The 57,671-nt window shown below is 40.5% G+C and carries 53 protein-coding genes (2 of these 53 cut by a window edge); 42 read left to right on the forward strand and 11 right to left on the reverse strand.

From position 1 onward, the window contains the following. The 7 genes from MHH89_RS05515 to MHH89_RS05545 form a co-directional block, all read left to right on the forward strand. On the forward strand, nucleotides 1–1,109 hold the 3' portion of the coding sequence (locus MHH89_RS05515) for an ABC-F family ATP-binding cassette domain-containing protein (RefSeq protein WP_341086516.1). The gene continues 457 nt to the left of window position 1, outside the view; 1,109 of the gene's 1,566 nt are visible here — the last part of the coding sequence; its start codon lies beyond the left edge, outside the window; the stop codon is at nucleotides 1,107–1,109. A gap of 95 nt (nucleotides 1,110–1,204) precedes the next feature. Then, nucleotides 1,205–2,494 carry an amidase family protein gene (locus MHH89_RS05520; protein WP_076309381.1) on the forward strand — a complete coding sequence of 430 codons (1,290 nt, stop codon included), beginning with the start codon at nucleotides 1,205–1,207 and terminating at the stop codon, nucleotides 2,492–2,494. Nucleotides 2,495–2,663: 169 nt separating this feature from the next. Next, nucleotides 2,664–3,254, forward strand: a complete 591-nt coding sequence (locus MHH89_RS05525) for an RNA polymerase sigma factor (RefSeq protein WP_076125840.1) — start codon at nucleotides 2,664–2,666, stop codon at nucleotides 3,252–3,254. Next, entirely contained in the window at nucleotides 3,232–4,857 is a 1,626-nt protein-coding gene (locus MHH89_RS05530; RefSeq protein WP_076306776.1) for a DUF4179 domain-containing protein, read from the forward strand. Before MHH89_RS05525 ends, MHH89_RS05530 begins: the two co-directional genes overlap by 23 nt. A gap of 89 nt (nucleotides 4,858–4,946) precedes the next feature. Then, nucleotides 4,947–5,174, forward strand: coding sequence for a hypothetical protein (locus MHH89_RS05535; RefSeq protein ID WP_076190427.1), 228 nt, complete (start codon nucleotides 4,947–4,949; stop codon nucleotides 5,172–5,174). Nucleotides 5,175–5,303: 129 nt separating this feature from the next. Continuing rightward, a complete protein-coding gene (locus MHH89_RS05540) occupies nucleotides 5,304–6,464 on the forward strand; it encodes an alanyl-tRNA editing protein (RefSeq protein WP_341086519.1) in 1,161 nt (386 codons plus the stop codon). A gap of 68 nt (nucleotides 6,465–6,532) precedes the next feature. After that, on the forward strand, nucleotides 6,533–7,675 hold the full coding sequence (locus tag MHH89_RS05545; protein WP_341086522.1) for a copper amine oxidase N-terminal domain-containing protein: 1,143 nt from the start codon (nucleotides 6,533–6,535) through the stop codon (nucleotides 7,673–7,675). A gap of 74 nt (nucleotides 7,676–7,749) precedes the next feature. On the opposite strand, the gene MHH89_RS05550 is transcribed toward MHH89_RS05545, so the two are convergent. Further along, nucleotides 7,750–8,550 carry a polysaccharide deacetylase family protein gene (locus tag MHH89_RS05550; protein ID WP_341086524.1) on the reverse strand — a complete coding sequence of 267 codons (801 nt, stop codon included), beginning with the start codon at nucleotides 8,548–8,550 and terminating at the stop codon, nucleotides 7,750–7,752. 330 nt (nucleotides 8,551–8,880) lie between these two features. Here MHH89_RS05550 and MHH89_RS05555 point away from each other — a divergent pair, with 330 nt between their 5' ends. Together MHH89_RS05555 and MHH89_RS05560 are read left to right on the forward strand one after the other, a co-directional pair. Then, a complete protein-coding gene (locus MHH89_RS05555) occupies nucleotides 8,881–10,422 on the forward strand; it encodes an ABC transporter ATP-binding protein (RefSeq protein ID WP_339190963.1) in 1,542 nt (513 codons plus the stop codon). Next, nucleotides 10,415–12,178 carry an ATP-binding cassette domain-containing protein gene (locus tag MHH89_RS05560; RefSeq protein ID WP_076280689.1) on the forward strand — a complete coding sequence of 588 codons (1,764 nt, stop codon included), beginning with the start codon at nucleotides 10,415–10,417 and terminating at the stop codon, nucleotides 12,176–12,178. Before MHH89_RS05555 ends, MHH89_RS05560 begins: the two co-directional genes overlap by 8 nt. Nucleotides 12,179–12,204: 26 nt before the next feature. On the opposite strand, the gene MHH89_RS05565 is transcribed toward MHH89_RS05560, so the two are convergent. Then, nucleotides 12,205–13,101 (reverse strand): LysR family transcriptional regulator, encoded by an 897-nt coding sequence (locus MHH89_RS05565; protein ID WP_076125828.1) that lies wholly within the window; start codon nucleotides 13,099–13,101, stop codon nucleotides 12,205–12,207. A 133-nt stretch (nucleotides 13,102–13,234) separates the two neighbouring features. Between MHH89_RS05565 and MHH89_RS05570 the strand changes: the two genes are divergently transcribed. From MHH89_RS05570 to MHH89_RS05590, 5 genes are all read left to right on the forward strand, one after another. Then, a complete protein-coding gene (locus MHH89_RS05570; RefSeq protein ID WP_076125825.1) occupies nucleotides 13,235–14,464 on the forward strand; it encodes an MFS transporter in 1,230 nt (409 codons plus the stop codon). Nucleotides 14,465–14,520: 56 nt separating this feature from the next. Then, on the forward strand, nucleotides 14,521–14,922 hold the full coding sequence (locus tag MHH89_RS05575) for an NUDIX hydrolase (RefSeq protein ID WP_076125824.1): 402 nt from the start codon (nucleotides 14,521–14,523) through the stop codon (nucleotides 14,920–14,922). 190 nt (nucleotides 14,923–15,112) lie between these two features. Next, nucleotides 15,113–15,538 carry a DMT family transporter gene (locus tag MHH89_RS05580; protein WP_076190424.1) on the forward strand — a complete coding sequence of 142 codons (426 nt, stop codon included), beginning with the start codon at nucleotides 15,113–15,115 and terminating at the stop codon, nucleotides 15,536–15,538. A 31-nt stretch (nucleotides 15,539–15,569) separates the two neighbouring features. Beyond that, entirely contained in the window at nucleotides 15,570–16,028 is a 459-nt protein-coding gene (locus tag MHH89_RS05585) for a DMT family transporter (RefSeq protein WP_076125820.1), read from the forward strand. A gap of 121 nt (nucleotides 16,029–16,149) precedes the next feature. Further along, nucleotides 16,150–16,467 carry an iron-sulfur cluster biosynthesis family protein gene (locus MHH89_RS05590; protein WP_076125818.1) on the forward strand — a complete coding sequence of 106 codons (318 nt, stop codon included), beginning with the start codon at nucleotides 16,150–16,152 and terminating at the stop codon, nucleotides 16,465–16,467. Between the two features lie 101 nt (nucleotides 16,468–16,568). Here MHH89_RS05590 and MHH89_RS05595 read toward each other — a convergent pair whose 3' ends face one another. Then, the gene (locus tag MHH89_RS05595; protein ID WP_076190423.1) at nucleotides 16,569–17,177 is read right to left on the reverse strand and encodes a TetR/AcrR family transcriptional regulator; all 609 of its coding nucleotides are present in this window, start codon (nucleotides 17,175–17,177) and stop codon (nucleotides 16,569–16,571) included. Nucleotides 17,178–17,434: 257 nt separating this feature from the next. Between MHH89_RS05595 and MHH89_RS05600 the strand changes: the two genes are divergently transcribed. The 8 genes from MHH89_RS05600 (at nucleotide 17,435) to MHH89_RS05635 (ending at nucleotide 26,306) form a co-directional block, all read left to right on the forward strand. Further along, nucleotides 17,435–18,202, forward strand: coding sequence for an SDR family NAD(P)-dependent oxidoreductase (locus MHH89_RS05600; protein ID WP_341086532.1), 768 nt, complete (start codon nucleotides 17,435–17,437; stop codon nucleotides 18,200–18,202). A 211-nt stretch (nucleotides 18,203–18,413) separates the two neighbouring features. Then, nucleotides 18,414–19,214, forward strand: coding sequence for a GNAT family N-acetyltransferase (locus MHH89_RS05605; protein ID WP_076190421.1), 801 nt, complete (start codon nucleotides 18,414–18,416; stop codon nucleotides 19,212–19,214). A gap of 35 nt (nucleotides 19,215–19,249) precedes the next feature. Continuing rightward, the gene (locus tag MHH89_RS05610; RefSeq protein WP_076125811.1) at nucleotides 19,250–19,933 is read left to right on the forward strand and encodes a response regulator transcription factor; all 684 of its coding nucleotides are present in this window, start codon (nucleotides 19,250–19,252) and stop codon (nucleotides 19,931–19,933) included. Continuing rightward, entirely contained in the window at nucleotides 19,934–20,935 is a 1,002-nt protein-coding gene (locus MHH89_RS05615) for a sensor histidine kinase (protein WP_076280684.1), read from the forward strand. A gap of 95 nt (nucleotides 20,936–21,030) precedes the next feature. Further along, entirely contained in the window at nucleotides 21,031–21,714 is a 684-nt protein-coding gene (locus MHH89_RS05620; RefSeq protein ID WP_076125806.1) for an ABC transporter ATP-binding protein, read from the forward strand. Further along, nucleotides 21,711–24,314 (forward strand): ABC transporter permease, encoded by a 2,604-nt coding sequence (locus tag MHH89_RS05625; RefSeq protein ID WP_341086533.1) that lies wholly within the window; start codon nucleotides 21,711–21,713, stop codon nucleotides 24,312–24,314. The genes MHH89_RS05620 and MHH89_RS05625 overlap by 4 nt, the downstream gene beginning before the upstream one ends. Nucleotides 24,315–24,457: 143 nt before the next feature. After that, entirely contained in the window at nucleotides 24,458–25,852 is a 1,395-nt protein-coding gene (locus MHH89_RS05630) for a protoporphyrinogen oxidase (RefSeq protein ID WP_076280682.1), read from the forward strand. Nucleotides 25,853–26,039: 187 nt separating this feature from the next. Continuing rightward, nucleotides 26,040–26,306: a CD3324 family protein gene (locus MHH89_RS05635; RefSeq protein WP_038570858.1), complete on the forward strand. Its 267-nt coding sequence runs from the start codon at nucleotides 26,040–26,042 to the stop codon at nucleotides 26,304–26,306. A gap of 191 nt (nucleotides 26,307–26,497) precedes the next feature. Here the strand turns inward: MHH89_RS05635 and MHH89_RS05640 are convergent, their stop codons facing one another. Further along, the gene (locus MHH89_RS05640) at nucleotides 26,498–27,301 is read right to left on the reverse strand and encodes a DUF2935 domain-containing protein (RefSeq protein ID WP_076217525.1); all 804 of its coding nucleotides are present in this window, start codon (nucleotides 27,299–27,301) and stop codon (nucleotides 26,498–26,500) included. Nucleotides 27,302–27,626: 325 nt separating this feature from the next. Here MHH89_RS05640 and MHH89_RS05645 point away from each other — a divergent pair, with 325 nt between their 5' ends. Further along, nucleotides 27,627–28,178 (forward strand): GNAT family N-acetyltransferase, encoded by a 552-nt coding sequence (locus MHH89_RS05645; RefSeq protein ID WP_076125801.1) that lies wholly within the window; start codon nucleotides 27,627–27,629, stop codon nucleotides 28,176–28,178. Nucleotides 28,179–28,368: 190 nt separating this feature from the next. Here the strand turns inward: MHH89_RS05645 and sleB are convergent, their stop codons facing one another. Further along, on the reverse strand, nucleotides 28,369–29,010 hold the full coding sequence (gene sleB / locus MHH89_RS05650; protein WP_076125799.1) for a spore cortex-lytic enzyme: 642 nt from the start codon (nucleotides 29,008–29,010) through the stop codon (nucleotides 28,369–28,371). A 175-nt stretch (nucleotides 29,011–29,185) separates the two neighbouring features. On the opposite strand from sleB, the gene MHH89_RS05655 reads away from it, so the two are divergent. After that, nucleotides 29,186–29,737, forward strand: coding sequence for a YdhK family protein (locus MHH89_RS05655; protein WP_076308528.1), 552 nt, complete (start codon nucleotides 29,186–29,188; stop codon nucleotides 29,735–29,737). 91 nt (nucleotides 29,738–29,828) lie between these two features. Here the strand turns inward: MHH89_RS05655 and MHH89_RS05660 are convergent, their stop codons facing one another. Beyond that, a complete protein-coding gene (locus MHH89_RS05660; RefSeq protein ID WP_076276465.1) occupies nucleotides 29,829–31,463 on the reverse strand; it encodes an MDR family MFS transporter in 1,635 nt (544 codons plus the stop codon). A gap of 29 nt (nucleotides 31,464–31,492) precedes the next feature. Continuing rightward, entirely contained in the window at nucleotides 31,493–31,921 is a 429-nt protein-coding gene (locus tag MHH89_RS05665; RefSeq protein WP_340012582.1) for a MarR family winged helix-turn-helix transcriptional regulator, read from the reverse strand. A gap of 205 nt (nucleotides 31,922–32,126) precedes the next feature. Between MHH89_RS05665 and MHH89_RS05670 the strand changes: the two genes are divergently transcribed. The 8 genes from MHH89_RS05670 to MHH89_RS05705 all read left to right on the forward strand — a co-directional run bounded on the left by MHH89_RS05670 (nucleotide 32,127) and on the right by MHH89_RS05705 (nucleotide 40,794). After that, nucleotides 32,127–32,615, forward strand: coding sequence for a hypothetical protein (locus MHH89_RS05670; protein ID WP_076184536.1), 489 nt, complete (start codon nucleotides 32,127–32,129; stop codon nucleotides 32,613–32,615). A 129-nt stretch (nucleotides 32,616–32,744) separates the two neighbouring features. Next, nucleotides 32,745–33,806: an AAA family ATPase gene (locus MHH89_RS05675; RefSeq protein WP_076190418.1), complete on the forward strand. Its 1,062-nt coding sequence runs from the start codon at nucleotides 32,745–32,747 to the stop codon at nucleotides 33,804–33,806. A 2-nt stretch (nucleotides 33,807–33,808) separates the two neighbouring features. Beyond that, on the forward strand, nucleotides 33,809–35,608 hold the full coding sequence (locus tag MHH89_RS05680; RefSeq protein ID WP_076280376.1) for a vWA domain-containing protein: 1,800 nt from the start codon (nucleotides 33,809–33,811) through the stop codon (nucleotides 35,606–35,608). Between the two features lie 36 nt (nucleotides 35,609–35,644). Beyond that, entirely contained in the window at nucleotides 35,645–36,106 is a 462-nt protein-coding gene (locus tag MHH89_RS05685) for an NUDIX hydrolase (RefSeq protein WP_076125878.1), read from the forward strand. A 72-nt stretch (nucleotides 36,107–36,178) separates the two neighbouring features. Next, on the forward strand, nucleotides 36,179–37,249 hold the full coding sequence (locus MHH89_RS05690; protein WP_076280679.1) for a stalk domain-containing protein: 1,071 nt from the start codon (nucleotides 36,179–36,181) through the stop codon (nucleotides 37,247–37,249). Nucleotides 37,250–37,421: 172 nt separating this feature from the next. Continuing rightward, on the forward strand, nucleotides 37,422–39,308 hold the full coding sequence (locus MHH89_RS05695) for an acyltransferase family protein (RefSeq protein ID WP_076280678.1): 1,887 nt from the start codon (nucleotides 37,422–37,424) through the stop codon (nucleotides 39,306–39,308). Nucleotides 39,309–39,398: 90 nt separating this feature from the next. Continuing rightward, nucleotides 39,399–39,905, forward strand: a complete 507-nt coding sequence (locus tag MHH89_RS05700; RefSeq protein WP_076125785.1) for an RNA polymerase sigma factor — start codon at nucleotides 39,399–39,401, stop codon at nucleotides 39,903–39,905. A 1-nt stretch (nucleotide 39,906) separates the two neighbouring features. Continuing rightward, on the forward strand, nucleotides 39,907–40,794 hold the full coding sequence (locus MHH89_RS05705; protein WP_076134938.1) for a DUF3298 and DUF4163 domain-containing protein: 888 nt from the start codon (nucleotides 39,907–39,909) through the stop codon (nucleotides 40,792–40,794). An 898-nt stretch (nucleotides 40,795–41,692) separates the two neighbouring features. On the opposite strand, the gene MHH89_RS05710 is transcribed toward MHH89_RS05705, so the two are convergent. Next, nucleotides 41,693–42,277 (reverse strand): AAA family ATPase, encoded by a 585-nt coding sequence (locus MHH89_RS05710; protein ID WP_076217534.1) that lies wholly within the window; start codon nucleotides 42,275–42,277, stop codon nucleotides 41,693–41,695. 231 nt (nucleotides 42,278–42,508) lie between these two features. On the opposite strand from MHH89_RS05710, the gene MHH89_RS05715 reads away from it, so the two are divergent. Together MHH89_RS05715 and MHH89_RS05720 are read left to right on the forward strand one after the other, a co-directional pair. Further along, nucleotides 42,509–44,065 carry an ABC-F family ATP-binding cassette domain-containing protein gene (locus MHH89_RS05715; RefSeq protein WP_036677991.1) on the forward strand — a complete coding sequence of 519 codons (1,557 nt, stop codon included), beginning with the start codon at nucleotides 42,509–42,511 and terminating at the stop codon, nucleotides 44,063–44,065. A 110-nt stretch (nucleotides 44,066–44,175) separates the two neighbouring features. Next, complete coding sequence (locus MHH89_RS05720; protein ID WP_076280676.1) at nucleotides 44,176–45,291, forward strand: phosphotransferase; 1,116 nt, start codon at nucleotides 44,176–44,178, stop codon at nucleotides 45,289–45,291. A gap of 72 nt (nucleotides 45,292–45,363) precedes the next feature. Here the strand turns inward: MHH89_RS05720 and MHH89_RS05725 are convergent, their stop codons facing one another. Further along, nucleotides 45,364–47,031 (reverse strand): ribonuclease J, encoded by a 1,668-nt coding sequence (locus tag MHH89_RS05725; RefSeq protein ID WP_254847604.1) that lies wholly within the window; start codon nucleotides 47,029–47,031, stop codon nucleotides 45,364–45,366. 123 nt (nucleotides 47,032–47,154) lie between these two features. Here MHH89_RS05725 and MHH89_RS05730 point away from each other — a divergent pair, with 123 nt between their 5' ends. The 6 genes from MHH89_RS05730 (at nucleotide 47,155) to MHH89_RS05755 (ending at nucleotide 53,454) form a co-directional block, all read left to right on the forward strand. Next, a complete protein-coding gene (locus MHH89_RS05730; RefSeq protein ID WP_076184542.1) occupies nucleotides 47,155–47,631 on the forward strand; it encodes a GNAT family N-acetyltransferase in 477 nt (158 codons plus the stop codon). 117 nt (nucleotides 47,632–47,748) lie between these two features. Beyond that, nucleotides 47,749–48,282 (forward strand): TetR/AcrR family transcriptional regulator, encoded by a 534-nt coding sequence (locus tag MHH89_RS05735; RefSeq protein ID WP_076125775.1) that lies wholly within the window; start codon nucleotides 47,749–47,751, stop codon nucleotides 48,280–48,282. A 13-nt stretch (nucleotides 48,283–48,295) separates the two neighbouring features. Next, the gene (locus MHH89_RS05740) at nucleotides 48,296–48,622 is read left to right on the forward strand and encodes a DMT family transporter (RefSeq protein ID WP_076125773.1); all 327 of its coding nucleotides are present in this window, start codon (nucleotides 48,296–48,298) and stop codon (nucleotides 48,620–48,622) included. A gap of 17 nt (nucleotides 48,623–48,639) precedes the next feature. Continuing rightward, nucleotides 48,640–48,999, forward strand: coding sequence for a DMT family transporter (locus MHH89_RS05745; protein WP_076217536.1), 360 nt, complete (start codon nucleotides 48,640–48,642; stop codon nucleotides 48,997–48,999). Nucleotides 49,000–49,289: 290 nt separating this feature from the next. Then, entirely contained in the window at nucleotides 49,290–52,820 is a 3,531-nt protein-coding gene (locus tag MHH89_RS05750) for a discoidin domain-containing protein (protein WP_076280675.1), read from the forward strand. 292 nt (nucleotides 52,821–53,112) lie between these two features. Beyond that, nucleotides 53,113–53,454 (forward strand): DUF1801 domain-containing protein, encoded by a 342-nt coding sequence (locus tag MHH89_RS05755; protein WP_036677965.1) that lies wholly within the window; start codon nucleotides 53,113–53,115, stop codon nucleotides 53,452–53,454. Nucleotides 53,455–53,534: 80 nt separating this feature from the next. Here MHH89_RS05755 and MHH89_RS05760 read toward each other — a convergent pair whose 3' ends face one another. Next, nucleotides 53,535–53,957, reverse strand: a complete 423-nt coding sequence (locus tag MHH89_RS05760; protein WP_438269365.1) for a MarR family winged helix-turn-helix transcriptional regulator — start codon at nucleotides 53,955–53,957, stop codon at nucleotides 53,535–53,537. A 276-nt stretch (nucleotides 53,958–54,233) separates the two neighbouring features. On the opposite strand from MHH89_RS05760, the gene MHH89_RS05765 reads away from it, so the two are divergent. Continuing rightward, the gene (locus MHH89_RS05765; protein ID WP_076217540.1) at nucleotides 54,234–55,757 is read left to right on the forward strand and encodes an MDR family MFS transporter; all 1,524 of its coding nucleotides are present in this window, start codon (nucleotides 54,234–54,236) and stop codon (nucleotides 55,755–55,757) included. 78 nt (nucleotides 55,758–55,835) lie between these two features. Here MHH89_RS05765 and MHH89_RS05770 read toward each other — a convergent pair whose 3' ends face one another. Continuing rightward, the gene (locus MHH89_RS05770; RefSeq protein ID WP_076190407.1) at nucleotides 55,836–56,921 is read right to left on the reverse strand and encodes a helix-turn-helix transcriptional regulator; all 1,086 of its coding nucleotides are present in this window, start codon (nucleotides 56,919–56,921) and stop codon (nucleotides 55,836–55,838) included. Nucleotides 56,922–57,049: 128 nt separating this feature from the next. On the opposite strand from MHH89_RS05770, the gene MHH89_RS05775 reads away from it, so the two are divergent. After that, nucleotides 57,050–57,671: the 5' portion of a saccharopine dehydrogenase family protein gene (locus tag MHH89_RS05775; protein ID WP_076125756.1), read on the forward strand. The gene runs 458 nt beyond the window's last position; only the first 622 of its 1,080 coding nucleotides appear in the window; the start codon lies at nucleotides 57,050–57,052; its stop codon lies off the right edge, out of view.

Raw genomic sequence — 57,671 nt, forward strand, 5'->3', positions numbered from 1 at the left:
TGGACCGTCCTATTGATCAGCTTAGTGGGGGGCAGCGAACCAAAGTTATATTGGCAAAGCTGTTGCTTGAACAACCTGATGTGTTATTGCTCGACGAGCCCACCAATTATCTCGACACCACGCATATTAACTGGCTTGCTGAATATCTGATAGCGTTCGATCAAGCCTTCATTGTGGTCTCTCATAACTACACTTTTCTCGATAAAATATCAACAAGCATTTGCGATATTGAAGGGGAAACGATTAAAAAATATCATGGCAAATATGCTGATTTTTTGAGACAGAAGGAGCATTTTCGAGAAAGCCATATCCGGCAGTACCATGCACAGCAGAAAAAAATTGAAGCCACTGAGCAATATATCCGGAAAAATGGTGCTGGTGTTAATTCTAGAATTGCCCGTGGCCGTCAGAAGCAGCTGGATCGTATGGAGAGAATCGCTGCACCGACGTTTGTCACTAAAGCATCTATCCGTTTTCAAGAGCTTCCTGTTACTGCACAAGTTGCGCTTAGAGTAGACCATCTTGTGGTTGGTTACGATAGGCCGCTGCTGCCAAAATTAACATTTTCCATTCGAGGAGGACAAAAGATAGTCATAGCAGGCTTTAACGGCATCGGAAAATCAACATTGCTGAAAACATTAGTTGGTCAAATCCCCAGTGTTGACGGGGCATTCCGCTTTGCGGAACAAGTCTCTATTGGTTACTACGAGCAAGATTTAATTTGGGAAAACGATAACATGACACCTATTGAAATCGTCTCATCGTTTTATCCAAAATTGACTATTAAGGAAATACGTCGTCATCTAGCATTATGTGTTGTAAAAGATAGTCACGTTACACAGCCTATCCGTACACTCAGCGGTGGCGAACAATCCAAAGTTAAGCTATGTCTTTTATTGCTTACAGCATGCAATTTCTTAATCTTAGATGAGCCCACTAATCACTTAGACGCCGAAACAAAAGATGCTTTACAGAATGCTTTAATCCAATTTAAAGGTACAGTGATTCTGGTTTCTCATGAGGAGCAATTTTATCAAGGGTGGGTGGATCGTGTAATCAATATTGTGGATGAAAATAGAAATAGAGAACTAAAGTATAGCCATAGATAAGGTTAACTAGTAACATGAAGCTGTTCCAAATTAATACAATCGTCTTTAAATGGCTTCCTGGTTTAAGTGAATATTAAGGAGGGCTCCAATCAGACATGTACATTAATAAATCTTCGTTAGCTCAGTTTGCTCAGGGCAATAAGACCTCAGATGTGACCATGGATAGATATCTAACGCAGTATTTAGATCTTTACAATAAAGTAGAACCACACGTGCGTGCTTTTGTGCCAGAGGAGAACCGAGCAGATAGAATAAAAAATGAAGTGGCTAGGGTAAGAGAGAAGTATTCGGAATTTCCTAACCCATCGCTATATGGAATACCTGTTGGAATCAAAGACTTAATTCACTTAGACGGGTTGCCTACCCGTGCAGGGTCGAACCTTCCCCCACAAGCATTGACGAAGTCTGAGGGCAGTTTTATTCAAAAGCTTCGGCAAAAAGGGGTTTGGTTCACCGGCAAAACAGTGACGGAGGAATTTGCTTATGCCGGACCTATCACAACCCGCAATCCTCATCAGCTAAATCATACGCCTGGCGGCTCTAGTGCAGGCTCTGCTGCTGCGGTTGCCGCGGGTATCTGTCCATTTGCGATAGGTACACAAACCTTGCGTTCTGTTATGGCACCTGCTTCATTTTGCGGAGTGGTCGGCTTTAAACCTAGTTATGCGCGTATCCCTATAGATGGTGTCCAATTGATGTCGCCATCTTTTGATACGTTTGGATTTTTCACTCAGGATATGGAGGGTATGGACTTTCTCGCCGCGGAGCTAGTAACAGAATGGAAACCATTTAATGAAGCTCGTAAACCTGTGCTAGGGATACCCGAAGGTGTATACATGACATTATTGGAGGATGACACCAAGATAACCTTTCAGAAGCAGCTTAAGAAGCTTGAGGAAGCAGGGTTCAGCATAAAAACAGTTGCGATGCCGTGGGAAGATAGCTTTATCTACGGAGATGCCATGGTGCGGTTTGTTCACGGAGAAATGGCGCAAGTCCATCATTCACTATTTGATATTTATAAAGATCTTTATGAGGATACCGTACGGCAGGCTATTTTATCTGGACGAACCATCACTGAGGAAGAACTGGAAGGATATCGTAGCGGACAAATCAAGCTCAGAAATGATCTATTAGATGTGCAGAAGTCACAGGGGATTGATTTGTGGGTTTCGCCAGCTCAGGCAGGAACAGCTCCGCTGTGGGGTTCACGAACCGGATGGACCGGAATGACGGCCATTTGGTCATATGCTGGAGCGCCTGCGGTGAGTATTCCAGCTGCCTCTATAAATAACATGCCATTAGGATTTCAATGTATCGGGGCATATGGTAGGGATGAAGAGTTAATTTATTGGAGTAAAGTGGTTTCTTTAGCGCTTCAGTGATTCTATGGCTTTAGAAATGGATCAATTGTTGTATTTTGTTCTAAAACGTAATCGGTAGATTACACAGTAGGTCTTCGTTTTATTTGAAGATCTACTTTTTTTTGTATAAAGTGAGAGTTTTTTTAATAGGGATCGTCTATATAGTATCGTGCTTCAAGGAGGCTTCAAGGTGAAGGGACATGTACCGAAAGTTGAAAAAGAGGATGAGAGGCTATGGATCCAAAATGTTCTCGATGGACATAAAGAAGACTATTCGTATCTTGTAAATCGATATAAGAATAAAATTTATGGGCTTTTGCGAGGAATGGGAGCCAATCATCAAGATGCACAAGACATAACGCAGGAGACGTTTATTAAAGCTTACCGTAAGCTGGCCTCACATGATTTGGATAAGAATTTTGCGGCGTGGCTATATGCTATCGCGACTAATTTACTGAAGGATTTGTGGAAAAAAGACCGACCGACAGCGAGTTTGCCGGACGACAATGCCGAACATTCTCTTTCGGATAATCCAGAAGAAGAATTAATGCGATCGGAGCATCGCACAGAGCTGCTTCACCTGATGCAGAAGCTCCCGTCTAATTATCGTACGGCTTTACTGCTTCGTTATACCAATGATTTAAGCTATGAAGAAATGTGTATGGTTCTAGATGTTCCATTAAGCAAGATTCAAAATGATTTATACCGGGCTAAACAGCGTTTGAAGCAGCTAATTACACTCCAGGAGGTGAAGACCGATGAGGTGCTTAAATTCCTATGAGATCGAAGAATATATTTTAAGCAAATCTATCTTACGAGATCAAGCCGTAGCTGAACATATGGCAACTTGTACGCATTGTAATATGATCTACGAAGCAGAGCTTGAGGAACAAGCTGAATGGTCGCAGGCTATGTATGAAGAGCGCTTACCAGATTCATTTACTGCTCAAGTAATGGCTTCTTTGGAACAAGTAGAGCTTGAGGAATTTACTCCAACACAAAGGAATCGCAAGCATCCGAAGCGCAATAAGTTGCTGAGATTATTTATGGGTGCGGCGTTGTTACTGGTTGTGCTAAGTGCCGTGATCTTATATTCCGTTCCTACACTGGCAGAGACTTTACGTTCTCTTTTTGTAAAAAACAACATGGACATTGGCCTTCTACGAGCACAAGAATTTGGGTTGGTAGAGCATCCTAATATTAAGGTGAAGGATAAGGGCTACACAATCAAAATAGATGAAGCAGTGGCAGATCCTACACGGGTAATTGTTGCGTTACAGTTGTTTGGACCAGATGGAAAGCATGATAAAAAGCGGTTGGCCCTTAATGATGGGAACAGTATTGCGATTAAGGATGATCAAGGGAAGGTTGTTGGGGAGTTATACGATATAGGATTTACCAGTGACTTTTACTATTTGATCGCTAATTTCACTGAACCTCTGCAAACTGATCGAATTACGGTCGAAGGTCATATTACTGAATTGGGAAGTGAACGCAAGAACATCCCTACTCTTAAAGGCGATTGGAATTTCAATTTTTCTATGGATATGACAGAAGCGAATAAACAAACAACCTCCATGCCACTAACGGGTAGCTACACCTCCCCGGACGGTTTAACTGTGACCTTGAAAAAATTAACTCATATGGTGCAAGGTGTTCGTTTTGAGTTTGATACGCAATTGAGTGAAGAGGCATTGACCCGTTCTCCTGGCGAACTATGGAAGCAACAGGGCTTGAAATTCCATTTTGAGGATACAGCAGGCGAAGAGATTCACAGTGTTAATGCTAGAAAGTTTCCTAATAAGAATAGCGTGATGTCCTACTCTAACCTTCCCGGGGCAACAAAGGGACTTATGCACTGGAGCTATACGTTTAAATATTTACCTCAGGATACGCCTTATACTTTCGTATTGGATGGATATTTCATCCCAGAGAAGGATGGTTCTAGTGTGCAATTTGAGCCTGCCAAGTTGAAAGAACAGCCGATTCCCTTTGCATTTGACGGGGATGAACTGATGTTAAATGATTTTACAGTGGAGTCATCTCCCGATAACAATGTATCAGCGAAGGAAGGTGTATTACATTTTAGAGGAAGATTGAGAAATGAGTTTTTAAATAGTGAATGGATATTTAAGACACTAGATGGCAAGGAGTACAAACTCACTGAACAAGGAGCTTTTACTACTAAAGGGGTAGGATGGAAAGATGGTTATATTGAATTTATCGAGTCTCAGTCAAATAATCAAAAGAAATATTTCCAATTCCGTGCCGATGGCCTTACACAAATTCCCGAGCAGCTTCAATTAGTGCGCACGATAAACAATCGAATGTATTCTAATGTAGACTGGTCCGTTCCTATCATGGAAGCTAGCAAAAAAGAGTAAATATAGTTATTTGGTTTCCGGATTGTACAAGCAAATAAGGGGGAATAAGCATCTCATATACTATCACAATCGAAAAGAGGTGGTAGTTTATGACTGCTGCAGAGAAGAGAAAAATTCAAAGAGCTTTGAACGCATTGCGTAAGCAAAGAGTGGTTCTGAAAGAAAGTCTTAAAAGAATTGAAGCCATTCTTTGCAGGTTGCCTATTGGCAGTCGTGAAAGATTTGAATTGTTAGCAGTAAGAGACTCAATAGTAGAAGCGCTTCGACTAAATGCAATTGCCATTAGAAATTTAAAAGATGCTACTTGTTCTTGTTAATTACCCTAATACCAGTTCTACGCAGTTTTTGCGTGGAGCTGGTTTTTTTGAAATAATAAGATTCACACTATCCGTTATGATACTATAAACTTAATATGTCGATAACGTAAAAAAGAGAGGAAACCATTTATGACCAACAAACTATACTACAATTCTACATACCTGACTGATTGGCCAACCCGTGTGACTGAAACCATAGAACGAGAAGATGGGCTTTATGTTCTTTTAGAGGAGACGGCTTTTTATCCGCATGGTGGTGGACAACCCTGTGATCTTGGAGCTATTCAGGGAATCCCTGTGCTTGATGTAATCAGTGAGGAAGAGCTTGTACTGCATAAGCTGGAACGTTTACCTAATGAGGAATCGGTAACTTGTCAGATCGATTGGAATAGAAGATTTGACCATATGCAGCAGCATAGTGGCCAGCATTTGCTCTCAGCGGTTTGTCTAGAAAAACATAACTTTATGACCTTAAGCTTTCATTTAGGTGAGGACTATTGCACTATTGATATAGAAGTGCCAGAACTGTCTGCTGATCAACTGTACTCCATAGAGAGAGAAGTTAATCGGCAGATTTACTTAAATCACAATATTCTCAGCTATTTCGTAACAGGGGAAGAGGCTGCACAGCTTAAATTGGTTAAACAGCCAAAAGTGACAGAGAACATCCGGATTGTTGAGATCAAAGATGTTGAATACAACGCTTGTGGGGGGACACATGTGTCCTCAACGGGTGAAATTGGGATAATTAAGCTTTTGAAAGCTGAGAAAATAAAAGCGAACACGCGGATTTATTTTAAATGTGGATATCGTGCTTTAGAGGAATTAAATACTAGTCAGCAAATCCTTGGAACACTGTCTTCCAAATTCAACACAGGCAAAGATGAGATTATTGATCGAATTGAAAAATGGGAAAATGAACAAAAGCTGCTGCAAGCTGAAATTTACCTGCTTAAAGAAAAAAATGACGACTATGTTGTGCAAGAGCTTTTAAATGAGCAAGCGGGAAAGATGATCGCACAAGTATTTGAGGGTAAATCTCTAAAAGATCTAAAGAGCTTAGCAAATAAGCTGACTTCGAAATGTGATCTTCCTGTATTATTAGCTACTTCTGCGGAGAATAAGGTTGTTTTTGCGCAGAATGGGAGCACGGAGATTTCCTGTGGAGCTTTTTTCAAAGCTCATCTAGGCAGCTATAAAGGTAAAGGCGGGGGCAGCGATAAACTGGCGCAAGCAGGATTCCCAACTTGGGAGGATGCTTTGGCATTTTATGAGTTTGCTAGAGGGTGAGAAGAAACTTTTTCCATTATCTTCCGTCTAATTACATATGATTATAATGTCGAAGGAGACGGATAGATATGAATAAATGGAAGGTAACGCTAGGGATCTTTGCTGTTTTGATTTTAAGTACTGGATATGGATCGGTATCTGCGCAAGCAGACAAGCAAATTCAATTTAACTATAAAGAAATTGGAATCAGCAGTAAACAAGTGATCGCGGAGAGTACAACTTTTGTACCCTTGAAATCACTCGCAGATGCTATGGGTTATACGTTATTGTGGGATCAAAAATCCAAAATGGCCAAGCTGGTACGTCCAGAGCGTGAAATCATCTTCACCGCGGGTGCTGCAACGTCAAAAGTGAACGGGGCAGCGATGGCATTAACAAAATCTCCTCGTATCATAAAAGGTTCGTTGTACTTGCCATTGGTCTCTGCAGTCAGTGTACTCGGGGGTAAAACCGCGCTTAATAAAACGGATGGGGTTATCCAAATCGTAGATGAACCTAGATTTGTTGCTGCTTCTGTAGAAGGTAGATCCTATTGGATATCTCAAAAAAACGCTAATTTATATTACCGGGCTACGGCAGCTGGGAAACCAGTAATTATTGGCCAACTACCCCTTAAGGAGTCAGCTTACAATCATGGATTTGAGATTAAAAAACTTGGAAATGGCACGGACTTACTCCAGTTAACGGACAATCACTATGCAATGTTTAATGATTTCAGCAACAGCTATCAGGTATTAGTTCAAGCAGGTACAATAATTAAGCAAATGGATTATCATTATATGATTTCTGCTTATCCACATGCGCCTCAAGTACCTTCCACTCAGGTGTATATGACCGATGGGAAGAATGTTCAGTATATTACTAAGGATGGCGGTTTGGGCAAGTTGTTTGAGATGGAGAAATTAACCGGGGCAACCGGTGATTTCATAGTGGAGTACGCCGCGGAGGATGTGGCACTTGTTCGCTTATTAGATACAACACAATTATATATTGTCTACAGCAGTACAGGAGAAATCGTCAATCTCAGTGAAGAACTGATTACTAGTGAGGATCGTAAAGAATGGGATAAAGTAAATGATGGCAGAGATCAATACATTCTGAGCAGAATGTTAGGGATGAAAAGCCGTAAGGGGAATGTGCTGACATTCACCTATACGCCAATCCTTGAGGAAAAAGCAAAAACAGTGACATATACACTTCTAGCGAAATAATTCGGAATCACATCAATATAATTAGTACAAAAAAGGAGCGATGTTGAACATCGCTCTTTTTTATGTATTTATGATTATTTCGTTGTCATCATACTTCCACCCTTAATCTGAACGGGTTGATCATTAATAGATACCCAAACATCTATGGCAGAATTGTTGCGGATAATCGTTTTGTCGGCACTTAATTTCAGTGAATACAGGGCAGTGACATAATCATAAATCTCAATATTAGTAGCGTACCAAATATCTGAATGTCCACCTGCTTGTTGGCAAAAAGTTTCGATTAACTCCCAATTGTTCTGCTGTGCGAACTCATAGCTATGGCCCCAAACATAACAGAGTCTTAGTTTCTGGGAGGGTCCTTCCATGGTGAATCGCTCCCAAACCTGATGCAGATCTTCAATATGGTGGCAGGTTGGATGCCATTCCATGAAATTAAGAGGCATATCAAACTGTTTGGTAGAGTGAACAGTGCGGCTGTATTCAATGCCAACGGACTGAAGTGGTGCAATTATCTCCTGAGAGTATGTACCGTAGGGGTAGGACATGCCTCGCACTGGATAATCCACCAGCTTTTCCAATCGTTTACGGTCTTCGAACAACTCTTCAATTACCATCGGTAAAGGAAGACGCTCTAGATGTGGGTGAGTAACGGAATGGGCGGACACTTCATGATTCCTGAGCGAATGCTTAACATCAGCGGGCGATAAGAACCCAGGTGCATTGATCATTGCACTATTTAAATGGAAGGTCCCTTTAATTCCATATTGATCAAAAATACCAGCCAAGCGGATATCGTGTTTCTGGCCGTCATCATAGCTCATAGTGAGCGCCTTTGATAATCCGTCTGGGAATAAGTTGAATTGAAGTTTCATGAATTCACACTCCTATAATTTGGTGAGCTTGAAAGTACTTCTTCCAATTATAAACAATTAACGTTATAATCAGATTCCACGTTTGAAAAGGAAAGAGTTTTCAGTGAAAAATATACACTTAAGGAGAGATGCTATCTGCCTGACTTTCTCTACGTTGTAAAGCTACTCTATGTAAAAGACAAAAGAAACTCACTTTTATATTTTATCACTAACCTGCTGAGCCCACCAATTCTATTTGCAGAGCTGTTCATAACGAAATATGTGGTTGACCTTATTCAGAACTTCACGACTAACGCCTACCTACATATCTTACTATTGGTAAGTTCACTGATGTTAATTTTATATCTGGCTGGCATCAATGGTTCTCTTCGAGCCATTTCTGTAACCAATTTAACGGCAACCAGTATTTATGAACTGGAACATAGTATTTTGGCTAAGACCTCTAAATTATCGACGGCTTTATTGGAAGATCCCGCAACAAAAACGATTAGAGAAAAAGCAAAACGGCTTTCCCTGATCGATTTGTTAGATCAATGGACCGGGGTGACAATCCACTTTATAACATTGATCGCACTAATCGTAGTCCTATCCTGTTATGGCTTTTATATCCTGGCAATGTTCATTTTAGTAGTACAAATTCTGCAGCTTTACCTCATCAGATGGATGTCTCGGAAAGTAGAGGCCATTTCAGCGAATCAAACCTCCTCTGTACGAATGATTAATTATATCGTTGATTTGCTGGTTAGTAGAAATACCCTCCCGGAAGTAAGAATGTACGGAATGTCCTCCTACTTGGTTACCACAATGAAAGAGCTCTTTAATGGAAATTTCAAACAAATGCACCGAAAAGTTATTTTATCTGAGACCTTAAGCTTCTCCCAAAGTATAATTATGACTTTATTAAACGGGCTTACGATTGCTATTTTAGCAATTACGCTTGGAGGTAGCGGGCAGAGCGCCGGACTTTTCGTATTATTACTTCAGATATCTAGTCAATTATTTATTGTCATTCCTGCACTAACAAGGATGTATTCTGATCTGACCAAAAGTCGCGTGCGCTTCAATGAGTATAGTGCGTATTTGGAACTTGAAGAGCAAGTTCAAAGAGATCCGGAAGATTCCATAAGGAATACCGATGCGATGCAGATCACAATTCAGCAGTTGAATTATCGTTATGCAACCAATGCACAGGACACGCTTAAAAATATAAACATGACCCTCAAACCTGGTGAACGAGTTGCTTTTGTAGGTGAGAATGGTTCAGGAAAATCCACGCTCATCAAGCTGATAGCAGGGTTATACCATCCAACAGCGGGAAACATCCAATGGTTTAATGGAGAGCAGGAAGTTCTGGCTCATAACGTCACAAAGGGTGTGAGAGTTGTATTTCAGGATTTCACTAAATTACATAGACCAATTCGAGAAAACATAGCCATGGGGAATATTGCTGCCATGTATGACGATTCAAGATTATTAGCTGCGATGAGAAAAGCAGAAGCCGATTCTTATGGTGTTGCGTTGGACACTTTAGTAGGTCCACAGTTTGGGGGGATCGATCTGTCTGGTGGACAATGGCAAAGACTTGCGATTGCACGTGCTTACCTCAACAACGGCTCGCTTACGATTTTTGATGAACCTACTGCAGCCCTTGATCCTTACGCGGAACAGCAGGCGTTTGAAACCTTTATGAAATTAGGAGAGCAGCAGACCTCCATTATTGTGACACATCGGCTATATATGTCCAAATTTGTTGATAGAATTTTTCTGTTTGAGCATGGAGAAATCGTTGAAAGTGGAACACATGAAGAATTAATGATATTGGATGGTAAGTACAGGGGAATGTTTAACCGCCAGTCCTCTTTATATGGCTGAGAAAGGAGAGATTCTGCTGAGAAGAGACCTTAAGAATATTTTAACGATACTGGCACGGATGATTGGAAAAAGTCCAGTAATCTCAACAATAACGATCATAGTTCCTATAATCAGTGGATTATTAACTTTTTACTCGTATTCTGTTCAAGTTCATATCATTAATGCAGTAGCTGCTGGTGCGATAACCTTTATTCCGATTCTATGGTTTGTTTTAATTCATGGAGTACAAGCCTGTTCATTGAGTATAACCAACATAATGAAAAGTCGAATGAATGCGGAACTAACTCTCGCTTTCCAATCCGAGCTGATAGATATTGCAAACCAAGTTGACTTTGAGGATTTTGATGATGAAGAGTTTGGGAACAAGCTGCAAAGAGCTAAAACAATAGTTGGAGAAGATTTAGAGGGAATTACTGGTTTTTTGCTGTCCAGTGTAGGGAATGTCTCAGGACTTATAAGTATCATCTGGTTATCGGCTACAAGTGGATATTTTTTTGTCACACTGGTGGTGGGTTTAATGATCGTATCTACTTTATCTTTTCGAATGTTTACAGAGATTAAAGTTAGAAGAACAGGGCGAGAGCTTACTTTTGACGGAAGAATGGGAGATTATCTAGCTGTAACTTTGGAAGATCCTAATGCGATTAGGGAAATGCGAATCTATAACTCTATCTCCTATTTTACGGATCTCTGGGCAAAGCTTATGAAAAAGCAGCATGATAAAAGGTATAGTGCCAGGAAATTCGAGATCAAAACAGGGATGATTGTGGCTATGGTTCAGACGAGTGCTATTTTTATCGTATTGGTCTATCTGTTAAGTAAAATGGGGGAGTCAAATACAGTTACTGTGGGGACAATCTCAGTGTTATTTCTGGCTTTGTTAACCTGTGGTGGTAAAATCATGAGTTTGACCTGGCCGCTAAGCAAGCTTTACATCAGCAGCAGTAAATTATATGACTTAAATGAAGTGCTTACCTATAAAAATAGAGATTTCCGAAAAAATAATATCAATAACAGCTCTGAAGCTATGCTTCCTATTACCGTTTCAAATGTCTATTTTAAATACGCCAAATCCAGTAAGTATGTTTTATCTAACATCAATATGGTCATAAAGCCCGGTGAGAAAATAGCCATCGTTGGAGAAAATGGAGCAGGAAAGTCTACCTTGATCAAATTGTTATTAGGGCAGTACACTGCTAGTTCTGGATCTATTTACTGGAAAGACAGTCCAGAACCTCAAGGTAAAGTATCCGTCGTGTACCAGCATTCTATTAAATTCGAAATGACACTAAGAGAAAACATCCTGTTGGGTGATGCCAAATCTTCGCCGGACGATGTGAAAATACTAAGTATTCTGGAAAAATGTGAGCTGATGGATTTGTTTTACGAATTAGGGGGACTAGATGTAAGGTTAGGTCAAATGCTTGAAGGAAGCAGGCAGCTATCAGGCGGACAGTGGCAAAAGCTGGCGATAGCGCGTGCGTTATATAATGATGCGGATCTTATAGTGTTTGACGAACCTACTTCTGCGATTGATCCGAATGCTGAGATGCAGATCTATACACAATTATTAGATATCTGCCAAGATAAAGCTGCGATCTTCATTTCACATAGACTGGGCTGGGCGAAAAATGTTGATACGATCTATGTTATTGATAATGGAAGTATAGCTGAAGTGGGGCAGCATCAAGACTTAATAAATAATAAAGGGATTTATGCAGATATGTACGCTTTACAATCATCTTGGTATAACTAAAAATGCTTAGCATAGTAGTTTTTACCTTAATTATATTCATGAGGTTTACTAAAAAAATCCACAGCAAATTTCCGGAAATGTATAGCTGCTTGCGATAAAAAGTGCTTTCTGCTCCATGCGATGCCAAAAGAGCGTTGACATAGTGGTTCTGTTATTTTTAATTGAACAATTTCTGTATTTTGACTTCTTCTGCCTAAGGAGAGAGGGAGGGTGAAGGTGATTCCTAGTCCCATTTCTACTAGGGTTTGAATGGCGCTTACTTCTTCAAGCTCAAACGTAATTTGAGGTTCAAATCCAGCTTGTCGGCAAAATTCATCTGAAATTTCACGGAAATTATATCTAGAAGATAAAGAAATGAAATTCTCACCTGCAGCTTCTATCAAAGAAATACTCTTTCGATTAGCAAAGCGATGATTCTTGGGCACAGTTAAACATAATTCTTCTTCTGCTAAGGTATGCCACTCGATATCTGGTCCGGTAACAGGTGTAGATGATATGCAAAAATCAATCGCTGCACTCTCTAGATCATTTCTCATTTCTAACGCAGAGCCGAGCTGACGTTGGATGATCCGTACATGCGGATGAAGGGTAAGAAATTCTTTTAGTAAAGTGGGCAATACATACGGGAGTGTGGCCGCAATGGAAATTACACCATGTTCAAGTCCAGCCATATCTGTGAGCTCACGCTGTCCTTCTTCAAGTTCCATAAAAGCTTGCTCGACACGTTGCAGATAGGTTTTTCCGAATTCGTTCAATTTTATATTTCTGCCTTGTCGCTCGAATAAGGGAACACCTAAGTTTTTCTCTAAACGCTGTATGGAATTACTAAGGGAGGGCTGAGATACATTTAATTCTTTTGCGGCCTTAGTCATGTGTTCATGGCGTGCAACTGCCTGAAAATATTGAAGCTGAAGGAATTCCATAACAAAAACCTCACTTTACTTATAACTCTAATGTGATCTATCGATCATATAATATGTATTTTACTTAATTAATTTTCAGTCCTATACTATTGTAACATATAAAAAGTTATAGGTAGGATGGAGAGAGTCTGTTGTGATTAGAGAGAAAATATGGACCCGGAATTTTATTGTTGTTTGCTTAAGTAGTTTTTTTATGTTCCTGACCTTTTACATTCTGGCAACTGCATTCCCGTTATACGTAAAGGAAAGCTTACACGGGAATCAGCAGCAAATGGGGTTAGCGATTACTATCTATGTAATAGGGGGAGTTTTGATCCGTCCTTTTTCGGGACAATGGGTCGATAAATTCGGCAAAAAGAAAATGGCGGTTATTGGGCTAACCATATTTCTAATCGCCTGTATTGGTTACTTCGGATCTAATGGAATTGTATTATTCCTGGTAATTCGTTTCCTACACGGAATGAGTTATGCTGTTGCCTCGACAGCTACTAGTACAATAGCCTCGACGCTAATTCCTTATTCACGTCAAGGAGAAGGCATCGGTTATTTTAGCATGTTTATGAGCATTGCTATGGTCATTGGACCCGCATTGGGTCTTTTTCTCTGGAAAGATGAGAATATTAATGTACTACTGTTAGGCGTGTGTGTGATTGCCGCTCTCTCGCTGTTATTCACGTTAGGTGTTCGGATGCCAAAAGAAGATAAGGCTAACGTTATTGAAGCTGTTAAGAAACCTGCTAAGACGCGAAAAGGGCTTCGCTGGAGAGACGTAATCGAGCCGAAAGCCTTGCCGATATCACTTGTCGGATTTACGCTTGCTTTTTCCTACAGCTCCTTGTCTGGATTTATAGCTTCTTTTACGAAAGAAATTCATCAATCACAGCTTACTGGTTATTTTTTTGTGGCTTTTGCAATTATGATTGTATTGTTTCGCCCGGTTATAGGTAAAGTATTCGATAAATATAATGAGCATATTCTCATCTATCCCGGAATTCTAATCTTCGCCGTTGGATTGCTTAGTTTAAGTCAAGCTCGGTCTGGTTTGATGTTAATGATGTCTGGTGTCATTATGGGAATTGGATATGGTGCACTTATGCCATGTTTCCAGACTCTTGCGCTTAAATTAGCGGCTAAAGATCGTAGAGGTAGTGCGAATGGGACCTTTTTCTTGTTATTTGATTTGGGTTATGGAGCGGGCTCGTATTTCATGGGTTTAATTGCTTCTTATACGGATTACCGAATGATGTATGAGGTTGCGGGGGGAGTAACACTTCTTTCTCTTGCTGCGTACTATTTGCTTCATCATGTACCTCAGGCCAAAGCTAAGCTGCACATACAAAAATCAAATATAGACGTTGTATAAATAGATGGTCTTGGCTGTATGATATAATTATTAGAAAAAAATATGGGGAGAACTGTATGACTACAATCATTGATAAAATTGCATGGATTCATATTCAGAATGGACAAGTTTTGTGTGCGCGTTCCAAAGGGAAAGATACCTATTATTTGCCTGGAGGAAAAAGAGAAGCTGGAGAAACAGACGAGGAGACGCTCGTGCGCGAAATCGAGGAAGAGATCTCTGTTCGTATTAAACCAGAAACCATCTCCTATTTTGGAACCTTTGAAGCGGAAGCTCACGGTAAAGCTGAAGGCGTCATAGTAAAAATGACATGTTATATCGCGGATTTTGAAGGTACACTTAGTCCTGCGTCGGAAATTGAAGAGTTATCCTGGTTATCTTATAAGGATCGAAATCGTGTTTCAGTCGTTACACAGATCATTTTCGATCAATTGCATGAGCATAAATTACTTTCCTAATCCACAATTTAAAGTTCTGAAAGCCCGTTTTAAGCCTAAGAGATGGCTTGAGGCGGTCTTTTTTTTGAAAATATACGAAAGGCTTATAGGGGCAACAACATCGTTTATTTTGCTTTGGGACAGATGTCCTTTTTTAAAGGCCTGAATTGCTTTTTAATATGTAAGAGATCGAAGTTGAGGAGAGAGAGAAATGAGAGGAATTATATTTGCGTTTTTAGCGGGGGCTTGTATCACTCTGCAAGGAGTATCTAATGCTCGAATTAGTCAAGATATTGGGACTTGGCAAGCTGCGACAATTACACAGTTAACAGGATTTATCATGTCGTTACTAATCCTTTTATTTGTTAGAGATGGGAAATGGCAAGGATTAAAAGAAGTAAAACCATTATATCTAATTGGCGGATCTTTTGCCGCAGTCGTTATTTTCAGTGAAGTCACTGCCATTCAACAGATTGGCGTTACTTTTACTATATCGACATTGCTCATTGCACAGCTATGCTTGACCTTCTTAATTGATATTAAAGGCTGGTTTGGGATGGAAAAACGACAAATGAGACTCCCACAGTTTATTGGAATAGGGTTGATGATTGCTGGAGTAGTGATTTTGAAATTCTGAGAATACAATCAACAACTGGAGGAGTTACGTTATGATTTTAGGGTTAATATTAGCGCTTGTCGCGGGTTCATTCGTTAGTTTACAAAATATTTTTAATACGAAGGTTAATCAAAAGGTTGGATCTTGGGCCACAACGACGTTAGTATTAGGGTTGGGTTTTCTGGCTTCCTTTATTATGAGTCTTATCTTTGAAGGCGGCCGAATATTTACTTTGCGAAATATGGAGCCTTGGTACTGGATCAGCGGATTGATCGGGGTGGGTGTAGTAATCTGTCTCGTGCAAGGCACCAAACGTCTTGGGCCAACCTATGCGATCTCGATCGTATTAATCTCTCAGCTTGGGTTTGCTTTATTGTGGGATTCCCTCGGCTGGTTAGGGCTTGAAAAGGTTCCATTCACCTGGAAGCAGTTGGTCGGAGTACTCGTGATTGTTGGCGGTATTCTAGTGTTTAAGCTAGGGGGTGCCCGGGAGACTCAAAAGTCGGCTTAATTTATCCTCAGACTCATGTTTGTCAAAATAGAAGTGATGTCAGTCACACGAGAGTGAAAGCAAATCAATCTATACTTTGGGAAAGTAGTAACTCAATTATAAATAAGGAGCAGATCATCCAATGTTCATACAATTGAACTCTCTAACTACAGAAAAGTTAAATGAAAACCTTGGTGAACGACCAGGTTATTTTAAATTGTTCTTCGATACAGAGGGCTGTGGTTGTAATGGCGTGATCGTAATTCAGATTATTAGTGAACCCCATGCTACAGATATTGAAGTTCAGAAAGAGCCCTTTACTTTTTTTGTGGACCGTCAACAGGAATCTTTATTTGATGAACAGATGCGACTTGAAGCAGATGAGAATTACCCGTCATTCAGATTAAGTAGTGATTCGGGCCTGTTAGGAAGCAATATTCGAGTAAAAGATATTCGCTGAGTAGAGCACTGCTACACTAAAAACCAGAGCATTTGAGATCATCTCTCAATGCGCTGGTTTTTTAAATTTCGTTCCTATATATGGCACTTGCAATTCGTTTCTTACCCATTGGATTTTTTCATAAAAGCTATATGGTCTATTTTGCTGTTCACCAGTGTAATTAACTGTTCTGCCATGTAGCTCGCCGAATATTTGAAATTGACTTCAGCCCAGTGCATAATGACACCTACTGTAGCAGACATTTGGTAACTCAACATAATTTCATAATCCACAGGAGCAGCATCAGCTTCTATCTCAATTCGCATATCCTCACGCATGGATTCCCGTAAACGGTCGAACAGTTCAACAGTCATTTTCCCTCGTTCCACTGCGGATAAGGCTAAAAACTCCGCTTTATGCCCCTCAATATATTCGAACAGCTGCAGAATGGAAGGGAAGACCTCCGTTGCCTCAATACGTTCCAATCCCTCATAAGGGTCTAATAGCGCCTCTCCTATACCCTGTAGAAATTCATCATGTATTTCCTTAAGCAAAGCCTCTTTACTCTCAAAATGTTTATAAAAAGTCCCTCGATTGTAATCCGCTCGATTAGTCACGTCCAATATCGTAACTGAATCATAGCTATTTTCCAATATTAGCTCAACGAATGCAGATTTCAGAGCTTGGCGTGTTCTTCTGGTTCTTCTGTCTTCATGTTCTTCCTGTATCAAAAAAACTACCTCCAGCTATGATCTTTTTATCGTTCATTTATAGTTCTTACTTTAAAAGTAACAAAAGATCAGCTAATGTTCAAGATTTAGACATAAGTAAACACGTAGAGCAAGTATGTTGGTTAGGCGACATTACTTAAAATTCTGATTATTGAACAGGTTAACTAATGGGGTGTACTCTAGTAATAGAGATAGGTTATCCCATCTCCTAAGACTATAATATATAGCCAATTCATAACAAAGGATGCGAACATACAATGAGTGAATCATATGTAAAAACTGCTGTAATTACTGGAGCTGCAGGTGGAATCGGTAAAGAGCTTGCCCGTCGATTGTCTGATCGTAAACTGAATCTTGTACTTGTCGATCTGAATGAAGAAGCGATAAAAAATGTCATCCAAGATTTAGGCTTAAATGAAACTAACTCTTTAGCTGTAGCTGCGGATGTCTCTAATGAAGAAGACGTTCAGAATTATGTTAATAAAGCGGTAGAGAAATTTGGAACCATTGATTATTTTGCAAACAATGCCGGAATTGAAGGTCCAGCAGGTCAAATCGAAGAGCTTAACGTTAAAGCACTTGATCTTGTATATAACGTCAATGTACGTGGTGTATTTCTTGGACTACATTATGTAATTCCTGTGATGAAAAAACAAAAATCAGGTGCTATTCTGAACACTTCTTCTCTGGCAGGACTCATGGGTGCACCAGGTATGGCCCCTTACATTATGTCTAAGCATGCTGTAATTGGTCTGACTCGCGTAGCTGCAAATGAGCTTGCACCACTTGGTATTCGTGTAAATGCGGTACTCCCAGGAACGATCAATACACAAATGATGCGTAAAATTGAAAATAATTTTGGAAGCGCAGAAGAATACAAGGTAGCTAACGAAGCTGCAACACCTATGGGACGCTACGGAGAACCGCAAGAGGTTGCCGCTGTGATGAACTTCCTTCTGTCGGATGAGGCTTCATTCGTAACGGGTTCTCTATATACAGTCGACGGTGGTATGATAGGTCAATAATGCAAGCTGATTTCGATCATTAAGGATACTCCAAATAAAGGATTGGGCCTGTGCGTCAAGCATTGGGTCCAATTCTTTTTTATTTAGGATACCCGGATCGGATTTTATAATAAGCAATTTGCTGAATTATCTTATAGAATATACAAAGGGGATTTAATCTTTTTAAGTATTGATCAGTGATTTAGATAAATTGTTGGCGAGGAGTGTTCATATGCATGAATTATCTCAACAGGATTTTAATGAAGTGAAACCGTTACTTACAGGTGCTCCTATTCATCCTGAAATTCTCTCCATTATCGAGGGAAATAATCCGGGCTGGATTTTTGTAGATCAACTTGTAACACCAAAAAGCGCGTTGGTATGGAGTAAGGGGATGCAAGGATTTTATATTATAGGCGATCACACCAATGAGTTATTTATTAAGAGCTTAGATAGTTATATATCCAGTCATATTGCACCGAGGATGAAAAAGCTTGGGCTGGAGTATTTTGAAGTCTCAGGTCAACACAATGAATGGAATCTGGCATTGATGTTTCCTTCTAGGAAGCTATATCCTTTTGAACAAATGGTGTTCAAGTTATTCCACAAGCCCGTTGAGTCCCTTAATAATGCGATTAGAATTATAAATCTTAAAATGCTGGACTGGGAGGACTTAGATCTAAAGAATATAGAATTTGTACATGATAATATTGATTTATTCTGGTCATCGAAAGAAGACTTTAGGGCAAAAGGCTATGGATATGCTGCTGTTGAGGGAACTGAGATTATGGGTGTATGTTATTCTAGTTTCGTTACGGAGGATACACATGCTATCGGAATTGAAACTCTCTCCAAGTATCAGAATAGAGGAGTGGGGACTCATTTAGCGGCCTTAGTAGCGGAGGATATACTTACAAATGGTTTTACACCTTACTGGGACTGTTCATTAGATAATGAAGCTTCCCGAAAGCTAGCGCTCCGTTTAGGATTTCAGCAAATTCATCAATATAAGTGTAGTGCTTTTTCAATATGACGGTTTCGCAAATTATTAGGTTAGGATGAACATTGATGAGAATATTGCTCGTAGAGGACGATAGAACGATTGCTTCAGGACTTGAATATTCCTTGCAGCAGGATCATTTTGAAACTATTTTATGTTATGATGCAACCTCTGCTAGGAGGGTGTTGGCGGAGCGGTTATCTGAAGTAACACTTTGCATTTTTGATCTCTCTCTACCGGATGGCAGCGGATATGATCTGTGTAAGATCGTGAAGGAGCGGAGCGATATTCCGGTCATCTTTTTAACTGCGATTGATGACGAAGTTAATGTAGTGATGGGACTTGATATGGGAGCAGACGATTACATAACTAAGCCATTTCGGATTCGCGAGCTGTTATCACGCATTAAATCGGTGTTAAGGAGATATAACAAGCAGGCTCAAACTCCATCTAATTTTGAACTAGAGAATATACGGATTAATACGCTTGAAGGAAAAGTTTATAAGAACGGCGATGAAGTTCTGCTAACAGCATTAGAATATCGTCTGCTTCTGATATTTGCTAATCATGTGGGACAAGTCCTTTCCAGAAATCAGCTGTTAGAGCGGATTTGGGATGTCGCCGGAGAATTTGTAAATGATAATACATTGTCTGTGTATATTAAACGCTTAAGGGAAAAGTTAGAGGATAACCCGCAAGAACCCACACTGATCAAAACAGTACGCGGTTTAGGGTATAAGGTTGGTGATTAGATGTTACGAAACAGAGAATTTAGATGGTTATTACTAACGATGACTACGATCAGCCTTCTGGCGATTATAGGAACGGCATTTATTTCATCAGCAGCGATGGGGATCACGGCGGTAACTTCAGTTCTGCTTATAGGTTGTTGTTTATTATTTACCCGCTGGAGATACCGCGAAATTGAGAAGCTTTCAGGGTATCTACGTCAAATTAGCAGCGGTAATTATTCGCTCGATGTTCGTGATAATCAGGAAGGCGAGCTTAGTATCCTGAAAAATGATATTTATAAGGTGACGTTGATGTTATCGGAGCAGCGTTTGCTTTTGCAAGAGGATAAAATAAAGCTTACCAATGCGATCTCCGACATCTCCCATCAGCTCAAAACACCACTTACCTCCATGACCGTGATGGCAGATTTATTAAGCGATCCTGATCTGGACGTTGAGAAAAGAATAGAATTTACGCGGAAAATCAGCCTTCAGCTCGATCGGATTGGCTGGCTGGTTTCTTCATTATTAAAGTTCTCAAAGATCGATGCCGGAACCATTCAATTTAAAAAAGATTCAATAACAGTAAAGAAGCTTGTTCAGAAATCTATGGAGCCCATACTGATTCCAATGGATATAAAGGAGCAACGGATCCTAATCGAAGGTGAAGACGCTACCTCATTCATAGGCGATTACAATTGGACAACTGAGGCGATGATTAATATTCTGAAAAACTGTGTAGAGCATACACCTGCTGGGGGAGAGATTACGATTTCTTTTGCAGAAAACACGCTGTTCACGGAAATTGTCATTACTGATAATGGCAAAGGAATTCCTAAGGCAGAGATCCCCTATATTTTCAAACGATTCTACAAGGGTACAAATGCAAACGAAGACAGCGTTGGAATCGGACTTGCCTTGGCGCAAAGTATTATCACTGAACAAAACGGCACGATTGATGTGGTGAGTGAAGTAGGAAAGGGGACACAATTTCGGATCAAATTTTACAAGCAAGTGATTTAACACTTATGGCTTAGTGACTAGAATGTCACTTAAGAGTCACTGAAGAGTCATTGTAGACAGATATACTGATCTCATCAACAAATGGGGGTCTAACAATGGATATTTTAAAGATTGAACATCTGTCTAAAACATATGGTAAAGGCGAGACCGCAGTAAAGGCTCTGGATGATGTATCTTTTTCAATTAAAAAAGGTGAATTCGTAGCGATTATTGGACCATCCGGCTCAGGAAAATCAACGATTCTGCATTTATTAGGTGGGGTGGATAGACCGACAAGTGGTAAAGTATTTGTAGATAACACGGATATTTATGATTTGAATGAAACACAGCTGGCGATCTTTAGACGCAGACAAATTGGTCTTATTTATCAGTTCTATAATCTCATACCGGTGCTGACGGTTGAAGAGAATATCACACTTCCGTTGCTGCTCGATCAGCATAAAGTGGATAAGAAGCAATTTGCAGATACCGTGAAGGCGTTAAATTTGGAAAATCGTTTAAACCATCTGCCGAATCAGCTATCAGGCGGACAGCAGCAGCGGGTATCCATAGGCAGAGCATTAATTAGTAACCCTGCAATTATGCTGGCAGATGAGCCAACTGGTAATCTTGACAGCAAGAATAGCAGTGAAATTATTGAATTATTAAAAATGTTTAATAAAACGTATAATCAAACACTGATTGTGATTACTCACGATGAACGTATTGCCTTGCAAGCAGATCGGGTTATTACTATTGAAGATGGAAGGATCGCTAAAGATGAGGTGATTCGTCCGTGAATATCGTAAACAAATTAACTATAAGACATTTGAAACAGAATAAGCGAAGAACATTGGTAACTATCATTGGAGTTATCATTTCAGTAGCTATGGTAACGGCTGTGGCGACGTTAGGTTTTTCTTTTTTGGAATTAATGAAGAAGCAAAGTATCTCTACAAATGGAGAATGGCATGTCCAATATAGAAATGTTACTAAAGCTCAGCTCAAAGCGATAGAAACAGATGATGCGACAAAAGCCCTAGTGATCTCCAACGATCGTGGCTACGCCCCTTTAGAGGGTGGGAAGAATGAGAATAAACCCTATTGGTATATCAAGGAATATAATGCAGCTGGTTTTAAACAATTCCCGATTGAACTGCTGGAAGGTAGACTCCCGAAGACAAACCACGAAGTAGTCATTTCTGAGGAGATTGCAAAGAATGCAAAAGTCTCTTACAAGATTGGTGAAACTTTAACGCTTGATGTGGGTGAACGTGTCACTAGCGATGATGAAAATAGTGGCCAACCCCTATCTCAGAATGAACGATTACGGACTGAAGAGGATACCTTGCTTGAAAAGATTATTCATAAAAAATCAATGAACTATACGATTGTGGGAGTGATAAAACGTCCTACTTGGGAACCAACATGGTCTCCGGGTTATACTGCCATAAGTTATGTGGATGAAAGCATGATTGGAGCAGCTGAAAAAACCACAGCGACGGTTGTATTAAAAAAGGTGGACAGCTCCATATACAAGCATGCAGAGGAATTGGCAAAAGAAAATAAGATCGAGTCGATCTCTTATAATAATAGTCTGCTCCGCTATTATGGTGTGACGAATAACGATGGCTTACGTAACACACTTCTTTTATTGTCAGTAATTATTATGGTTGTGATTATCATTGGTTCCGTTTCTTTAATCTATAATGCTTTTGCGATCTCTGTCTCGGAGCGTGCACGTCATTTAGGGATGCTCTCCAGTGTAGGGGCTACAAAGTGGCAAAAGCAGAATTCAGTGTTTTTTGAAGGAATGATTATCGGTTTAATTAGTATTCCAATCGGGATCATTTGCGGTATAGCAGGCATCGGGATCACTTTTATGTTTATCAATTCGATGATTAAAGATGTATTAGGGATAACTGAGAGATTAATGTTGATTGTTACACCTCTGTCTCTACTAACCGCTTGTTTAGTTTCAATACTGACAATTTTTATATCCACCTATCTTCCAGCCAGAAAGGCTTCAAAGATCTCGGCAATTGATGCGATCAGACAAACAACCGATGTTAAGCTCTCAGGTAAAGCGGTGAAAACATCCAAGTTCGTGCGCAGATTGTTTGGTATTGAAGCAGAAATTGGTTTGAAGAATTTAAAGAGAAATAAACGCAGGTACCAAGCAACCGTGTTCTCACTTGTCATTAGTATTGTTTTATTTTTATCTGTATCAGCGTTCACTTCTAATATGAGAAGATCGGTAGAACTCTCACAGGATGGTTTGAACTATGATATCCAAGTATATATGGGGACTGAGGACGCTCAAAAAGTGGACCGGTTGACGAACTCGATATCCAAATTACCTAATATAACGGAATATAATGTGACTAAGGAACTCAGTGTGAGTTCATGGATTGATGAGAAAAATATGGCAAAAGAATTGCAAGAGATTGTGCAGGCGGATAAGAGTGTTCTAAAGAACGGGAAATATCCTTACTATATTCAGATCTATGCACTAAATGAACAGAGTTTGAAAACCTATGCAGAAGCGGTCGGTATAAATTATGAACAACTAACGAAGCTTGATCAGATGACTGCTATTGTGAATGATACGGTTACCTTTGAGGATGAGAAAGCTAAAAAAATTGTTGAGACCAAAGCTTTTCACTCTGAAGTCGGCCAAAAGCTTGAGCTTATTTATACGGATTGGGATACCAAAAAAGAGACGGATTTATCACCAGTAAAAATTGTCGCTCTAACTGATAAACGTCCAATGGGAGTACATTCAGCAATGGTTGGTGGAATAAACATCATCGTCTCTGAACAAGTCTTCGATAAACTAACAAATGATGCGATGAGCAAAGATATTCAAAGCCGGCTTAACTTGAACAGCACAAACCCATTAGCAACACAACAAGCCATAGAGGAAATGAAAGAGCGGAATATCTATGTTCAAAATGTGTATCAAAATAGACAAAATAGTGAGCAGATGATCATGTTAATGTCTATTTTCACCTATGGTTTTATTGCTTTGATTACTTTAATATCAATTGCGAATATTTTTAATACGATATCAACTAGCATATCTCTTCGTAAAAGAGAGTTTGCGATGCTGAAGTCTGTGGGCATGACGCCAAATGGTTTTAATAAAATGATTAATTACGAAAGTGTTTTTTATGGAATAAAGTCACTACTATATGGGCTTCCGATTAGTATCGTTATTATGTACTTGATTTATAGATCAATGATGAGCAGCTTCTCTTATGGATTCACACTTCCGTGGATGAGTATCTTGTGTGTCATATTGGCAGTGTTTATCATCGTTAGCGCAGCTATGTTATATTCAAGCTCAAAAGTGAAAAAAGAGAACATTATCGATGCATTGAAACAGGAAAATATATAACTATTAGCCCATCATTGCCGCGTTTAACGCGGCTTTTTTGTGTCATATCTGACACGTTGGTATGTAAATTCTTATAAATTCCTATGATATAATGTACACAATTGAATTGAACAGATTATAACCACGAGGTAGGTGTCAACGAATTGAGAACAGTTGTCGTGATTGGCGGGGGAATTACTGGATTGTCTACCGCTTACTATTTACAGAAATCTATAGAGCATAACAAGCTAGATGTAAAAATCATTTTGGTTGAAGCCAGCGATAGACTGGGCGGCAAAATCAGAACACTAAAACAAGAAGACTTCATTATGGAGTCTGGGGCAGATTCTATTGTCACTCGCAAAACGAATGTTGCACCTCTGATTGAAGAGTTGGGTATTCAAAATGAGGTTGTATATAACGCGACAGGAATATCCTTTATTTATACAGAAGGTAAACTGAAGCAAATTCCTAAAGATGCAGTCTTTGGCATTCCGCTCAGTATGGAGTCGCTTGCTACAACAGAACTGATCTCAGCTGAAGGAAAGGTTGAAGCACTCAAAGATTTCTACACTCCCAATAATAAGTTTACGAAAAACGATTCCGTGGGTGATTTTCTAGAAGCATTCTTTGGAAAAGAACTTGTCGAGAAGCAAATTTCACCGGTTCTTTCAGGTGTATATTCCGGGAAGCTAAGCGAACTTACAATTGCCTCAACGCTGCCTTATTTGATTGATTATAAGAATGAATATGGCAGTATTATTCAAGGCTTATCCGCAAATAAAGCCAAATTTCAAGGGAATGGTGATAAGAAGTTCATGTCATTCAAGGGAGGTGTATCTGCCTTGATCGACTCTATGGAAGAACATCTTTCTAATTCGGAGATCATCAAAGGGATTCGTGCCGAAAGAATTGAGAAGCGTGGAGAGCAGTACCAGGTAACTTTGGCAGATGGACGAATCATAGACTCCGATGTTGTCGTACTTGGAACGATGCATTCTACTGCACAAGCGCTACTTCAAGACGAAGAACTAAATGAAGATTTCAATCAGTTATATAATAGTTCTATGATTAGTGTATATTTAGGATTTGATATCCCCGACAGTCAGCTGCCTGCGAATGGCACAGGGTTCATCACTGCCAACAGCGATGATGTTCTATGTAATGCGTGTACGTGGACAAGTCGCAAGTGGGAGCATACGTCAGGACAACAGCGTCTGCTTGTCAGACTCTTTTATAAAAGCTCAAACCCTCATTATGATTCGTTGATCAAGCTATCTGAAGAGGAACTATTGAAGGTGGCTTTGAAAGATATACAGACCAGTCTCGGGATAACAGGACAGCCAGCTACCTACGATGTGACCAAATGGCATGATGTAATGCCAAACTACCATAAACTTCATCATCAAATTGTAGTATCCTTAGAGAAGAAGATGACAGACAGGTATCCTAATGTTATCCTTGCTGGATGCTCCTATTATGGTGTAGGCATTCCAGATTGTATTGCGAATGGAGAAAAAACAGCAGAGCGTATTTTGGAACAAGTAATTTCACATTAAAAAGGAGGGTGTACAATCGTGAGAAGATTAGCGATCAGCTCTATGCAAAGTCTAGACTTATAAACAACGGCGGTTGTTTGTATAGAGCGAAAAATTGATTTTACCGCTAGTGCAGTGTGCATGGGTTGTTTAAAGAATAGACTTTGCTACCTTCAAACTCATAAAAAGTTTAAGGAGCAGAGCGATTATGAAATATGTAAATGCAGATACGATTTTCCCAAAAGAATTATTAGAGGAAATTCAGAAATATATCAACGGGGGTATGGTTTATATCCCTAAGCCTGAAGAATCACATGTAAAATGGGGCGAAAAGTCAGGGAGCAGAAAATACTTAAGATCTAGAAACATCGAAATCTGTCTAAGGTTTGCTGTGGGTGCAACGGTTGACCAGCTTTCAGATGAATATTGCCTATCTAGGGATAGTATTAAGAAAATTGTTTATTCAAAAAAATAGCTTATCATCCAAAAAAACCACGTTAGAGGAAACTCTGACGTGGTTTTTGGAGTTTAATTATAATTCATCCATCTTTTTATTTGCGGCATTAATAGCTGTACTAGAAACCTTTGTTTTGTATAGTGCTTCTTTCATCATTGTCATTGCTTCTAATTGCAACTTAATCGCTTTTAAATTGATTTCATGTAATGCTATACGATTTGTTTATTCATATTCAAAGAGGCTTCAAATGCATCAATTATATACAGGAATCGTTCTGCTTCCCGGAATACATGATCCGCAAGCAATGGATGGATGATGCTCTTTATTCGGCATTCCTCAATAAGATCACGTGCCGTTTTCTTAAAGTCACGGAGAGATTTAACTGAGACTTTATTCTCGTCAAGTTGCTGACTGAGCAGGGGTTTGGTTTGGGATTGAGGACGCATGGAGCTAAGATCAATAGCTTGATACAGCAAAACATCAAAGTCATGGCTGAAATTTCTTGCTTGTTCAACAAGTTGACGTTCAGAGGGGTCCAATAAATGACCAATAAATTTAGCATGGTCTGCCATTATACGTAGGAAGAATACATTTTCATTAATAATTGCGTCTGATAAAAGATCTAACCTACCTTGATTCAGTTCTTCCAGTCGATTTCGAAAATAGTTGGCTTCCCTACTGACATGATCCACTAATAAGGGGAAGTTCGTTCCGCCTGGAAGCTTACATTGTAGAATTAGACCTAGTATTTTTCTTTTAAACGCCCAGATATGTGAAGCTGCACTATGAACTTCCTCATTAAACTTCCGTATTACAGCTGGATCAGAATCCACAGTAAATCCGAGTGATCTATTCTCTATGGCTTCGAATGTGACATAGAATTGGTTTGCTTCATTAATTAGTTGCGTGTCTTCACAACGAAACCCTAATTTAAGAAAAAAAGAGTGTTCTTTCATGATTCGTGACCAGAATCTTATTTCATCTAGAGATCTCGAAACAAAAGGATCCGGCATATCTGAGCGCACCTCCCATTTTTATACAATTGTAATATGCGTGAGGTTTGTACTGTATCCGCAAAAGTTAAGACGAGTATATAGAAGTACAGTAGGTACGGTTAACTTAATTATCAAATATAAATGGTGACATTATATAAAAATTAATTCTAATCGAATATGGCATATAACTAGAGCGAGGTCGTAATTATACTAAAAAAGAAGTGACATTAGACAAGAACTTGTGGAGGTATGATGGAGATTAAGCTTGTTCCAGTAACCATAATATTTTAGTGATCTCCATAAATATATTCAGGAATTCGACAGAAGGTAGGGAGGGAACGACATGAATATCACAATCACCTTAACTGACAGTGCCTCGAAGTTTATTATTAACAACCTTTACCCACTATACTTACACGATCTATCAGAAATATGGGGGACGATTCCTAATCGATACGGGGTATTCGAGGAGGACGAGACACAGTCACTGCAGGAACAGAATAAAGTCTTCGACATTTGGTGGGAGAAAGCTGGCATTTTGTATCCTTATTTAATAAAAGAAAATGATATTCCAATAGGGTTTGCATTAGTTGCTACACCACCATATACTCCGTCTGCTTGTGAATTCTATTTGAATGAATTTTTTATTCTACGGCCTTTCCGTGGTAAGGGGCTCGCTGAATATGCGGCTAAGGAAGTCTTTAAGCTTCATTTGGGTAACTGGGAGCTACAAACGAATCCCACGGATACAAATAGGAGAGCACAGCATTTTTGGAGGAAAACTTTAAAAGAATACACTGGGGATAGTTATTTAGAGGAATGCGGGAAGTCATATGATGATGAATTAAAGATGATTTTTACATTCAATAACCAATCAGAATTATCGAATCCATAAAAGGGGATTTCGAAGTTATGTTTAAGAATTCATTCCTAAAAGCAAAAGCTTATAAGTACAATTCACTGCAATATTTGGTGGCTTTAGTGCTTGAAATGGATACTAACACAACCGAATAGGTTTAATAATAAAAGCCGATCTAACTATCGTAGTTAGATCGGCTTTTGTTGATCTTAGCTATTTGATGTAATTAACTCGCAAATATATGCTTACCAATTTTTAAGTTTTGCGGACGTGACCAAATCCATGCACTAGTTGCTGTATCGGGATTGAAATAATAGATTGAATGGTTTGTGGGGTCCCAACCTCGAACAGCATCAAGAGCAGCTAAATAAGCTGTCTGATTTGGTGTAAGCCAATACTGGCCGTCAGATACGGCTGTGAAAGCTCCTTTTTGGAATACAACTTCTTTAATATTGTCAGGAAATTGACTAGATTGTATACGATTCATGACTACTGCACCCACTGCAACTTGTCCAACATAAGGCTCACCGCGAGACTCACTGTAGATAACTTTAGCCAAAATATCCATTTCATTAATATTAAGTGTGTGTTTTTTTAAAATATTCCAAGTTTTTGTCCCCGAAATTCCATCAGCGCTTATGCCATAGGCCTTTTGAAATTTAGCAACCGCTGCTTTCGTTTGTGATCCGTATACCCCATCTAAGGGCTCAGTATAGAAATCAAGGGTTTTTAATCTATATTGTAGATCCCATACATCTCCTGAAGAACTTCCTATGGTTAATAGCGGAGCTGCATTAGCAGAACCGATCATAGTAGCCATGCTCACCAGACCCAAAAGAAGCAACAAAGTGAATATTTTAGTCTTCATTATAGTAGCCTCCTTTCAGAAAACATTATAAATATAGTTTAATCATTGAGACAACACTCATTTAATGGAAAATAAATTACTGTTTTACAAACTGTAAATCCTTAGTTCCGTTTGTGATTTTCTGAAATGGGTAAAATAATACTTATAGGCAGATAAAATTTCGGAGGTCTTTTATATGAAAAAGCAATTATTTCTACTAGTCGTCGCAGCTGCTTTCAGCTTAAGTGCTTGTAGTAATGACAATAGCTATGGCAATCAGATGTCTTCTAACGATACACAAATGGAACATAACTCACATTCAAGTTCAGGTGAAGTTCCAAAAGATCTGAGGGTAGCGGAGAATCCTACTTACAAAGTAGGAAGTGAAGCTGTGATCCAAACTGACCATATGGAAGGGATGAAGGGAGCCATTGCGACAATTGTGGGAGCTTATGAGACGACAGCATATAATGTTTCCTATAGACCTACTACAGGAGGTCAACCGGTCACAAATCATAAGTGGATTATTCATGAAGAAATAAAAGAAGCAGATGATATATCCTATCAACCAGGCTCAGAGGTTATTATGGAAGCTGATCATATGAAGGATATGAAGGGTGCAACGGCTCAGATTAACTCAGCAGAAAAAACCACTGTCTATATGATTAATTACAAACCTACTACGGGTGGAGATGAAGTGAAAAATCATAAGTGGGTAACAGAAGATGAGCTTTCACCTGTAAAATAATAGATCAACACAAAAACTGCAACTTACTCAGTTACGCATGAGTACGTTGCAGTTTTTGTTGTTTTATAGTCAGCTTCAAAATAATTTGCGGTTAGGCTTTATCCACTGCAAGTTTTGAAGATTTCATGTTTGACAGGTCCTGTTCAGCTTCTTCAGGAACTGGCATTTGGTTAGAAGTACGAAGTGGAAGCTCCTTCAGGAAGAAGACAAGCACGAAAGCTACAACAAGCACAATGGTTCCGGTTAAGAACACGGATGACAATGTCTGTCCTAAAGCATCACGGATACCCTCAATCATTTGTAAGAAGACAGGCTGTACATCGGCTGGCAGACTAGCTTGAGTCTGTTCAAGCAATGGTTTGTTCATTAATGCCTGTGGATTAGCGAAGGAGAGCATTTGCTCAGCAAGTTTTGGATCTATCTGTGTGAAATCCGGTGCTGATGACGATTGCAGAGCTTCCTTCAAGTTTTTAGTAAGACTATTGGACATAACGGTACCCATGACTGCGATACCGATCGTACCGCCTAAATTACGGAATAATTGTGAGGAGGCCGTTACTACACCCAGTTCGGTGTGTGAAACCGCATTTTGAGTAGCTAGTGAGAATACTGGCATCCCCAATCCTAACCCAAGACCAAACACAATCATACTTAGGACAGCCATCGGTACATTATTCATAAATACCATAATTGTCATACCGGCAATCATAATGGGTATTCCAATTAATGCGTAACGTTTATACTTCCCTTTTTTCGCCATCTTTTGACCGGTAAGGGCACTGGCTACAACCATAACGATCGACATTGGCATAGTAACATACCCTGCATATGTCGCGGAGATCCCCAGAACACCTTGTACGAAGAAGGAAAGATAGATCATAGCTCCCATCATACCGAAGTTCATAATAAAACCAATAATATTAGATATGGTAACTACACTATTCTTAAATAGATGAAGCGGGAGTATTGGATTTTTAGCTTTGGATTCGACAAAAATAAAGAGAAGTGCCGAAACGACTGTTCCCGCCAACAGGCCGAGAATTTGCGAAGAACCCCAATCATATTCTGTACCTGCCCAGGTGAAGGCAAGCAGTAGAGGAACGATGGTAGTTGTCATTAACAAGGAACCTAAATAGTCGATGCTGGTTGACTCTCCGCGTTTGCCTTTAGGAAATAAGGTAAGAATCATCACGAAGGCCACTACACCAAGCGGTAGGAAGATCCAGAACAGCCAATGCCAATCCATATTGTCAATCAAAAAGCCTCCAAGCGTTGGTCCAAGCACACTGGAGAAACCGAATACGGCCATCATCAACCCCATCCATTTACCACGTTCACGCGGAGGGAATAAGTCACCTACGGCAGTAAATGCGGTGGATTGAATAATACCTGCACCTACCCCTTGAATCCCACGATAAATGATAAATTGATAAACATCGGAAGATGTTCCTGTCAGAAAAGCCCCAACCATAAATAATAGAATACCTGCTAATAGAAAGGGTTTACGTCCGAACATATCAGATAACTTACCGACAAGAACGGTTGCTATTGTTGATGTTAATAAATAAATGTTAATAGTCCAAGTATAGTAATCCATGCCATCAAGAATTGCGATTATACGCGGCATAGCAGTACTTGTAATTGTCTGATTAATCGCTGCGAACAGCATTGCAGCCATAATAGCTATCATAATACTAAGTTTTCGTTTGCTGGATAAATGTTCCATTCGATTGTTTCCCCGCCACTTTTTAAATTTTATCTCTTGTCTAAATCAGAAATTATTACTGCGAAAATTCTTCTTAAATGCTCAATATCTTCATCGGGCAGTATCTTAAAGTAAGATTCCATAAGTTCTTGATGGCGTTCCTGCACCTCTTTAATCGTTGCTGCTCCTTTCTGCGTAATGGTGATGTGTACCACTCTTCGATCATCCTTGGCGCGTTCCTTATTTACGTAATCTTCAGCGATTAATTGGTCTGTTACGCCTGTAATTGCTGCTGAGGTAATACCAAGAGCTGCAGCAATCTGTGATACGTTTTGTGGACCGTTCTTAGATAAAGTCCTGAGGGTTTTGAACTGTGTAATATTTAGGGGGTAGTCTTGTTTGTTCCAATCTTGAGAGATTCCTTTTAAAAAGGATTTGAACATAGTAGAAATCTGAAGAAAATCTTCATTATTAGCCAAATCACGCCTCCTAAAGTTATGAAATAGGGCGGAATAAGTAATTCCATTAAATTTTAGATAACAACTAAATGATTAACTACTTAATTATTAAAGCGTGAAACAATATATCATCCTTTTTTATATCTCGTCAAGAAAAGGTTTGTTTTTTCGAATGAAATAGAGTGGGTTGATAATATATATAGGGAAAGGATCGGGGGAGTTTATATTGAGAGAATGGGTTAAGCATCAAGATCCAAACAATAAGTACGGTGCAAAGTTCACTTTAGGCGATAGAGATGTAGAGTTACCCCAAACGGCGATTATCTCAGTAACACGAGGAGAAAATTTCAATATATTCAGAATTATGATTAATGGAACTATTAATAATTTCGTTAAGAAACAACTTCAGAAAAATGAAAATCTCCTATATGCCGAGCTCTCTGGACAACTTCAGGGAGGTGTCGGGCAGACTATAACGGTGTGGAAAAAAGGAAGCTCCATGAATAATTTCAGGAAAAAAGGTGCACATAAATTTGCTATGAGATTTTTTTCATGGGTTTTTTATGGCGGGAAAGTACAGGCTTACTTTTTAACATGGAAAATCTCAAACTCAATTCCTGAAGATAATGAAATTAAAGAAATAGTGAAAAAATATGGGAAACATTATGACGGTGGGAAATTATTAAAATCTGCGCAACAACCTCCCCTGATATAAATAGTAACCCTCGACTTAGGATGTGGGGTTATTCATCTGTTGTTGAAGTTCGTTCCTGAGCTAATGAATTATTTGTTATACTGTGTATAGTTATCGTTATTATCATTTCATTAAAAAAGGAGCATTTATTTGAATCTAGCAACGCCTGTAACACCTATTCAACTTATGCAAGTACTTCTAAACGTTTCTGTGATTCGCCCTGTTTTTATCTGGGGGGCGCCTGGTATTGGGAAATCTTCGCTAGTAGAAGCTTTTGCTGATCAGGTGGGTCTTCCTTGTGTGTCTCTATTAGGTTCTCAATTAGCACCTGAAGACATCATTGGAGTCCCGCAAATCGTTAACGGTAAGAGCCAATTCTGTCCTCCAAAAATGATTGCTCGGGATGAACCTTATTGTTTGTTCCTGGACGAGCTTAATGCCTGTTCTCAAGAAGTGCAAAAAGCTTTTTATAGTCTCATCCACGAACGCCGCATAGGCGATTATCACCTACCTGAGGGCTCTATAGTAATAGGAGCTGGTAACCGTGCACAAGATAGTGCAATTGTTAAACCTATGTCCTCCGCGCTTATCAATCGGATGTTCCATATACAGTTAAATGTATCGTTTCAAAATTGGATCTCTTGGGCATATGAGCATAACATTCATCCTATGGTTATTGAATATCTGGAATTGCGTCCCGATCATTTGTGGAGTGCACCTCCAAAGACTGAAGAGCCTTTCTCCACGCCACGCTCTTGGCATATGCTTAGTGATGCACTACATGAGTTTGGCGATGATATAAATGCGGATACCGTGGGGATTTTAGCGAATGGTTCACTGACACCTGCTCACGCCACACAATTCAGGGCTTTTTATAAAAATCTAACTGGAAAATATGAACTTAATCAAATTATAGATGGTAAATCCTCATTTCCAACGGCTCCAGAAGATCGGGATCTCCTGTATTTCCTGGCGCAATCCTTGCGTGCCCAGATTATCAAAGAACTCCCTCCGATTAAAGATAACGTACGAGATGGACATCGCCAATTTGCACACACTGTTAAAAAGCTGATTAAAGACTTGTCCGTCATTAGCTTTGAAATTGCACAGCTAGTAGTTGCTAAGCAGGAGCAAAGTGATAATATTCCAGATTGGTTAATGGTTGAAATTGTACGTGATTTACCACGTCTTGCAATAAAAGAGCGGGGGTAAATATGGCTAAAAAAACAACTCCAGATAATCCCGCTTTGAAAAATTTTAATGAAGCATGTTCGTTAATCGCGGATCATCCTATTTTTGCGCCGTTATCTGTTCGAGCTTCGATTATTCATAATGAAAATAGTCCCTATCCTGAAGACGGCTGGGCAATTGTCACTAATAACGGTTATATTTACACTCATCCTAAACGGCGTGGCGAGGTTGCTGAATGGATGTACGTTTTGGCACATTGTTTTCTTCATTTAGGTCTTGGACATTTAAAGATTAAAGAGAATCAAGTGGCGTGGAACGTTGCATGTGATGTGTACATAGCAAAGTTTTTAAATGACTTGAAGCTTGGGAAAGTACCCGCAGATATGGAGTCGCGAATTGATCTTACAATTAAAGATGAACAACAGCTTTACGAGCAGTTTATGATAAAAGGAATTCCGGACACCTCCAGATATTTTGGGACTGCGGGTGTTTCAAAACTGGATATGAATGTTAGAGAAACCACCAAAAGATACTGGGGAAAAGCACCGGATTGGGAAGCCTATTTTGCTTATGGGTTATCTAATGCTGTGACGAATGCAGTAAGTGTTGCTGGAGGCCATGCTAATACTATTAGTGACTCTGCACTTTCATTAACCGCTCCACAACGTGCAAAACGATGGTTTATGGACAGATATCCTTTATTAGGTGCGCTTGCCGCCGGCTTTGAGATTATAGAAGATCCAGCGATATGTCGGCGATTTGATATTTCCATAGCTGCCATTGACGTTATTGAGCGCAAAATATTTATGAACCCTGCAGCCGGACTAAACGATGAGGAGTGTATTTTCGTGATGGCGCATGAGCTTCTGCACGCGGGGCTTCAGCATCACGAGCGATGTCTTGGCCGGGATCATTATCTTTGGAATGTGGCTTGTGACTACGTAATAAATCTATGGCTAGTAGAAATGAGTGTAGGGGAGTATCCGCGAATTGGACTCTTATTAGATCCTGAGCTTAAAGGTTTATCTGCTGAAACGATTTATGATCGTATGGTCGGAGATATCCGCACTTATAAGAAACTGGCAACCTTGAGAGGGAATGGACTTGGTGACATTTTAGATAACGGTTCATCAAGTTTTTGGGATGCGAGAGAAGGACAGACACTAGATGATTTCTGTAAAAATGCTATGCAACAAGGACTTATGTATCATGAAGAGCATAGTCGCGGTCTTTTGCCATCAGGCCTAGTTGAAGAGATTAGAGCGCTGGGCCAGCCACCTATTAAATGGGATGTAGAGCTTGCTCGTTGGTTTGATCATTATTTCTCACCGCTTGAGAAGACCAGATCTTATTCACGAATTAGCAGACGTCAATCTTCTACACCTGATATCCCTCGACCACAGTGGGTTCATAGCGGTGCTGCAGATGATGGCCGTACTTTTGGAGTTATTTTAGATACCTCAGGCTCAATGGATAAAAAGCTTCTGGCCAAAGCATTAGGAGCCATTTCAAGTTATGCGCAGGCTCGTGATGTTCCTTTTGCACGGATTATCTTTTGTGATGCTTGTCCTTATGATGCAGGTTACATGCCCCCGGAGGCTATCGCGGATCGGGTACAAGTGAAGGGAAGAGGGGGAACGATCTTACAACCAGCTATTGATTTGATTCAACAAGCTGAGGATTTTCCGAAAAAAGGACCACTTCTAATTATTACAGATGGTTATTGTGACAAGCTGACCCTTAAAAGAGACCATGCTTATATTTTGCCCAAGGGAAATGACTTACCTTTCTCACCCAAAGGACCTGTATTCAGAATAAATTAAGGCTTAGAATAAATTTAGAGCGAGGTAACAATGGATATGAATCCCCCCAAACATATTCTTTCAGCAGCTACAGTTGTATTCAATGATCAAGAAGAAATCTTATTAATAAAAGGTCCACGTAGAGGATGGGAGATGCCAGGCGGACAGGTTGAAGAGGAGGAGTCCCTTATAGAAGCAGCAATCAGGGAAGCCAAAGAAGAATCGGGCATTGATATAGAGATTAATAAGTTCTGCGGAGTTTTTCAAAATGTTGATCGATCTATTTGTACTAACCTATTTCTAGGGAAAGCCATCGGCGGCGAACCTGCTACTAGTTCCGAGAGCTTAGAAGTTGGGTTTTTCTCGATAGAACAAGCATTGGAAATGGTCACATGGAAAAACCTCAGACTGCGGCTGGAGTATTGTCTAAATGATGAGGTGCAGCCTTTTTACGTAGAGTTACGGGGTACAGAAGTTGAGGAAATTATATTTAAATTAGAAAACCAGCAAACTTTTTAGAGGTCCTCCTGCGTCCTAGCTAATGAGTGTCATCGGAAGGCACTTATAAATAGAGATGGAGGATGACGAGATATGAACAAAAGAACAAAAAATCTATTTAAAATGAGTGCAGTTGGATGTGTAGCCATTATGGGAGTGAGTGCAGCTTCTTTACCGGTTCATGCTATGGTTTCCACACAAGTAACAGCTAATGTTTCTGCGGCTTTACCGTCGAAAGCACCAGTCCTTGCTGGCATAAAAGTGCAAGAAAAAGTACTTAACACAACAAGTAAATACCTGATTGCAGATTTAAAAGTACCACAGCTAACAGGAATGCTGGATACTCATTATCAAGATGAACTGAACGATATTATCCTCTCTCATGCTGAAAAGGATCTGGCACAGTGGGAGAAAGACGCCGCAGAAATGGGCAAAAAAGCACAGGCTGATCAAATGGAATTTCATCCTTATACTCTTTATATTACTTATGATCTGAAATCAGATGGAACAGGTTCTCCAGCAGGCGTTATCTCCTTGACTGTTACTACTGAAGGTTCTGAAGGTGGAACAAGCATGCCGCGGATCGATACTTATAATGTGAAAAATATAGCTGAGGCAGAACCTGTTGCGCTAACGGATCTACTGGGCGCTAACTACAAAGAGAAGCTCGATGCAGACATTCTGGCAGCGATTAAAAAGGATTCAGATAAATATTTCTTAGAAGAGTACACAGGAACTTCAACTGAGCAGTCGTTCTATATCGATAAAGGTAACTTAGTAATCGTATTCCCTAAATACAGCATTGCGCCAGGTTATGTAGGTTCACCAGAGTTTCGGTTCAGCTTAAATCATAGTTCAACGGATACAACTAAGCTTGATTTGAAAAAAGTAGCTACTTTCACGAATAAGAAAGGCGTGCTCATGGTATCGCTTCGTGATGTGGCCAGTCAACTAAACTATGAATTGAAATGGAATCAGTCTACCAAAACCGCTGAGTTGATGAAAGGAGCACAGTGGACAAGTGTTACGCTTAACAAAGATTCATACTTCTTCGCAAAAATGACTCCTAAAGCTTTAGGTGCCGCACCTGTTCTGCAAGATAACAAAACCTATGTACCTGTTCAATTCGTATCAGAAATTCTTCAGGTTGAAGTTCAGAAATAACCATTTAGAAGTTTGTGAAAGTAGTTTGATTTATTAAAAACATCCCGCAGGGTAATTCTTGCGCGGGTGTTTTTTTTACTTTTGATAACAGATTAGCCAGTTTAAAGAACTTTTTGAGCTGCTCCTGCGTCCTGCCTATGAACAACAAATTAAGGGTAAGGACTGAAACAGAATGAATGACAACAAGCGTTATATGCCTGGTATTGATGGACTAAGAGCTTTTTCCGTACTCGCTGTCATAGCCTATCATTTGAATTTGAAATGGGCTGGGGGTGGACTGCTGGGAGTGGGAATCTTTTTTGTGATCTCGGGTTATCTCATCACAGACCAAATCATTAACCAATGGGAGCGTCATCGAAGATTGGACCTTCTGGACTTTTGGATACGTAGAGCACGGAGGTTGCTGCCGGCGACGATAGTCATGCTGATCGTTGTCACCATATGGCTCTTAATCATAGATCCCACGAGATTAAATGGGCTGACAGGAGATTTCATGTCATCACTATTTTACGTTAATAACTGGTGGTTAATATTTCATGATGTTTCGTACTTCGAAAGTTTTGGACCTCCTTCTCCGATCGGACATTTATGGTCACTTTCTATTGAAGAACAGTTTTATATTCTATGGCCGCTGCTGCTCGTATTAGGACTAAAGATCATACCTCGTCGAGGTAAACTTATTGCCTGGATTCTGGCTTGTGCTGCTGTCTCAGCTTTAGCCATGGCTATGTTCTATGTACCGGGCACAGATCCAAGCAGGGTCTATTATGGAACAGATACTCGCATATTTGCACTTCTAATTGGAGCGGCGCTTGCTGTTGCATGGCCTAGTCAGAAACTTAAAAATACAGTCACAGAAAGATCTCGTTATATGTTTGATATCATTGGTGCTCTGGGACTGCTGGTATTAATGGTGCTAGTTTACCGGGTTAACGAGTTTGATGAATCACTATATCGGGGTGGATTTTTGATCATCTCTATCATTACTGCAGTAGTGATTGCCGTGCTTGCTCATCCTGCCAGCTCTCTTGGACGGAAAATGGGCTGTAAACCCTTGCGATGGATAGGTGTACGTTCATATAGCTTATACCTTTGGCATTATCCCGTAATAATTCTTACCAGCCCTAATGGGAATCCAGATGAGAGCTGCGTGCTTCGAATTATCCTTCAGTTAGCAGGAAGTTTTCTACTGGCAGCCTTATCATACAAATATGTCGAGGAGCCGCTCCGGCGGGGATCATTAAGAAACATTTGGAACAATTGGAGTGCAAAACAACGCCGCAGCTACCGCCCGGTCTTTCTTATGACCATGATCTTTTTGATTCTTATTCCGATTGCCTGCAATGGATATTTATCCAACGCTGAATCTGACACACTTCCAATCGAAGTTGCAGATAAGCAGAATGTACAGCAAGAGAAGCAGAATGTACAGCAAGAGGGAATAGCGCAAGATCCAATAGATCACAACTCATTGGCACCACCCGTAGAAAAAGATACGACTGATGTTGAAAAGCAAAAACCTGACACTGAAGAGCAACAAGTTGAACCAGAAGGAAACATAGCGGTAACCGGGAAAAATCAAACTGGAAAGAATATTACGGCCATTGGCGATTCTGTCATTTTGGATGCAGCACCATTTTTGGTAGAAAGTCTCCCTGGTATTGTCATCGATGGAAAGGTCGGCAGACAGATGATGCAGGCACAGGAGGTAATTGATCAGCTTAGAGCACAAGGACGGTTAGGGGAGCGGATGATCATAGAGCTGGGAACGAATGGAGCTTTTAACTCCAAGCAATTACGTAAACTACTAAACTCGTTAAGCGATGCGGAGCAGATTATTTTGGTCAATACACGTGTGCCGAGAAAGTGGGAGCAGACTGTGAATTCCACCCTTTCAAAAGTTTCCAGTGAATTCAGGAATACGACCATAGTAGACTGGTACTCAGCTAGTGAAGGAAAAGACGACTACTTCTACAAAGATGGTATTCATTTGAAACGTGAGGGTGCCAAGTATTATGCATCAATTCTAATTAAAGCTTTGGAAAAAGAAAATAAATAATTTATTTGGAATCTCCAAACTTTTTTATACTCACCAAACGTCTTACTCCTGTTACAACACCAGATCACAAACAGAGAAGGATAATCGACCATGTTGAATAGGAAAACCGAGAAAATATTGACGCGATGTATCAAAGAAAACAAAGAAAATGTATACCGGCTTGCTTACAGTTATGTGAAAAACAAAGAGGATGCCCTCGACATTGTGCAGGATTCTATTTATAAAGCGATGACACGAATGGATTTGCTAAAGGATCACGATGCCGTGAAAAGCTGGTTTTACAGGATTGTCGTGAATACTTCCTTAGACTTTTTGCGCAGAAACAAGAAGGTTCAGACGATGGAGCCAGAGATAATAGAAACCTATAGTCCGGCTGTTGAGGATAGCTATACAGATATGGATTTGAAAAGAACACTGGAAGAGCTGCCGGCGAAATACCGAAGTGTGATTGTGCTTAGATATTTTGAGGATATGAAGATTAATGAAGTGGCTGAAGTTCTTAACGAGAACACCAATACAATAAAGACAAGGCTGTATCAGGCCCTTCAGTTATTGCGAGTGAAGCTGAATGATGAAGCCTTAAAGGAGATAAAGTAAGATGGACGAAAGAATACAAGAATTACATAAAGAGTATACCGATATTCCCATTCCGGAAGAACTTGATTTGATTGTAAACCGCTCTATAAAGCAGTCACTTAAAGCCAATAGAAAAAAACACACGACAACTAAGTGGGTGGCTAGTGTTGGTGCGGCCGCAGTTATTTTTCTAGTAGCCATAAACACCAGTACAACCGTAGCTAGTGCATTATCTTCCATTCCAGGCGTAGATCGGATAATAAAAGTGCTGACTATTAAAGAATACGTTGTAGAAGAAGAGAACTACGATGCAAATATCAAGGTTCCAGCCGTTACGGATATGGAAAATAAAGAACTGGAGCTTGGATTGAACAGCAAATATTTAAGTGAGAATAAAGCACTATACGAAAAGTTCCAAGCGGAGATCGAAGCGTTGAAGGAACAAGGTGGGGGCCATTTGGGGCTGGACGTAGGTTATGAAGTGAAAACGGATAATGAGCGCATTTTCTCCATTGGCAGATATGTTGAGGAAACCGCTGGTTCATCTTCAATGGAAGTTACTTTTGATACGATAGACAAAGTGAACCAGATCCTTATTACATTGCCAATGCTATTTAAAGATGATCAATACATTGAACGCATCAGCGAAAATATTAAAGAACAGATGATTGCTCAAATGAAAGCAGACTCTGAGAAAGTTTACTGGATCCCTGAGTATGGCGATGATGTACCAACGGATCAGTTTACCTCCATTACGAAGGATCAGAGCTTTTATATCAACACCGAAGGTAAGCTTGTGATTGTGTTTAACAAATACGATGTCGCACCGGGTTATATGGGCTCCGTTGAATTTGTGATACCAACCGCGGTGCTTGCTGATGATTTGGTCAGTCAGAAGTATATTCAATAAAAGAATTGTGGGAATAACGTCATCTGCGGTCCGAAACTCTGCACAAAAGGTGATAAAAGCGGAAATAACGTCATCTGAGTCCGAAAGTTTAGCCAAGGCTTTTTGTCCAAGCCTCAAACATCGTTTGCTCTCATTATTTGACGCGAACGCTGCTGCTATCGGATTCAGCTGACCCTAAACGCAGCATTATCGCACTTTTGCAATTCTATCGGACCGTATCGTCGCTATTGGCACGAAAACCATCCCCCAAGCGCACTTTTCTAACGAATAGCTGCACTGGGGTCCGAAACTCTGCACAAAAGCTGATAAAAGTGGAAATAACGTCATCTGGGTCCGATAGTCTAACCAAAACTCTTCGTCAAAGCCTCAAACATCGTTTGCTCTCATTATTTGACGCGAACGCTGCTGCTATCGGACTCATCTGACCCTAAGCGCAGCATTATCGCACTTTTGCAATCCTATCGGACCGCATCGTCGCTATTTGCACGAAAACCATCCCCCAAGCGCACTTTTCTAACGAATAGCTGCACTGGGGTCCGAAACTCTGCACAAAAGCTGATAAATGTGGGAATAACGTCATCTGGGTCCGAAAGTTTAGCCAAGGCTCTTTGTCCAAGCCTCAAACATCGTTTGCTCTCATTATTTTACGGGTGACGCAGCAGCTATCGGACTCAGCTGACCCTAAACGCAGCATTATCGCACTTTTGCAATCCTAACGGACCGCATCGTCTCTATTGGCACGAAAAACACACCCCAAGCGCACTTTTCTAACGAATAGCTGCACTGGGGTCCGAAACTCTGCACAAAAGGTGATAAATGTGGAAATAAGGTCATCTGGGTCCGAAACTATGCGCAAAAGCTGATAAAAGTGGAAAAAACGTCATCTGACTCCGAAAGTTTAGCCGTAAATAAATCGTTCTACTGCCGCAACAGTAGCAGTAATATCCGGGTTAGAATTGTCGATCAACGCAATATTTTCAGCCGGGAGCGGCCATTCTACCGTACGGTTGCCAAGAGAAGTGCGGAATTCATTCCAATGCTGGAACTTCCATTCATCTAGTGGTGATTGTCTGCCTTGGATTCGTTCCCGGTACAATTCCTCGTTGGCTAACCCTACCAAGACAACCTTGACCTCAACATCATGAAGGGAACGCCCGATCCGAGCTAACTCATGGCTGATCCAGTCAGGATTGGCCGCCTCTTTGGTAAAGGGACCAACTACAAAAGCATCGACGTCCAAGCCTATATTATCCAGCGCAGCATCCATAGTGATTCGATAACCTAAATCGCGGCATAACCTTTTGTACTCAGCTGAGTCTCTATCTGCCGGATCCAGTCCGTGTAAAGTCATTATCGCGTCAGCAGCAGGCCGTAGTAGAATATCCATATCGAAAAAAGGTATTTTGCGATGCGAAGCAATCGCTTTAGCTAACGTTGTTTTGCCTGCTCCAGCTGGACCAAGAAAAAATACAAGTTTATTCATTTCTAATTCTCCTTAGTTCTCAAGTCAACTCCAATGTGTATCTATGCATACTATCATATAAAAGATGACGAGCAATCGCCAGCGTAATCCCATTCTCGGCAAGTGACGGTCCACAAAACTAAAATTGCTCGCGGATTAGCCCATAAAATGATATTTTTTTGCTTCTCCATTGAGTTTTTAGCTAATCCTGCTTATAATATAGCGAGAAAAATAAGAAAAAGGTGTCCATAAATGAGCATATTAAATGTTGAAGGATTAAGTCATGGCTTTGGAGATCGTGCGATCTTTAAGGATGTTTCATTCCGTCTCCTAAAAGGCGAGCATATCGGATTATTCGGCGCTAACGGCGAAGGAAAATCCACTTTTATGAATATTGTTACAGGCAAACTGCAACCTGATGAAGGTAAAGTCGAATGGTCCAAGCGGGTGCGTGTTGGCTACCTCGATCAGCATGCAGTGTTAACCAAAGGAATGACGATTCAAGATGTACTCAGAAGTGCTTTCCAGTACCTGTTCGATCTTGAGCAAGAGATGAACGATATGTATGGCAGAATGGGTGACGTTTCACCTGAAGAGCTGGAAAAGCTGCTTGAAGAAGTAGGTACCATCCAAGATACACTTACAAATCAAGACTTTTACATGATCGATGCGAAAGTACAAGAAACCGCGCGTGGACTAGGGATCACTGACATTGGATTGGATCGCGATGTAGCCGATCTTAGTGGTGGTCAACGTACCAAAATCTTGCTTGCTAAGCTATTGCTTGAAAAACCAGATATTTTGCTCCTAGATGAGCCTACGAACTATCTGGATGAGCAGCATATTGAATGGCTGAGACGTTACCTTCAAGAGTATGATAATGCTTTTATTCTGATCTCACATGATATGCCATTCTTGAACAGTGTTATCAACCTGATCTACCATATGGAAAATCAAAAGCTGACCCGTTATGTGGGGGATTATGAGCAATTCCAACAAGTCTACGAAATGAGAAAACAACAGCTTGAATCTGCCTATAATCGCCAAAAGCAAGAAATAGCAGAGCTGAAGGATTTCGTAGCTCGTAACAAAGCCAGCGTGGCTACCCGTAACATGGCGATGTCCAGACAGAAGAAGCTCGACAAGATGGAGATCATCGAGATTGCCAAGGAGAAACCGAAACCACAGTTTAACTTTAAAGAAGGTAAAACTGCCGGCAAGATGATTTTCGAAGCAAAAGAATTGGTTATCGGCTACGACTCTCCATTGTCCAGACCGCTTAATTTGTTGATGGAACGTGGACAGAAGATCGCGTTGGTTGGGGCAAACGGAATTGGTAAAACAACTTTGCTGCGCAGCATTTTAGGTGAAATCTCTGCTTTGTCCGGTTCGGTAGAACGTGGATACCATCAGGAGATTGGCTATTTTGAGCAAGAGATGAAGGAAGGCAATTACAAGACTTGTATTGAGGAAATCTGGGATACATTCCCGTCTCTGTCACAATTCGAAGTACGTGCTGCCCTTGCTAAATGCGGATTGACCACGAAGCATATTGAGAGTAAGATTGCTGTACTAAGTGGTGGGGAAAAAGCTAAAGTTCGTCTATGTAAGCTGATTAATAGCGAAACTAATATTCTCGTATTAGATGAGCCAACGAACCACTTGGATATCGATGCCAAAGATGAACTGAAACGCGCTCTAAAAGCATACAAAGGAAGCATTCTTATGATTTCTCACGAACCCGATTTTTATCAGGACATCGTAACCGATATCTGGAATTGCGAAGATTGGACAACGAAAGTATTCTAATAAGTAAGTCTTTGATGAACAAGCCTATGAGTGATAACGAATCTGTTACGCTTCATAGGCTTTTTTTAGCGGAATAGAATGGGATCTTAACAGAGACAGGGAGGGTCTATGTGCTAGAGAATAGAATGGATCAGCTTAACAGCTGTGTTCAGCGGATTTTTGAAGAATCCGAAGCAAAGATAGTCAATTTTACATGTGAAGATTTAGATTATAAAACACCTAACTTTACAACAGCGGGTATCTTTCGTCTAAGCGGTTTTGCATCTATTAATCATAAGCAGCTTCCATGGTCAATCATATTAAAGATAATCAAGCCAGATAGTGCGGAGAAAGATAATCTTAAGCATCACAATTACTGGCGACGAGAAGCTCTAGTCTTTGAATCCAAGATTCTCGACGAGCTTCCTAGCTCAATCAAGGCACCTAAGTGTTATCTTGTTGAGGAACAAGCAGATGGTACCGTATGGTTATGGATGGAACGAATAGATGGGGAATATGCTTACACAAAGGAACAGTTTGATTACATCGCTGAACAGTTAGGTCGTTTCAATGGAACTTATCTGACAGGAAAGAAAATTCCTGATGAGAAGTGGATTTGCAGAAACTGGCTTAAATCATGGACTACCTCGAGTAAAATCTACGCCCCTAATCCAGCAAAATATATAAATCAATTACACAATGATAATGAACGTAGTATCTGGACATGGTTCCAAGACTTCACAGACCAGATTGACAGAAGCTTGCGTTCTTTGAATAGCTTGCCGCGAGTGCTTGCACACCAAGACCTCAGTCAAATGAATATGCTGCTAACTCAAAGTGATACGGACGGCGGACGGCTAATATTAATTGACTGGCAATTTATGAGTATATCGGGGATAGGTGAAGACCTTGGCAAAATGTTTGGCGTAAATATGAGCTTAGGAGTTTTTCCTAATCATCGCTACGAGGAATATAAAGAGTCTTTATTCCAAAACTATATCGAGGGATTAAAAGATTCAGGATGGCAGGGGGACGAGTCCCTTGCAAGATATGGTTATTGTTTAGGCACTGCTTTACGTTGTATCTGGGAAGTGCCTCAATACTTTTCATTGGCCGCACAGTTAAAAACGGATCCAACTAACCTAAAGCTTCAAGATCGAGTTTCCCAATTGGAGCAAATTATTAATATTCAACGGAATATGGCGACAGAATGTATCAAGATGAATACATGGGCGCAATTTAGTTAATATGTAGTTAAAATCTATCCTCTACAACTGGATACAAAGAGAAAAGGAGCTCCCCACGGGAACTCCTTTTTATTAAACCTCAATGATGATTGGAAGAATCATTGGCCGCCGTTTCGTTTTTTCGTATAGGAACTTACTTAATGATTCTTTGATGGTCTGCTTGATGATATTCCATTGGCCGAGATCCGTTTCGTTCATTTTTTTAAGGGTTGATGTTACATGCTGGTTGATCTCGTCCATTAAATTATCGGAGTTACGGACATAAACGAATCCCCTGGAGATAGTGTCTGGCTCGTTTAATAGACGTCCATCGGTTTGGCTCAGTGTAATCACTGTAATCAGAATACCGTCTGCTGACAGCTGGCGACGATCGCGAAGCACAACATTTCCAATATCTCCGATCCCAAGGCCATCTACTAGAATTTGCCCAGCAGTCACTCGACCGGATTGGCGGACAACACCAGACGATGACTCAACGATGTCTCCATTTTTTAGAATAAAGATATTTTCCGGTTTGACGCCTACCGCCTCCGCTAACAAGCTGTGATGATGCAGCATACGGTATTCACCATGAATCGGAATAAAGTATTCAGGTTTCATTAGAGTCAGCATTAGCTTAAGCTCCTCTTGGCTGCCATGCCCGGAGACGTGAAGCTCACTGCGTGAACCATAGATGACTTTAGCACCCAGCATATATAAATTATCGACAATCCTTGAAACATTCCGTTCATTTCCCGGGATGGGATTGGCTGCGAGCAGCACCGTGTCCCCAGCCTGGATCTCCATCAATCGATGGCTTGAGTTCGCTAAGCGGGATAGTGCGGCCATGGGCTCTCCTTGACTGCCTGTACATAAAACAGTTACCTGTGCCGGAGGGAGCTTAGCAGCTTCTGCAGGTTCGATCAGCATATCGTCCGGAATGTTCAAATAACCGAGTTCTTGGGCCACTCTGACTACATTTACCATACTTCTGCCGAGTAAGGTCAATTTACGTTCAGTTAAATGAGAAGCATCAATGATCTGCTGTAGACGATGTACATTTGAGGCGAAGGTTGAAATAAAAATTCTACGGTCTGCTTTTAAAAAGGCTTCTTCTATGTGAGCGCCAACAAGCTTTTCAGAAGGGGTGAAGCCAGGACGCTCAGCATTAGTGCTTTCTGACAGCAAGATCTTTACACCGTTTTTCCCAATATCGGCCATTTTATGTATATCTGGATACTGCTTGTTGACAGGCGTCATGTCAAATTTGAAGTCTCCTGTATGAACTACGGTACCTTCAGGTGTATCGAATACTACGCCAAGGCAATCTGGAATACTATGATTTGTATTAAAAAATGTTGTAGTAATGGCTCCCAGGGTTAACGTGGATTCTGAATTAATACAATGGAGTTTCGTTTGTCGTAAAATTCCATGTTCCCTAAGTTTATTTTCGATTAATCCTAAGGTTAAACGGGAAGCATATATTGGGATATTCAACTGTTTAAGCAGGTAAGGAATCCCGCCGATATGATCCTCATGTCCGTGAGTCACCACCAACGCTTGTACCTTATCAATATTATTTAATAAATACGAAACATCAGGAATAATTAGGTCAATCCCTAAGAGACTTTCATCTGGGAATTTAGAGCCGCAATCAATGACAACAATATCATCTGCGTATTGTAGGATATACATATTTTTACCAATTTCATGAACCCCGCCTAATGCTGCAATCGAGAGCTGCTTAGCTGCCATTTTCATTGAAGCCCCTCCTAAATAAATTTCTCTATATTATGTTTGAATCCCATTATAATTATCCATTCTGAAGCTTGATACAATATAATAACTGAAGAAAGCTAATCGAAAGATAGGAGAACGTTACTCATGAATATCCGACTATTACAAATGAAAGATAATAGCTCCATTGAAAAGGTCATTAGGGACTGCCTAATTGAGTTTGGCGGGAATCGCTCGGGTCTAGCCTGGGAGGATGACAGCCTGCATCATTTATCAGATGATTATAATCATAGTGAGAATCGGGCTTATTGGGTTGTCGAAGAGGGAGGGGAAGTATTAGGGGGGTGTGGCATTGCTCCTTTCGGGAATGATGACAAGATATGTGAGTTGCAAAAAATGTATTTATCTCAGTCGATTAGAGGTAACGGGATAGCCAAAGAACTTTTAAATACAGCGTTGGACTTTGCTAAGCTTCATTACAACCAATGTTATTTGGAGACACTTCAAAACATGCACGCAGCTAACCGTTTCTATATGAAAAATGGATTTGAGCTTTTGGATGAACCGCTTGCGGGGTCGGAGCATTTCGCTTGTGATGCTTGGTATATTAAAAATTTAATGTGAATTGCTTTAAAAATGTTGGAGGCCTGGATTACCAGGCTTTTTTTGATCTAAGGTAATGATTTTTTATTTGACAATAAAACCGTCCAGACGGCATAGTAAATAACAGAGGTGATTATCGTGAACAGTAATTCAAAACGAAGTAGTATTTTATTAGCAGCTTCTATAGTAGTTAAAAATAATGGGGTGGAGAAGCTTACGCTTGAAGCCGTTGCCAAAGAAGCGGGGGTCAGTAAAGGTGGACTGCTGCACCATTTTCCGAATAAGGAAGCTTTAATAAAAAGTATGGTGGAAGAGTTAACAAGTGATTTTTTCAGTAATGTTCAAGAAAGAGTAGCGAATGCATCTAGAGAAACTGGGAAGTGGGGACGAGCGTTTGTTCAGGCGATAGACGACGATCTTAAGGAAGAGCAAGAGATTAGCACCGCGCTTTCGGCTGCTCTTTTTACGAATCCGGATATCCTTAAGAAATTTCAAGATCAATACTCAGTATGGCAAAACAATATAGAGAACGATGGAATAGATCCTGTACGTTCCACAATTGTCAGGCTGGCAGCGGACGGTTTATGGTATTCAGAAATGTTCGGATTAGGAGCTTTAGATAAGGATTTACGAGATAAAGTGATTCAAGAATTAATAAACATGACGGAGTAAGGAGGGGCTATTGTTGAATTCATATCTGTTACTGGCAACAGCGATTATCTGCGAGGTATTTGGTAGCTCCATGCTTAAGGTTTCTAACGGGTTTAAAAAGATTTTACCTTCAATAGGAGTCGTACTCGGCATGGGTTCAGCCTTTTATTGTCTTTCTTTAGCGCTTTCAACGATTCCACTAGGGACGGCTTATGCTATTTGGTCGGGGGTAGGTACGGCTTTAACTGCGTTAATTGGAGTCATCATTTATAAAGAAAACTTCAATCTGAAGAAATTACTCGGCCTGATTCTTATCATTGGTGGAGTAGTCATTATGAAACTTTCTGGTGGATCTCATTAGAGCTTGGAGGAAATGTTATGAACAAGAATAAGGGTTTTTGGGTACTGGGGGTAGCTATTATAAGCGAAGTAATAGGTACAACTATGCTGAAAATGTCAGAAGGGTTCACACAAATATTGCCTACTATAGGTGTTATTATTGGTTTTATTATCGCATTTTATAGTTTGTCCATAAGTCTCAGAGTTTTACCTTTAAGCCTAGCTTATGCGATTTGGGCAGGTGTAGGTACAGTTCTAACCGCCATCGTTGGTATTGTAATATGGGGGGATCCATTTAGTATGCTTACACTTGCAGGCATAGTATTAATAGTTGGAGGTGTGGTTTTATTAAACTCTCCAGATTCAGCTAATGAAAAAGAACTTAAAACCACAAGTTAATCTTCATAAAAAACTAAGGCCTGAGAAATCAGGCCTTTATTTGATGGACGTGATGTTAATAGATTCCATATTTAGGGTAGTTTCGCGATATTGGTATCACATATCTTTTCCGTAGAATTACATCTTATAGCTTGATCCGCTCTTTCTCTATAATGAGAGTGTCTCACATTGAAAGGAGGATCGGTTGTTATTTAATGTGCTCTGAGATGAATTTGATTGTAAACGCTATCATTTGAGCACTCCGATAAGGCGACACGTTAGTGAGTATCTACATTAAGAGGAGGATTATAATGCGCAACAAGTATGTCGTATGGTCGCTTGTAGTAACCCTGTTGATCTCAAGTTTATACCTGGCAGCGGGTCCGTTCACAATTGTTAGTGCCTCTGGTGGCACGAATTTGACGCTGGGCAAAACTGTGACGGCTAGTGGTCAATCACAAACGTATAGTCCAAACAATGTGAAAGACAGCAATCAAGAGACGTATTGGGAAAGCAGCAATAATGCATTTCCGCAATGGATCCAAGTAGATCTCGGTACAGAGACAAGTATTGACCAAATCGTATTGAAGCTGCCAACGGGCTGGGAGATGCGTACACAAACACTCGCCGTTCAAGGCAGCACAAATGGATCTACATTCACTGACATTGTTGGTTCAGCTGATTATGTGTTCAATCCTTCAGCAGGAGGGAACACCGTTAAGATTGATTTTTCAGCAACCAGCACTCGTTATGTACGCCTGAATGTAACAGGCAATACGGGTTGGCCGGCAGCGCAAATATCTGAGTTCGAAATTTACGGAGCTAGTACACCAACACCGACGCCAACAGCCACACCAACGCCAACAGTTACACCAACGCCAACAGCCACACCGACGCCAACAGCCACACCAACGCCAACAGCCACACCGACGCCAACAGCCACACCAACGCCAACAGCCACACCGACGCCAACAGCCACACCAACGCCAACAGCCACACCGACGCCAACAGCCACACCTGTTGCGGGCAGTAATATCGCGGTTGGCAAATCGATTACCGCATCCTCTAATACGCAATCATTTGTGGCAGCAAATGCTAATGACAACAACACCAACACATACTGGGAAGGTGGCAGTAATCCTAGTTCATTGATACTTGACCTGGGGTCAAACTACAACGTTTCCTCCATCGTTCTAAAGTTAAATCCAGCCGCTGCATGGGGAGCACGTACCCAAACGATTCAAGTGCTCGGTCACAATCAGAACACAACGACATTTGGGAATCTGGTGTCAGCACAATCGTATTCGTTTAATCCAGCTTCAGGAAATACAGTAACCATTCCTGTTACCGCAACTGTCAAACGTCTACAGCTTAATATTACTGCCAACTCGGGTGCTCCAGCTGGACAGATCGCCGAATTTGAAGTATACGGTACTCCAGCTCCGAATCCGGATTTGGTGATTACTGGCATGTCCTGGTCACCAACGAATCCGGTTGAGTCTAATGCGATTACGCTGAACGCAATCGTAAAGAATATCGGCAATGCCAGCTCTCCAGCTACTACTGTTAATTTCTATTTAAATAATGAGCTTGTAGGCTCAGCTCCGGTAGGTGTACTAGCAACTGGAGCATCGACAACAGCATCGATGACACTTACCGCAGGAGTTAAGCCTGCCGCAACGTATTCAGTTAGTGCCAAAGTTGATGAAGACAACCTAGTTATCGAACAAAATGAAGCGAATAACAGCTACACGAACCCAGCGTCACTTATTATCGCTCCAGTGTCCAGCTCTGACTTAGTGGGAACTGTTACATGGACACCAAGTAATCCTGTTGCTAATAACAATGTAGCGTTTAATGTAAATCTTAAGAATCAAGGAACCATTGCCTCTGCAAGTGGTTCACATGGTATAAGCGTTGTTCTTAAAAACTCTGCGGGTTCCACTATTCAAACCTATAATGGATCTTATAACGGTGCCTTAGCAGCGGGGGCAATAGTTAATGTAGCGATTCCAGGGACTTGGACAGCGATTAATGGTAACTACACAGTCACCACTACTGTTGAAGTGGATGCTAATGAGATAGCTGCCAAGCAAGCGAATAATGTAAGTGTTTCTAATCTCGTTGTCTATGCTGCGCGTGGTGCAAGCATGCCGTATAGTCGATATGATACCGAGGATGCTACACTCGGGGGTGGCGCGATATTGAAATCGGCGCCAACCTTTGATCAAGCATTAATCGCTTCTGAAGCTTCTGGCCAGCGTTATATAGCTCTTCCTTCGAATGGTTCGAACTTAGAGTGGACGGTCAGACAGGGTCAAGGCGGCGCAGGTGTAACTATGAGATTTACAATGCCTGACTCTGCAGATGGGATGGGATTGAATGGTTCACTGGATGTGTATGTGAATGGAGCGAAAGTAAAAACAGTTTCCTTAACCTCATACTACAGCTGGCAGTATTTCTCAGGTGATATGCCTGGCGATACACCTAGTGCTGGACGTCCACTATTCCGTTTTGATGAAGTTCACTGGAAGATGGATACACCCCTCCAACCTGGGGACAAGATTCGAATCCAGAAGAACAATGGAGATAGCTTGGAATATGGTGTGGATTTCCTTGAAATTGAATCTGTTCCAACAGCAATTGCCCGCCCAGCTAACTCCGTATCTGTAACAGATTACGGTGCTGTGGCAAACGACGGACAAGATGATCTGGCAGCTTTTAAAGCTACTGTAAATGCAGCCGTGGCAAGCGGAAAGTCTATTTATATTCCAGCAGGAACCTTTAATCTTAGCAGTATGTGGGAGATTGGTTCTGCTAGTAATATGATCAATAACCTCACTATTACTGGTGCTGGTCTCTGGCACACCAATATTCAGTTCACCAATCCTAATGCTGCGGGCGGTGGTATTTCACTCCGTATTTCAGGTAAGCTAGATTTCAGTAATGTATATATGAATTCTAATTTGCGCTCACGTTATGGACAAAATGCAATTTACAAAGGTTTTATGGATAACTTTGGAACCAACTCTATTATCCATGATGTCTGGGTAGAGCATTTTGAATGCGGAATGTGGGTAGGCGACTACGCTCATACACCTGCGATTTATGCTACCGGGCTGGTAGTTGAAAACAGTCGGATTCGGAACAATCTTGCAGACGGCATCAACTTCTCGCAAGGAACTAGCAATTCAATTGTACGCAATAGCAGTGTGCGAAATAATGGTGACGATGGTCTTGCAGTATGGACCAGTAACACAAATGGTGCACCTGCTGGTGTGAATAATACCTTCTCGTATAACACCATTGAGAATAACTGGCGTGCGGCAGCGATTGCTTTCTTTGGAGGAAGTGGTCATAAGGCTGATCATAACTATATCATTGATACAGTTGGTGGTTCCGGCATACGTATGAATACCGTTTTTCCAGGTTATCATTTCCAGAATAATACGGGTGTAGTTTTCTCAGACACAACCATTATTAACAGTGGCACGAGTAAAGATCTTTATGGGGGTGAACGTGGCGCAATTGATCTTGAAGCATCAAATGATACTATCAAGAACGTTACATTTAATAACATAGACATCATTAATACCCAGCGTGATGCGATTCAATTTGGATATGGTGGTGGATTCGAGAACATCGTGTTCAACAACATCAATATTAACGGTACAGGACTTGATGGAATAACAACTTCACGGTTCTCAGGTCCACATAAAGGTGCAGCTATTTACACCTATACAGGCAATGGTGCTGCAACCTTTAATAACCTGACAACCTCCAACATTGCTTATCCGAATCTGAATTATATTCAGAGCGGTTTTAATCTAACGATTCATTAATTTTATGTACGAGGTTAAGGGAGAAGCTCTTAGGAGCTTTTCCCTTTTTAGCTTGTAACGAGCTGGATATCTCTAAATTGCCAGAAGGATAATGACTACATGAACAAGAAATTAATATAAGGGGAATTTAAACTATTAAATTTTTGAAATTCTTTTGCGGATGTGTTGATTTCATCATCTTATGTTCGTCATAGCAGATGCGTCGGATCTCAAAGGACCTCCTGATTTTGTTAAACAACTTACTGCGCTTATTCAGGCAAACCATTTAATTACTTAAAGGGAGAGATGAAAAATGAATCAGGAAGTAATCGATTTTATTGAAGCGCTAAAAGAATCATGGCAGGTGGAGTTGTCCACCTCACTACGTGAGGTTGTTCATCAGGCTATACCGGATGTGCAGGAACGTATTCAGTATAAGAAACCTCATTTTTTGAAAAATGGAAAATACGCTGCGGCCATCTCGACATCAAAAGACGCAGTCAGCTTTGTAATCTTTAATACAACCGAGCTAACGCTTCCAGAGGGAGCATTTGAGGGACCACCTGAAAGGAAAACCCTGAAGCTTCGAAAAGGAGACACATTTGATTCTGCACAATTGGTCTCTTTAGTTGCTCAAGCTTCAGCTTCTCTTTGAGCCATACTTATATTAAAAGGACGATATCTCAAAGTCATTTGACTTCATGGGATATCGTCCTTTTTGACGATTATACAGTCTTAGTTACTCGTTGTAGTGCTGAGATAGTGAATCTGCTCTTTCAGGATGGTACTTGCTTTGCCTAAAAATGTTGTTATAAGCTCAAGCTCCTGCTCAGTAAAGGAAGACGCCAGTTTAACCATCTTAGTGTGCAAAGGAAGGTAGGCATTTCCAACCTCGTTATTCTCATATAAAGGAACAATGATCACCTTACGACGGTCATTGGGATCATGTTCTCTGCGAACAAAGCCGTTTTTTTCAAGTCGATCAATTAATGTGGTAATGCTGCCTGTAGTAAGTCCAGTTAATTTGGATAGCTCGCCGGCGGTGATAGGACCTTTTTCATGAAGGATATCTATAGATAGAAAATCGTTATTGTATAACCCTAGAGAAGTTGCTACTTTTTGCTGATACAAAACCGTTCGGCTGCCTAGGCCCCGCATGCGTAAAGTTAAGTCTTCCTGCTGAATTGTAACTTGATTGTGTCGATCTCTTGACAAAAGAGGACCCTCCTTTTAAAATGTTTATATCTTGATAGTCAAGATAATTAATAAACAAGATGCTTGATGAACACCTAATTAATTGTCTTGATTTTATCGAATTATTCACTAATTTGCAAAGGGTATAACATCACGTGGTTTGGAATGAAGCCTGTGCACAATCCTTTAACAATTAGAGTAGAACTAAACATTTGGGAAAAGTGGAGGAGAAAAAGGAGCATGGAAAAGAAAAATAAAGTTGGGGTTATTATAGTAGCTCTATTGTTGGCTACACTTATGGCATCAATGGATAATACTATACTTGCAACCGCAATGGGAACCATTGTAGGTGACCTTGGCGGCTTTGACAAATTGATGTGGGTTACGTCCGCTTATATGATAGCTGAGATGGCGGGTATGCCGATTTTCGGTAAATTATCGGATATGTATGGACGTAAGCGATTTTTTATTTTCGGTATTATTGTTTTTATGATTGGTTCAGCTTTATGTGGTACGGCAAATTCTATTGTTCAGCTTAGTATTTATCGGGCAATTCAGGGTATTGGTGGAGGGGCACTCGTTCCTATTGCATTCACGATTATGTTCGATGTAGTGGCCCCAGAAAAACGGGGGAAAATCGGTGGGTTATTCGGTGCTGCCTATGGTATTTCCAGTATTTTTGGTCCTCTTATTGGCGCTTATATAGCGGATTATATTCATTGGTCTTGGGTCTTTTATATCAATTTACCCATTGGTGTTATTGCATTCTTTATGATCGCTTTTTTCTACAAAGAATCTGTTGAGCATTCCAAAGAAAAAATTGATTATCTTGGGGCTTTTACACTTGTAGCTTCAATCCTTTGTCTCATGTTTGCGATTGAGCTCGGGGGTAAGAAATATGCTTGGGACTCGACAATGATTCTGGGATTGTTTATGGCTTTTGTTGTGTTTTTAATTGGTTTTATTGTTATCGAACGTCGTGCAGAAGAGCCAATCATTACCTTTGGCATGTTCAAGAATCGTCTCTATTCTACGAGTAATGTTATGGCGATATTTAGCGGAGCGGCATTTATTACAGCCTCGGTGTACATTCCAATTTATATTCAAGGGGTTCTTGGCGGGTCTGCCACAAATTCGGGGCTTGTTCTACTTCCGATGATGATTGGTTCTGTTATCACTGCTGCTGGCGGAGGATTCTTGCTCTCTAAATTTAATTATCGCACGATCATGATTTCTACGTTAGTACTCCTTGTAGCAGGTATGGCTCTACTTACCACACTAACACCAGACTCCTCCCGGTTTATGGTCACTATTTTTATGTTTCTGGTGGGTCTTGGCATAGGTTCATCATTTTCTGTTCTAAGCAATGCAGCGATTCATGGATTTACAGCAAGACAACGGGGTTCTGCAAGTTCGACACTTAGCTTCACACGGGAGCTGGGAATGACACTTGGCATTACGGTATTTGGTATTATTCAAAGTCACATTTTTTCGAATAAACTAGCTTCCATGTTCAGTAAGGGAGGCGCGGCACCAGAAGGTGTTAATCTAAGTGATCCAAGTACAATTTTGACTCCCGACACACGGGCCAAAATTCCCTCTGAGGTTCTTGATAAAATCACCGAAGGATTATCTTCTTCTCTTGTTCATACCTTTGCTTGGGCGATTATTCCATCAGTTATAGCTCTAATGGCAGCATTTGTGATGAGCAGGGAGAAGTTTGACCCTGCTACTGAGCTGGAAGAATTTACGGCATCGCATTAAGGAAATAAAAGATAAAAAATAAGCCCAAGTCCTTTGTTAATAAAGGCTTGGGCTTTTTTGATAAGAAGCTCGGCGATCCTATTTCTCTGAAATGCTATAACGAGAATGTAAATGCCAGATAAGCTCTCTACGGCTACTGACACCTGCTTTAGCAAAAATGGATTTTAAATGATCCTGAACCGTGTAAGCAGAAATATGTAATTCAGCAGCCAATTCTTTAGTAGATAATCCGCGAATTACTCCTTCAAGTAAATGCTGTTCCCGTTTCGTCAGATCATACGCTTCTGCAATGATAGGAAGCATATCTGCTGGACGTGCAGGCTCGAATGAAATGGCAATTTGCGTCTGACCGTCGTATGCATGAAGCCGGCTAGCCCGGATCACTAGATAAGGTCCGTCTGACATCCGGATACAGGACTTTGCCATCCCCGAAGATTCAGAGGGACTATTGATTGCTTGTGTGCTCACCGCCCGAATTGGTCGTGGTAGGATATGGTGATCAATTTTTTCTAATGAACGAAGTTTCTCTAACCAGCGGTCTGCTGTAGGGTTGGAGGAGAGGAGCACTAGTTGATCAGAAAGGACGGCAATTCCGGAACCGTAATCTTCTTCCAGCCAAGTCTGATTTCTCTCAGGCAACTCAAGACTGAAAGCCCGCATTCTTGCGGCAATCTCAGGAAGCATTAAGGCTATCCGTACACAATCTTCCTGTGAAAATACAGGCTGACCCGACTTTCTGTAAAGTGTCAGATACCCCCAACACGCATCTCCATGAACAAGTACAGCGCGTAATTCATCCTCAAATCCTGCCGGAGACAGTACTTTTTGATAGCGGGCACTCAAATCTGGCTGCCCTTCGGTTGCTTCATATAAAGTAGCTACATGCACTTTACTATGAACCATTTGCTCATAGGGATTAATATCGTCTTCACCGTATTCGATCTGGAACAAGTGATGATGAATGGATTCCACGTTATCTTCTGTAACCGCACCTGTCGAGAGTAGTGTCTGTGGATCAACATGGGTACAGCAGGCAGCATCAAAGGGTACAGCCTCGCGTAAAATCGACAGTAATGAAGTACGGTAGCTATGTGAAGATTCAGAAACAGTACCTAACCTTATGATTTGTTGTTTAATATGATTAAGTTGTCTTATGGTTTTCATAGGTCAGCCCTCTAGTCATGGAGTATAAAAACAGGTATCCCACATTTATGGGATAGTGAATGTAAACCATATCCGTATAATTGAGAATGGTTCTTAATTATTTCTATTATATAGGATGCGGTGATAAAATGCAGAGAAAAGAAGATATTGTAGTCGTCGGTGGATATGGCCATGTAGGGCGTACCATTTGTGAAATCTTAGAGAAAAAATATCCTGGAAAAGTATATGCTGCAGGGCGAAGTCTTGTAAAAGCAAAGCAATTCAGTCAAGCAACTGATGGGAAAATTAAGCCGATGCAGTTGGATATTAATAAACCTTTACCTACTGATAAGTTAGAACGAGTGAAATTAATCATTATGTGCTTAGATCAAACGGATACGGATTTTATAAGAGCTGTGTTTCGAAGCGGTATTCATTATGTGGATGTATCTGCGAACGGTTTGTTTTTGAATGAAATTGAGAAATACAAGAGAGAAGCTGAAGACAATGGGTCAAGTGCTGTCTTAAGCGTAGGACTTGCTCCCGGCATCACTAATCTCCTGGCCCTTGAAGCAGAGCGGCAGATGGATCAGATTGAGGAGATAGAAATTGCGATTATGCTCGGATTAGGTGATTCTCATGGCAAAGCGGCGCTAGAATGGACAGTTGACAGTTTAGCAGCTAAGTTCGAAGTGAAGCAGGATAATCGCCAGGTTGAGGTGGAGAGCTTTACAGACAGAAGGTTGTATCATTTTGGTGATGAGATGGGTA

Origin of the sequence: Paenibacillus sp. FSL H7-0323 (genome assembly GCF_038002725.1) — a bacterium.
GTDB classification, from domain to species: domain Bacteria; phylum Bacillota; class Bacilli; order Paenibacillales; family Paenibacillaceae; genus Paenibacillus_AQ; species Paenibacillus_AQ odorifer.

Coding starts and splice junctions, on each gene's coding strand:
- MHH89_RS05545 (WP_341086522.1), top strand. CDS start 6,533: ATGAATAAATGGAAGGTAACGCTAGGGATCTTTGCTGTTTTGATTTTA.
- MHH89_RS05645 (WP_076125801.1), top strand. CDS start 27,627: ATGAATATCACAATCACCTTAACTGACAGTGCCTCGAAGTTTATTATT.
- MHH89_RS05575 (WP_076125824.1), top strand. CDS start 14,521: ATGACTACAATCATTGATAAAATTGCATGGATTCATATTCAGAATGGA.
- MHH89_RS05660 (WP_076276465.1), bottom strand. CDS start 31,463: ATGGAACATTTATCCAGCAAACGAAAACTTAGTATTATGATAGCTATT.
- MHH89_RS05615 (WP_076280684.1), top strand. CDS start 19,934: ATGTTACGAAACAGAGAATTTAGATGGTTATTACTAACGATGACTACG.
- MHH89_RS05640 (WP_076217525.1), bottom strand. CDS start 27,301: ATGCCGGATCCTTTTGTTTCGAGATCTCTAGATGAAATAAGATTCTGG.
- MHH89_RS05750 (WP_076280675.1), top strand. CDS start 49,290: ATGCGCAACAAGTATGTCGTATGGTCGCTTGTAGTAACCCTGTTGATC.
- MHH89_RS05530 (WP_076306776.1), top strand. CDS start 3,232: ATGAGGTGCTTAAATTCCTATGAGATCGAAGAATATATTTTAAGCAAA.
- MHH89_RS05730 (WP_076184542.1), top strand. CDS start 47,155: ATGAATATCCGACTATTACAAATGAAAGATAATAGCTCCATTGAAAAG.
- sleB (WP_076125799.1), bottom strand. CDS start 29,010: ATGAAGACTAAAATATTCACTTTGTTGCTTCTTTTGGGTCTGGTGAGC.
- MHH89_RS05705 (WP_076134938.1), top strand. CDS start 39,907: ATGGACGAAAGAATACAAGAATTACATAAAGAGTATACCGATATTCCC.
- MHH89_RS05765 (WP_076217540.1), top strand. CDS start 54,234: ATGGAAAAGAAAAATAAAGTTGGGGTTATTATAGTAGCTCTATTGTTG.
- MHH89_RS05520 (WP_076309381.1), top strand. CDS start 1,205: ATGTACATTAATAAATCTTCGTTAGCTCAGTTTGCTCAGGGCAATAAG.
- MHH89_RS05715 (WP_036677991.1), top strand. CDS start 42,509: ATGAGCATATTAAATGTTGAAGGATTAAGTCATGGCTTTGGAGATCGT.
- MHH89_RS05605 (WP_076190421.1), top strand. CDS start 18,414: ATGCATGAATTATCTCAACAGGATTTTAATGAAGTGAAACCGTTACTT.
- MHH89_RS05535 (WP_076190427.1), top strand. CDS start 4,947: ATGACTGCTGCAGAGAAGAGAAAAATTCAAAGAGCTTTGAACGCATTG.
- MHH89_RS05690 (WP_076280679.1), top strand. CDS start 36,179: ATGAACAAAAGAACAAAAAATCTATTTAAAATGAGTGCAGTTGGATGT.
- MHH89_RS05540 (WP_341086519.1), top strand. CDS start 5,304: ATGACCAACAAACTATACTACAATTCTACATACCTGACTGATTGGCCA.
- MHH89_RS05710 (WP_076217534.1), bottom strand. CDS start 42,277: ATGAATAAACTTGTATTTTTTCTTGGTCCAGCTGGAGCAGGCAAAACA.
- MHH89_RS05620 (WP_076125806.1), top strand. CDS start 21,031: ATGGATATTTTAAAGATTGAACATCTGTCTAAAACATATGGTAAAGGC.
- MHH89_RS05685 (WP_076125878.1), top strand. CDS start 35,645: ATGAATCCCCCCAAACATATTCTTTCAGCAGCTACAGTTGTATTCAAT.
- MHH89_RS05700 (WP_076125785.1), top strand. CDS start 39,399: ATGTTGAATAGGAAAACCGAGAAAATATTGACGCGATGTATCAAAGAA.
- MHH89_RS05565 (WP_076125828.1), bottom strand. CDS start 13,101: ATGGAATTCCTTCAGCTTCAATATTTTCAGGCAGTTGCACGCCATGAA.
- MHH89_RS05635 (WP_038570858.1), top strand. CDS start 26,040: ATGAAATATGTAAATGCAGATACGATTTTCCCAAAAGAATTATTAGAG.
- MHH89_RS05590 (WP_076125818.1), top strand. CDS start 16,150: ATGTTCATACAATTGAACTCTCTAACTACAGAAAAGTTAAATGAAAAC.
- MHH89_RS05610 (WP_076125811.1), top strand. CDS start 19,250: ATGAGAATATTGCTCGTAGAGGACGATAGAACGATTGCTTCAGGACTT.
- MHH89_RS05555 (WP_339190963.1), top strand. CDS start 8,881: ATGTTAATTTTATATCTGGCTGGCATCAATGGTTCTCTTCGAGCCATT.
- MHH89_RS05655 (WP_076308528.1), top strand. CDS start 29,186: ATGAAAAAGCAATTATTTCTACTAGTCGTCGCAGCTGCTTTCAGCTTA.
- MHH89_RS05600 (WP_341086532.1), top strand. CDS start 17,435: ATGAGTGAATCATATGTAAAAACTGCTGTAATTACTGGAGCTGCAGGT.
- MHH89_RS05680 (WP_076280376.1), top strand. CDS start 33,809: ATGGCTAAAAAAACAACTCCAGATAATCCCGCTTTGAAAAATTTTAAT.
- MHH89_RS05550 (WP_341086524.1), bottom strand. CDS start 8,550: ATGAAACTTCAATTCAACTTATTCCCAGACGGATTATCAAAGGCGCTC.
- MHH89_RS05580 (WP_076190424.1), top strand. CDS start 15,113: ATGAGAGGAATTATATTTGCGTTTTTAGCGGGGGCTTGTATCACTCTG.
- MHH89_RS05770 (WP_076190407.1), bottom strand. CDS start 56,921: ATGAAAACCATAAGACAACTTAATCATATTAAACAACAAATCATAAGG.
- MHH89_RS05695 (WP_076280678.1), top strand. CDS start 37,422: ATGAATGACAACAAGCGTTATATGCCTGGTATTGATGGACTAAGAGCT.
- MHH89_RS05725 (WP_254847604.1), bottom strand. CDS start 47,031: ATGAAAATGGCAGCTAAGCAGCTCTCGATTGCAGCATTAGGCGGGGTT.
- MHH89_RS05585 (WP_076125820.1), top strand. CDS start 15,570: ATGATTTTAGGGTTAATATTAGCGCTTGTCGCGGGTTCATTCGTTAGT.
- MHH89_RS05560 (WP_076280689.1), top strand. CDS start 10,415: ATGGCTGAGAAAGGAGAGATTCTGCTGAGAAGAGACCTTAAGAATATT.
- MHH89_RS05745 (WP_076217536.1), top strand. CDS start 48,640: ATGAACAAGAATAAGGGTTTTTGGGTACTGGGGGTAGCTATTATAAGC.
- MHH89_RS05755 (WP_036677965.1), top strand. CDS start 53,113: ATGAATCAGGAAGTAATCGATTTTATTGAAGCGCTAAAAGAATCATGG.
- MHH89_RS05760 (WP_438269365.1), bottom strand. CDS start 53,957: ATGCGGGGCCTAGGCAGCCGAACGGTTTTGTATCAGCAAAAAGTAGCA.